Source organism: Ferrithrix thermotolerans DSM 19514, assembly GCF_900128965.1.
GTDB classification, from domain to species: domain Bacteria; phylum Actinomycetota; class Acidimicrobiia; order Acidimicrobiales; family Acidimicrobiaceae; genus Ferrithrix; species Ferrithrix thermotolerans.
The window spans coordinates 1-49,756 of record NZ_FQUL01000015.1; the positions used below are offsets into that span (position 1 = coordinate 1).

50 protein-coding genes, 1 tRNA gene and 1 pseudogene are annotated in these 49,756 nt (G+C 50.9%); 8 read left to right on the forward strand and 44 right to left on the reverse strand.

The features are described from left to right. Positions 1-213 precede the first annotated feature (213 nt). From BUA24_RS06155 to argS, 23 genes are all read right to left on the reverse strand, one after another. Positions 214-1,023, reverse strand: a complete 810-nt coding sequence (locus BUA24_RS06155; RefSeq protein ID WP_245790326.1) for a 2'-5' RNA ligase family protein — start codon at positions 1,021-1,023, stop codon at positions 214-216. Between the two features lie 55 nt (positions 1,024-1,078). Further along, a complete protein-coding gene (atpC, locus tag BUA24_RS06160) occupies positions 1,079-1,477 on the reverse strand; it encodes an ATP synthase F1 subunit epsilon (protein ID WP_072790045.1) in 399 nt (132 codons plus the stop codon). Then, complete coding sequence (atpD, locus tag BUA24_RS06165) at positions 1,477-2,937, reverse strand: F0F1 ATP synthase subunit beta (RefSeq protein ID WP_272867290.1); 1,461 nt, start codon at positions 2,935-2,937, stop codon at positions 1,477-1,479. The genes atpC and atpD overlap by 1 nt, the downstream gene beginning before the upstream one ends. 32 nt (positions 2,938-2,969) lie before the next feature. Next, entirely contained in the window at positions 2,970-3,881 is a 912-nt protein-coding gene (gene atpG, locus BUA24_RS06170; protein WP_072790047.1) for an ATP synthase F1 subunit gamma, read from the reverse strand. 11 nt (positions 3,882-3,892) lie between these two features. Further along, on the reverse strand, positions 3,893-5,419 hold the full coding sequence (atpA, locus tag BUA24_RS06175; protein WP_072790050.1) for a F0F1 ATP synthase subunit alpha: 1,527 nt from the start codon (positions 5,417-5,419) through the stop codon (positions 3,893-3,895). 20 nt (positions 5,420-5,439) lie between these two features. Next, the gene (gene atpH / locus BUA24_RS06180) at positions 5,440-6,318 is read right to left on the reverse strand and encodes an ATP synthase F1 subunit delta (RefSeq protein WP_072790053.1); all 879 of its coding nucleotides are present in this window, start codon (positions 6,316-6,318) and stop codon (positions 5,440-5,442) included. Continuing rightward, the gene (gene atpF / locus BUA24_RS06185) at positions 6,315-6,845 is read right to left on the reverse strand and encodes a F0F1 ATP synthase subunit B (RefSeq protein ID WP_072790056.1); all 531 of its coding nucleotides are present in this window, start codon (positions 6,843-6,845) and stop codon (positions 6,315-6,317) included. Before atpF ends, atpH begins: the two co-directional genes overlap by 4 nt. Further along, positions 6,845-7,111, reverse strand: a complete 267-nt coding sequence (gene atpE / locus BUA24_RS06190; protein ID WP_084660251.1) for an ATP synthase F0 subunit C — start codon at positions 7,109-7,111, stop codon at positions 6,845-6,847. Before atpE ends, atpF begins: the two co-directional genes overlap by 1 nt. A 177-nt stretch (positions 7,112-7,288) precedes the next feature. Then, positions 7,289-8,062 (reverse strand): F0F1 ATP synthase subunit A, encoded by a 774-nt coding sequence (atpB, locus tag BUA24_RS06195; protein ID WP_084660252.1) that lies wholly within the window; start codon positions 8,060-8,062, stop codon positions 7,289-7,291. 2 nt (positions 8,063-8,064) lie between these two features. Next, the gene (locus BUA24_RS06200; protein ID WP_072790059.1) at positions 8,065-8,502 is read right to left on the reverse strand and encodes a hypothetical protein; all 438 of its coding nucleotides are present in this window, start codon (positions 8,500-8,502) and stop codon (positions 8,065-8,067) included. Between the two features lie 106 nt (positions 8,503-8,608). Beyond that, positions 8,609-8,986, reverse strand: coding sequence for a hypothetical protein (locus BUA24_RS06205; protein WP_072790062.1), 378 nt, complete (start codon positions 8,984-8,986; stop codon positions 8,609-8,611). 132 nt (positions 8,987-9,118) lie between these two features. Next, positions 9,119-10,345 carry an MraY family glycosyltransferase gene (locus BUA24_RS06210; protein ID WP_245790330.1) on the reverse strand — a complete coding sequence of 409 codons (1,227 nt, stop codon included), beginning with the start codon at positions 10,343-10,345 and terminating at the stop codon, positions 9,119-9,121. A gap of 24 nt (positions 10,346-10,369) precedes the next feature. Continuing rightward, positions 10,370-11,668 (reverse strand): serine hydroxymethyltransferase, encoded by a 1,299-nt coding sequence (locus BUA24_RS06215; RefSeq protein ID WP_072790068.1) that lies wholly within the window; start codon positions 11,666-11,668, stop codon positions 10,370-10,372. A gap of 141 nt (positions 11,669-11,809) precedes the next feature. Next, positions 11,810-12,502, reverse strand: a complete 693-nt coding sequence (locus BUA24_RS06220; RefSeq protein WP_072790071.1) for an L-threonylcarbamoyladenylate synthase — start codon at positions 12,500-12,502, stop codon at positions 11,810-11,812. Positions 12,503-12,506: 4 nt separating this feature from the next. Next, positions 12,507-13,361: a peptide chain release factor N(5)-glutamine methyltransferase gene (gene prmC, locus BUA24_RS06225; RefSeq protein WP_072790077.1), complete on the reverse strand. Its 855-nt coding sequence runs from the start codon at positions 13,359-13,361 to the stop codon at positions 12,507-12,509. Between the two features lies 1 nt (position 13,362). Continuing rightward, on the reverse strand, positions 13,363-14,439 hold the full coding sequence (gene prfA, locus BUA24_RS06230; RefSeq protein ID WP_143146424.1) for a peptide chain release factor 1: 1,077 nt from the start codon (positions 14,437-14,439) through the stop codon (positions 13,363-13,365). A gap of 14 nt (positions 14,440-14,453) precedes the next feature. Beyond that, complete coding sequence (locus BUA24_RS06235; protein WP_072790079.1) at positions 14,454-15,473, reverse strand: hypothetical protein; 1,020 nt, start codon at positions 15,471-15,473, stop codon at positions 14,454-14,456. 42 nt (positions 15,474-15,515) lie between these two features. Further along, on the reverse strand, positions 15,516-15,734 hold the full coding sequence (rpmE, locus tag BUA24_RS06240; protein ID WP_072790082.1) for a 50S ribosomal protein L31: 219 nt from the start codon (positions 15,732-15,734) through the stop codon (positions 15,516-15,518). Between the two features lie 35 nt (positions 15,735-15,769). After that, positions 15,770-17,578, reverse strand: a complete 1,809-nt coding sequence (gene rho, locus BUA24_RS06245; RefSeq protein WP_072790085.1) for a transcription termination factor Rho — start codon at positions 17,576-17,578, stop codon at positions 15,770-15,772. 245 nt (positions 17,579-17,823) lie between these two features. Then, positions 17,824-18,894 carry a threonine synthase gene (gene thrC / locus BUA24_RS06250; RefSeq protein WP_072790159.1) on the reverse strand — a complete coding sequence of 357 codons (1,071 nt, stop codon included), beginning with the start codon at positions 18,892-18,894 and terminating at the stop codon, positions 17,824-17,826. A gap of 28 nt (positions 18,895-18,922) precedes the next feature. After that, positions 18,923-20,203 carry a homoserine dehydrogenase gene (locus BUA24_RS06255; protein WP_218587422.1) on the reverse strand — a complete coding sequence of 427 codons (1,281 nt, stop codon included), beginning with the start codon at positions 20,201-20,203 and terminating at the stop codon, positions 18,923-18,925. A 25-nt stretch (positions 20,204-20,228) separates the two neighbouring features. Next, positions 20,229-21,515: a diaminopimelate decarboxylase gene (gene lysA, locus BUA24_RS06260; protein WP_084660256.1), complete on the reverse strand. Its 1,287-nt coding sequence runs from the start codon at positions 21,513-21,515 to the stop codon at positions 20,229-20,231. Beyond that, complete coding sequence (gene argS / locus BUA24_RS06265; RefSeq protein WP_072790090.1) at positions 21,516-23,141, reverse strand: arginine--tRNA ligase; 1,626 nt, start codon at positions 23,139-23,141, stop codon at positions 21,516-21,518. A 418-nt stretch (positions 23,142-23,559) separates the two neighbouring features. Between argS and BUA24_RS06270 the strand changes: the two genes are divergently transcribed. Further along, positions 23,560-23,631: transfer RNA gene (locus tag BUA24_RS06270), tRNA-Arg, on the forward strand. 185 nt (positions 23,632-23,816) lie between these two features. On the opposite strand, the gene BUA24_RS12470 is transcribed toward BUA24_RS06270, so the two are convergent. Beyond that, positions 23,817-23,978 carry a hypothetical protein gene (locus tag BUA24_RS12470; protein ID WP_178138730.1) on the reverse strand — a complete coding sequence of 54 codons (162 nt, stop codon included), beginning with the start codon at positions 23,976-23,978 and terminating at the stop codon, positions 23,817-23,819. Between the two features lie 277 nt (positions 23,979-24,255). Here BUA24_RS12470 and BUA24_RS06275 point away from each other — a divergent pair, with 277 nt between their 5' ends. Together BUA24_RS06275 and BUA24_RS06280 are read left to right on the forward strand one after the other, a co-directional pair. After that, entirely contained in the window at positions 24,256-25,752 is a 1,497-nt protein-coding gene (locus BUA24_RS06275) for a UDP-N-acetylmuramoyl-L-alanyl-D-glutamate--2,6-diaminopimelate ligase (RefSeq protein ID WP_072790093.1), read from the forward strand. A gap of 33 nt (positions 25,753-25,785) precedes the next feature. Beyond that, entirely contained in the window at positions 25,786-26,685 is a 900-nt protein-coding gene (locus BUA24_RS06280) for a glycosyltransferase family 2 protein (protein ID WP_084660258.1), read from the forward strand. Positions 26,686-26,711: 26 nt separating this feature from the next. Here the strand turns inward: BUA24_RS06280 and BUA24_RS06285 are convergent, their stop codons facing one another. After that, positions 26,712-27,320: a DedA family protein gene (locus BUA24_RS06285; RefSeq protein ID WP_178138731.1), complete on the reverse strand. Its 609-nt coding sequence runs from the start codon at positions 27,318-27,320 to the stop codon at positions 26,712-26,714. 64 nt (positions 27,321-27,384) lie between these two features. On the opposite strand from BUA24_RS06285, the gene tatA reads away from it, so the two are divergent. Next, complete coding sequence (gene tatA, locus BUA24_RS06290; RefSeq protein ID WP_072790100.1) at positions 27,385-27,600, forward strand: twin-arginine translocase TatA/TatE family subunit; 216 nt, start codon at positions 27,385-27,387, stop codon at positions 27,598-27,600. A 210-nt stretch (positions 27,601-27,810) separates the two neighbouring features. On the opposite strand, the gene ctaF is transcribed toward tatA, so the two are convergent. The 8 genes from ctaF to BUA24_RS06330 all read right to left on the reverse strand — a co-directional run bounded on the left by ctaF (position 27,811) and on the right by BUA24_RS06330 (position 37,047). Next, complete coding sequence (ctaF, locus tag BUA24_RS06295; RefSeq protein WP_072790103.1) at positions 27,811-28,209, reverse strand: aa3-type cytochrome oxidase subunit IV; 399 nt, start codon at positions 28,207-28,209, stop codon at positions 27,811-27,813. Then, positions 28,206-29,915, reverse strand: a complete 1,710-nt coding sequence (gene ctaD / locus BUA24_RS06300) for a cytochrome c oxidase subunit I (protein ID WP_072790106.1) — start codon at positions 29,913-29,915, stop codon at positions 28,206-28,208. Before ctaD ends, ctaF begins: the two co-directional genes overlap by 4 nt. 6 nt (positions 29,916-29,921) lie before the next feature. After that, positions 29,922-30,728, reverse strand: a complete 807-nt coding sequence (coxB, locus tag BUA24_RS06305; RefSeq protein WP_084660259.1) for a cytochrome c oxidase subunit II — start codon at positions 30,726-30,728, stop codon at positions 29,922-29,924. A 13-nt stretch (positions 30,729-30,741) separates the two neighbouring features. Continuing rightward, positions 30,742-32,415, reverse strand: a complete 1,674-nt coding sequence (qcrB, locus tag BUA24_RS06310; protein WP_084660260.1) for a cytochrome bc1 complex cytochrome b subunit — start codon at positions 32,413-32,415, stop codon at positions 30,742-30,744. Then, positions 32,408-33,310: a ubiquinol-cytochrome c reductase iron-sulfur subunit gene (locus BUA24_RS06315; protein ID WP_072790109.1), complete on the reverse strand. Its 903-nt coding sequence runs from the start codon at positions 33,308-33,310 to the stop codon at positions 32,408-32,410. Before BUA24_RS06315 ends, qcrB begins: the two co-directional genes overlap by 8 nt. Beyond that, positions 33,307-34,173 (reverse strand): cytochrome bc1 complex diheme cytochrome c subunit, encoded by an 867-nt coding sequence (gene qcrC / locus BUA24_RS06320; RefSeq protein ID WP_084660261.1) that lies wholly within the window; start codon positions 34,171-34,173, stop codon positions 33,307-33,309. The genes BUA24_RS06315 and qcrC overlap by 4 nt, the downstream gene beginning before the upstream one ends. Positions 34,174-34,236: 63 nt before the next feature. Further along, positions 34,237-34,833 (reverse strand): aa3-type cytochrome oxidase subunit III, encoded by a 597-nt coding sequence (gene ctaE / locus BUA24_RS06325; protein WP_072790112.1) that lies wholly within the window; start codon positions 34,831-34,833, stop codon positions 34,237-34,239. Between the two features lie 72 nt (positions 34,834-34,905). Next, positions 34,906-37,047: a HelD family protein gene (locus tag BUA24_RS06330; RefSeq protein WP_072790115.1), complete on the reverse strand. Its 2,142-nt coding sequence runs from the start codon at positions 37,045-37,047 to the stop codon at positions 34,906-34,908. A gap of 60 nt (positions 37,048-37,107) precedes the next feature. Here BUA24_RS06330 and hemE point away from each other — a divergent pair, with 60 nt between their 5' ends. Next, positions 37,108-38,226: a uroporphyrinogen decarboxylase gene (hemE, locus tag BUA24_RS06335; protein WP_084660262.1), complete on the forward strand. Its 1,119-nt coding sequence runs from the start codon at positions 37,108-37,110 to the stop codon at positions 38,224-38,226. Continuing rightward, entirely contained in the window at positions 38,223-39,584 is a 1,362-nt protein-coding gene (locus tag BUA24_RS06340) for a protoporphyrinogen/coproporphyrinogen oxidase (protein WP_178138732.1), read from the forward strand. The genes hemE and BUA24_RS06340 overlap by 4 nt, the downstream gene beginning before the upstream one ends. On the opposite strand, the gene cobT is transcribed toward BUA24_RS06340, so the two are convergent. The 9 genes from cobT to BUA24_RS06380 all read right to left on the reverse strand — a co-directional run bounded on the left by cobT (position 39,574) and on the right by BUA24_RS06380 (position 46,576). Beyond that, positions 39,574-40,635 (reverse strand): nicotinate-nucleotide--dimethylbenzimidazole phosphoribosyltransferase, encoded by a 1,062-nt coding sequence (gene cobT, locus BUA24_RS06345; RefSeq protein ID WP_072790120.1) that lies wholly within the window; start codon positions 40,633-40,635, stop codon positions 39,574-39,576. The genes BUA24_RS06340 and cobT overlap by 11 nt on opposite strands. Further along, a complete protein-coding gene (locus BUA24_RS06350) occupies positions 40,635-41,213 on the reverse strand; it encodes a GtrA family protein (RefSeq protein ID WP_084660263.1) in 579 nt (192 codons plus the stop codon). The genes cobT and BUA24_RS06350 overlap by 1 nt, the downstream gene beginning before the upstream one ends. Before the next feature lie 100 nt (positions 41,214-41,313). Further along, a complete protein-coding gene (locus BUA24_RS06355; protein ID WP_245790323.1) occupies positions 41,314-43,020 on the reverse strand; it encodes an MFS transporter in 1,707 nt (568 codons plus the stop codon). A 214-nt stretch (positions 43,021-43,234) separates the two neighbouring features. After that, on the reverse strand, positions 43,235-43,900 hold the full coding sequence (locus tag BUA24_RS06360; protein WP_072790128.1) for an efflux RND transporter periplasmic adaptor subunit: 666 nt from the start codon (positions 43,898-43,900) through the stop codon (positions 43,235-43,237). Further along, positions 43,894-44,619, reverse strand: a complete 726-nt coding sequence (locus BUA24_RS06365) for an ABC transporter permease (protein ID WP_178138733.1) — start codon at positions 44,617-44,619, stop codon at positions 43,894-43,896. Before BUA24_RS06365 ends, BUA24_RS06360 begins: the two co-directional genes overlap by 7 nt. Positions 44,620-44,671: 52 nt before the next feature. Continuing rightward, positions 44,672-44,797 (reverse strand): hypothetical protein, encoded by a 126-nt coding sequence (locus tag BUA24_RS13165; protein ID WP_272867291.1) that lies wholly within the window; start codon positions 44,795-44,797, stop codon positions 44,672-44,674. A 2-nt stretch (positions 44,798-44,799) separates the two neighbouring features. Then, on the reverse strand, positions 44,800-45,516 hold the full coding sequence (locus BUA24_RS06370; protein ID WP_245790325.1) for an ABC transporter ATP-binding protein: 717 nt from the start codon (positions 45,514-45,516) through the stop codon (positions 44,800-44,802). Continuing rightward, the gene (locus tag BUA24_RS06375; RefSeq protein ID WP_473234722.1) at positions 45,494-46,000 is read right to left on the reverse strand and encodes an efflux RND transporter periplasmic adaptor subunit; all 507 of its coding nucleotides are present in this window, start codon (positions 45,998-46,000) and stop codon (positions 45,494-45,496) included. Before BUA24_RS06375 ends, BUA24_RS06370 begins: the two co-directional genes overlap by 23 nt. A 234-nt stretch (positions 46,001-46,234) precedes the next feature. Next, positions 46,235-46,576 (reverse strand): efflux RND transporter periplasmic adaptor subunit, encoded by a 342-nt coding sequence (locus BUA24_RS06380; RefSeq protein WP_072790136.1) that lies wholly within the window; start codon positions 46,574-46,576, stop codon positions 46,235-46,237. A gap of 531 nt (positions 46,577-47,107) precedes the next feature. On the opposite strand from BUA24_RS06380, the gene ychF reads away from it, so the two are divergent. Then, entirely contained in the window at positions 47,108-48,193 is a 1,086-nt protein-coding gene (ychF, locus tag BUA24_RS06390) for a redox-regulated ATPase YchF (RefSeq protein ID WP_072790142.1), read from the forward strand. Positions 48,194-48,344: 151 nt separating this feature from the next. On the opposite strand, the gene BUA24_RS06395 is transcribed toward ychF, so the two are convergent. Together BUA24_RS06395 and BUA24_RS12475 are read right to left on the reverse strand one after the other, a co-directional pair. After that, a complete protein-coding gene (locus tag BUA24_RS06395) occupies positions 48,345-48,773 on the reverse strand; it encodes a type 1 glutamine amidotransferase (RefSeq protein ID WP_072790144.1) in 429 nt (142 codons plus the stop codon). A gap of 119 nt (positions 48,774-48,892) precedes the next feature. After that, entirely contained in the window at positions 48,893-49,066 is a 174-nt protein-coding gene (locus tag BUA24_RS12475; protein ID WP_178138735.1) for a hypothetical protein, read from the reverse strand. A 354-nt stretch (positions 49,067-49,420) separates the two neighbouring features. Here BUA24_RS12475 and BUA24_RS06405 point away from each other — a divergent pair. After that, positions 49,421-49,756 (forward strand): annotated as a pseudogene (locus BUA24_RS06405) (IS1634 family transposase); the annotation flags it as partial.

Here is a 49,756-nt window from a genome sequence, read left to right on the forward strand (position 1 = left end):
ATGCGCAGCCCATCTGTTCATCTCCGTCCTTGCCTATCATCTGCTTTCAGCCATTGAGCTGACGTTACGCACCCAAGGTGACAAACGAAGCTGGCAAACCATCAAGGAACAGGTCGCTTCTCACGTGAGGAGCACCCTCATGCTCACCAACGACCAAGGGGTGGTGACCCACCTTCGCGTCTCCTCCGTCCCAGAGCCAACACATCGTGAGATCTACGCCCTCTTGGGTGTCAGAGATCCCTTAAAGAGAATCAAGACCACTGCGGCCCATTTGTAGTGTCCAAGCCAACCCCTACTAGCCCATCTACCTGGATAGATGTGGGGTTGTTGCGAAAGTTGGGTTAGGAGTCGAACCACTAAAGAACCAACTACAACGTCGCCGGCTACGCAGATTGTTGTAAGTAGGTTCTCAACCCCATAGTCGGCAACCATTGACATACCCTTATCCTCTGTAGCGGCCAGGAAATCCGAAGCGAGCATCCTTTGCTCGAAGGTGCGCAACGGCACTCCCTTTTGCAGATAAACACTTAGTCTGACGTTTGAGATAACTCTTTTGAAACCCACGCCTAAAACAAATCGTTCAGCGGTAGTCCAAGATGACCTAGGGGGTCTCTCAAGTAGATCGATAGTGTCCGAAAAGAACCTAAGAGGCGTTGGATCAAAAAGAGAGATAGCGCTAGCTACTTTGCTAGCCTCCATATCAACTGCGACAGTTACGTGTGGGACGAAAGGACGTTCTGGCGCCTTGAAAAGTCCCGTATCCATTAGAGTCCCAAAGAGATGCTTGAGCCTGTCATCACCAATAGTCACCTTGTAAAACAAAACATCTCCACGACCTGTAAAGGTTGAGATCTCACCCAACTCAACCTCAAAGGGTTCAGTCTCTATTGCAATCTCACCTATCGCCACCGAGATATGCTCACTCATCTCAAATGTGGAGTTAAAGGGGGGGATGAGTGTGATGTGAGGCTGGATATGTTTAACCCCACGCAGGCCAATGGCGCTTTGCAACCCCCTTACCATCTGCACAGTTGAGATGGGTGGTGTTATCACCACCCCAAGCCTACGTCGCACCGGCTTAGTCCGAGATCTCCGCCAACTCCATCCGTACCTTAGCTGACCTCATCAGGCGGTTTCCAAGCTCTTCGTCTCCCTCACTTAGTGCTCGCTCAGCCTCACTTCTCATGTGTAATACCGTCTCGGCCTCTATCTCTGTTGCCAGCTCGGCTGAGGAGGTGACGACACTAACCTTATTCATAGCCGCTCTAACGAACCCTCCATCAACCGCCGCCATGGACACCGAGCCGTCCTCCAACTCGATACGCATCGCGCAGGTCTCCACCAAGCCGATAAAGGGTGCATGACCAGCCATGAAAGTGATATCACCCCCACCACTTCTAAGAGTCACCGCCCTCACATCTCCTTCGAATACGACTCTCTCTGGAGAGACAAGAGCAAATGGGAAACTACTTGCCACTACGCACCCTCTTGAAGAGCTTTAGCCTTAGCCAATACACCCTCGACACCGCCGACGTTCATAAAAGCCTGTTCTGGAACGTGATCAAGCTCGCCGTTGACCAAAGCTTCAAACGATTCGATCGTCTCCGATATAGGAACGTAGATTCCCTTTAGCCCAGTAAACACCTCACCGACAAAGAATGGCTGAGATAAGAAGCGTTGTATCTTTCGAGCTCGCGCAACAATTACTCGATCTTCCTCAGAAAGCTCATCGATCCCCAAGATGGCAATGATGTCTTGGAGCTCTTTGTTTCTCTGCAGGATCCTCTGTACCCTACGAGCCACCTCGTAGTGCCGTTCACCGACGATATGGGGAGCCAATATGTTCGAGCTCGAAGCCAAGGGGTCAACAGCTGGATAAATTCCCAAAGAAGCGATCTGTCTTGAGAGTTCAGTCGTCGCATCAAGGTGTGTAAAGGTGGTAAAAGGAGCAGGATCGGTATAGTCGTCAGCCGGCACGTAAACAGCTTGCAGAGATGTAATCGAGCGACCCTTTGTGGAGGTAATACGCTCCTGCAACTCTCCCATCTCGTCTGCAAGTGTGGGCTGATAGCCTACTGCCGATGGTAGACGTCCGAGCAGAGCAGATACTTCGGATCCCGCCTGCACAAATCTGAAAATGTTGTCGATGAAGAGCAGGACATCTTGATTTTTCACATCCCTAAAGTACTCCGCCATTGTCAGGGCAGACAAGGCAACTCGCAAACGAACACCAGGTGGTTCGTCCATCTGGCCATATACCAACGCAGCTTTGTTGATAACCCCAGACTCTTGCATCTCGATCCAGAGATCCGTACCCTCACGAGTCCTCTCCCCAACTCCAGCAAAGACCGACACTCCTCCGTGTTGCTGGGCGACCCTGTTAATCATCTCCATAATCAACACCGTTTTGCCCACTCCGGCACCCCCAAAGAGACCGACCTTTCCACCCTCAACGTAGGGCTCAAGAAGATCGATTACCTTGATGCCAGTCTCGAACATCTTGGCTCTGGGCTCAAGAGCTGCAAAGCTAGGAGCAGGTCTGTGAATCTCCCAATGATCCTCTACGTTTTCGAGGGGATTACGATCTAGCACGTTACCAACCACATTAAACACGTGGCCAAGAACGCCGTCCCCCACCGGAACCTTGATACCAGCGCCAGTCCTCTTCACTACCGTCCCGCGCCGCAAGCCGTCGGTCGGCTTTAGTGCGATACAACGCACCCTGCCTTCCCCGATCTGTCGTGCCACCTCGAGCATAATTACGACGTTCTTCCCATCGACCTCTACGTCCATCCTCAACGCTTCAAAAATGTCGGGTATAGACGCTGGCGGAAACTCCACGTCCACAACGGGTCCCGTTACCGCAACGACCCGTCCGTCTTCCATAACTCGTTGCGTCATCTCTTCTACAGTCGCACTCATCTCAACCTCTTCCAAAACCTACAGAAACTAACAAAACCATCTTGAGCTCAGTCTCTATCATCAAGACCCTCTCCGCCCTTTAGAGCCTCTGCACCGCCGACGATCTCCATTATCTCAGTGGTGATGGAGTCTTGTCGCGCCCTGTTCAAAAGTCTCCGATAGCGGCGTGAAAGCTCTTCTGCATTTTCACTCGCAGACTTCATAGCTCTTTGGCGGTATGCGTACTCCGCAGCTGAAGCCTCCAGCAACAACGCAAAAAGACGTGCAAGAGTAAACTGACGGAAAAGTGGCACAACGATCGCTTCCCTCGAAGGTTCGAACTCAAAGTCAAAACTGCCTGAAGACTTAGATGCATCAGCCTCAAGCTGTTCTTTGGAGATAGGAAGAAGCTGAGTAGTCTCCAAGTTCTGGACCCCTATTGAGACAAATCGATGGGAGATGATGTAGACCTCTGACACCTCACCACGCTCATAACGATCAAGAACCGACCCTAATATGTACATAGCCTGAACATAAGTAGGCGTCTCAGTAACCCCATTTACCTGCGTGGCAACTTTGATCTCTTGAAATTTGAAGAAATTTTGAGCCTTTTTCCCTACTCCGACGATCTCAACCTTCGAACCCTTTGCAGACAAAGACTCCGAGAGACGTTCTGTTGCTCTTAGAACCGAAGAGTTGTAGATCCCACAAAGACCGCGATCCGAGGTCACCGAGATCACCACCGAGACGCCAAGGCTACCTGATGGTTCGGTGTAAGGATTCTTCGGCAGAGACGCAGCTCTTACTAGATCTCTTACGATCTCGGAGATCTCCCTATAATATGGCCTCGCATTCGCCATCCTTGAAATGGCTTTCTGGATCCTCGAAGCAGCAATAAGCTCCATCGCCTTTGTGATCTTCTTCGTTGACTGGACGCTTTTGATCTTGCGACGAAGCGTACGTTCCTGTCCGCCGGCCAACTCTTCTTCCCCTAGCCCTTACCCGCTGACGGCTGAAACTGGGCCTTGAACTCTTCCACAGCCTTAGATAGATCGTCCCTGTCTGGGAGCTTCCCCGACTCTCTAATCGACTCGAGTAACGAACCGTGTCTGACGCGCATAAAGTCGAGAGCATCATCTACGAACCTTCGGACGTCTTCTACCGCAATATCGTCGAGTAGACCAGAAGTTCCCATGAAAATTGTAACAACCTGCTCTTCAACTGGAACGGGCGAGTTTTGAGTCTGCTTTAGCAGTTCAGTTAGTCGATATCCCCTATCGAGCTGAGCTTGCGAGATCTTATCGAGCTCGGAGCCAAACGCGGCAAACGCCTCTAGCTCCCTAAACTGTGCCAGATCGATCCTAAGGTTTCCGGCCACCTCTTTCATGGCCTTAATCTGGGCAGCACCTCCGACTCGCGAAACTGAAGTTCCCACGTTGATAGCAGGCAATACACCAGAGTAGAAAAGATCGGTATCTAAGAACACCTGACCGTCCGTGATCGAGATCACGTTAGTTGGGATATACGCTGAAATGTCCCCTTCTTTAGTCTCGATGATTGGAAGGGCAGTGAGAGATCCTCCACCTTTTTCATCAGAGAGCTTTGCAGCCCTCTCTAAGAGTCGGGAGTGAAGGTAGAACACATCGCCAGGGTAAGCCTCTCGTCCTGGTGGTCGCCGAAGCAACAACGCTAGTTGACGGTAAGCCTCAGCCTGCTTTGACAGGTCATCGTAGACAATTAGAGCATGTTCGCCGTTCTCCATCCAGTGTTGTCCCATTGCGCAACCCGCGTAAGGAGCTAAATACTTGAAGGGAGCTGGTTCGTCGGCTGTAGCAACCACTACGACCGTATGCTCTAACGCCCCGTGTTCTTCCAGAGTTGCAACGGCTGACGCAACCGTGGAACCTTTTTGACCGATCGCCACGTAGATACACTTGACTCCATTGCCTTTTTGATTGATGATAGTGTCAAGAGCCACCGATGTCTTTCCAGTCTTTCGGTCTCCGATTATCAACTCTCGTTGGCCCCTGCCTATAGGACACATCGTATCAATGGCCTTTATGCCCGTCTGCATCGGTTCGCTCACTGGCTGCCGGTCAACGATACCTGGGGCTTGGACCTCTAGCCTACGGGTCAACTCGTAGTCAATCGGACCCTTATCGTCGATGGGTTCTCCAAGTGCGTTAACAACGCGTCCCAATAGTCCATTACCGACCGGTACAGAAAGGATTGACCCCGACGATCTTACAAACTCACCCTCTTCAACCGAGTTAGCTGAGCCGAGTAGAACCGCCCCGATAGTATCTTCATCCAAATTGAGAGCTAGCCCAACAGCTCCACGCTCAAAGTTGAGCAACTCATTCACGGCCACTGAGGGTAGTCCTGACACTCGCGCAATTCCATCTCCGAGTTCGAGAACTCGTCCAACCTCCTCGCCAGCGAGTGAAGGCTTGTAGTCCGACAGTCGCCGCTTTATAGCTTCAGAGATCTCTTCTGAGTCGATAGTAAAATCAGCCAATTACGTCTCCCAACAAATAACTAGTGGACAGCATCCGCCACCAGCGAACGAACTTCTTCTAGTCTTCTACGTGCACTAACATCGAACAAAGTATCTCCAACGAGAGCCACCACACCAGCGACCAGATCTGGCTGAACTCTGTCCCGAAGCTCTAAGTTTCTCGCTGTGATACCCTGCAGGACGTCTAAAAGTGAACTCTTGGCGGACTCTGACAACTCTCTCGCAGATCTCACGTCCGCAATCGTCTTACCCCGTTCCGCAGATAAAAGCGCTACTAGATCGTCCAAAAGCTCAACTATGTCTCGTACTCGAGAGGTCTGAACTGCAAAGTTCAGCAGCTCTAGTGCTACTTGACACACGCGTCGTTCAAAGAGATCAGTTACAAGCTGGGATCGCAACAGCGCATTAGATCCCACACCCGAAAGAATTCGCCTCAATGATCCAATTTTTTCAATCGTGCGTGCCACAGCAAAGATATCATTCTCACAGCGCTCTAAATCCACAGCGTCCCCGCCCAGGCGAACACGGGCCAAGGCATAACCTTCCACCCTCTTGCGGGTAGAGGAGAAGCCAATCTTGTCCGGCTGGAACTCGGAAGAGAATATAGGGGGAAGATCCCTAAGGGTGTGTTTTAGGTCCCCTGGAACCTCTTCTCTAACTGCCTCAGCAAGCAGCTCAACCGCTAGAGCTGAGCGCACCCTCCCTGCGAAGATATCGCGCACCAACGAAGCACGGTCCGCAGGCTGATAGCTTGCGTCGCTTAGCACAGAGAGTAGCTCGTCTGAACTTTCTATTACGCTGACCGCAGAGTCAACGTCTCCTCTTACTGTGCCGAGAACTTCTGTTGACTGCGCAATGGCTCTTACCCCAAGGGCATAGCCGAGGATCCACTCTCTCACTTCGAGCCCACACCTGACTCAGCCAGGAACTGCTCAACCAATGGATCAACACTTCGACGATCCACCTCGTAAGCGATGATCCTTGAAGCCAACTCCACAGCTAGATCTCCAACAGAAGCTCTAAGCTCGCTCATCGCACGCTCTTTCTCAATCTGAAGTGACTCTTCGGCGCGCCTTTTGATCTCTGCCGCCTCTTCGTGGGCTTTGGCCAATAGTTCCTCACGCACAAGACCAGCGGTCTTTCGCGCCTCCTCGACGAGACGATTCGCCTCCTTGCGAGCCTCCTCGAGCTGCGTTCTGTACTCCGCCAAAACCCTCTCGGCCTCCAGACGCGCCTTTTCGGCTCCCTCAATATCATTGCGGATTTTCGCTGTTCTCTCCGCCATAATCTTCTTCACCGGCGGAAAAGCAAACTTCCCTAGGAGAAAGAGGAGTAAAGCAAAAGATACAACCGACCAGATTATCTCGCCAGTCGCTGGCAAAATGGGGTTGAACGCCTGATTAGCTCCGAATATAAAGTTATCCATCAGCCGGTGTACTTCAGAAGAATAAATACCACGAAACCAATAAGAGCTAACGCCTCGGCCAAAGCAAAGCCGACAAACGCAAGACCACGAACCGGCCCTGTCATCTCAGGCTGCCGAGCTATAGCCGAGACCGCCTGACCAAAGATAATACCGATACCTATGCCAGGTCCTAATGCAGCCAAGCCATACGCAAGACCTGAACCAAGCTCCGCTAAACCCTTTCTTAGGTTCACGTTCGAAACAGCTGCGACTGTAACCGCAAGCATTGAATGAAACACCCAGTTTCCTCCTGCTGGTTGCTAAAGGAGACCGACCTGATCTCCCGACTTACACTCCCTAATAGCCAACTAGAAACGCTAGGGCTATCGAGAAACTTTTGACTCAACAGTTTTATCTACAGACATGTAGTCTGCGGCATAACCATCAGACCGCACGTCGCACTATCAATGATCGCCCGCCATCGCCTCCCCTATGTAGACCGCCGTGAGAGTTGTGAAGATAAATGCTTGAAGCGCACTTACAAATATCTCGTATCCAGTCACCACTACAAGCATTGCAAAGGGAAGAGGAAGAGCGATCAGAAGCAGACTTTTTACAAACAGAGCCTCTGAAAGTATCGCAAAGGTAACAAGCAAGAGGTGTCCCGCCAGCATGTTACCGCAGAGACGGATTGCGAGAGCAAAGGGCCTCACAATAAACGTAGAGAGGAACTCCAGAGGTATGAGCAGCGGAAGGAGGGCGACGGGTACTCCCTTAGGTACAAGTGAGGACTTGAAGTATCGACCTAAGCCCTGCTTCTTGATACCGACCGCTACAAAGGTAATATACGAGATAAGAGCCAAAGGTATGGTCACCGATGTTCTCGCAGTAGCTGGCATCTGGATGAAAGGTATCACCTCGAAGAGATTGCTAAAAAGTATGAAGAAGAACATACCTACAAGCCACGGTACCCAAACGATACCTTCGGGACCCATCGCGTCAAGTACGATCAGGTTAGTGACGAAGTCTACTGCGTACTCGACAACATTTTGAAGACCGGTAGGTACGAGCTTCGCCTTTCGACCAGCGAGTCCAAACATCGCAAAGGTTATAAGGGCCGCCGCCAGGGTTATCAAGCCGATTTTGTTCAAAGAAAAGGCGGAACCACTAAATAAAATAGCCTTCCAGTTCAGCAACTCCCCAATTGGAGGGAAGTTTATGCTCCCTAGCAGGTGCATGTCTACGCTCTCCTCTTCGAAGGTTTCAAACCAGAGTAAGCAAGTTTCCCGGTAACTTTCCTAGCCATTAGACCAACGGCTACAAGGTGAGTAATAATCAGTGCTCCTCCGTAAACCTCTATGTTCATCCAGTCAGCCTTTACAACCGGCAACGTTCCCACCGTTAACAGAGCCAAGTCAACAAACAGAGCTCCAACGGCAGATGCCATCAAAGCAACCGGAGAAATCCTAGCGCCTGTCATGAGCAGTCTTGTAGCGATTAGGAAATTAATTACCACCAAAGTTGCACCGTAAGCGGCAGAGTATAAGCCGTGTTGACCGTATATAACATATGCAATACCAACGACAGCTACACCGGTTATGAGTGAGTAGAAGATGAGCTGCTTTCCAAGGACCAGCTCTACATCACTTCCGCTTTCAGCACTTAGATTACCGGGCACTCATACATCCTTCTAAGCAAATCCGCCGCAACTGCCGACCGGACTCAAACCAGCTTTCAAACTATCACTAAACTTATAGGTAGCGCAAGTTATAGCCAACTTATTCTCACTGCTCCTCGCTATCTAAGAGACCGTGACCTTCGATGCCTTCAAGTAGACCACTAAAGCCGCTGTCAACTACAGTGGAGGACCTTCTCGAGGTGCTTGCTTTGAAGGTATTCACAGCCTCGTCCATCTCTAGCTTGGTCCGATAATAGGCACGGAGCACGGATCCAACAGCACCAAAGATCACCGCACCTACAAAGTACCATATGCTTCCCAAGACCGAAGCCAGCCACCACCCTATAAGTGCCGTGACTACCACTACGCCAACCTGTTCAACCAAGACAGATACTGCGTCTGTGATAGGAGCGTTAGAGCCTCCCTCTGGGACCTGCAACGGATTTTTTAGCTGTCGCATCAGAGCAACGATAAGTCTCGACATCCACACACCACCTAACGACCGTCTTTGATACAATACATGAAGACAGTCCCTTTCTTGTAAGTTCCCTTCTTACCCGCTGGCTCATAGCGACAAATTCCTGAAACGATCGATCTCTAAGACAGCATCGCCTCTTTAGGTATCTAATCGTCTAGCTTCCCCTGAAACTGATGCGGCGCTCTCGCTGTCACCCGCTGAAAGGTCCGGAAAATAATTCCCGTGGCCAGCTTTCTTTTGACTGTTACGCTGGAGCGATCTCTTTTGAAGCCAAGACGCTTTTGCATGTAAAGCTCCCGTAGAGGAGCTTGGGTGCAACATGATCCAAAGTATGACGGCTATCAGCACAATGACCGCAGGAACTATCGCTTTGGTCTCACTCACAAAGGTGGGAACTAAAGCCACAAGAGCCAACACAGAGGTCCAGCCCCAAAGAATTATTACAGAGCGACTGTGTCCATGACCCATCTGCATAAGGCGATGATGCAGATGCTCCTTGTCCGGTGAGGAGACCTTGGTTCTTCTAGCGGTCCGCCTGATAACAGCAAAGACCATGTCCAACATCGGCACACCAAGAATCACAAAGGGAATGACCAAGGGAGCAAAGAAAAAGAAGGTCTGATCTGCTACGTTTGACGTTCGACCCCCCACTACAGAGGTTGATGCCGCCATTAGAAGACCCAAGAACATCGCTCCTGTGTCGCCCATAAAGATCTTGGCTCTATGCATGTTGTGGGGCAAAAAGCCGACGCAGATTCCAAAGGCCAAGAACGCAACCAATGGACCTAACGAGGTGGGAGGAAGCTGTCCTGAGGATTGAAGCTTCAACGAGTAGACCCCAAAGGCCAAGGATGCTATCGCTACTATTCCTGCGGCCAAACCGTCCAAACCGTCTATCAAGTTAACTGCGTTTTCCATCGCCACAACCCAGAAGGCTGTCAACAGCGGCGTGAGGGATGCAGAAAGCACCACTATCCCAGCAAAAGGCAGCTTGAACCAAAACATTGTGACGCCAAAGACCCAAAGAACCGAAGATGAGAGTATCTGACCCGCAAGTTTCGCTGGAGCAGATACGTCGAAAATATCGTCCAAGGCACCAACCACCACGATGACCAGACCCGCCAATGCCACTCCAAGTGGCTCGGAGGAACCGGTAAATACACCTCCCAACCCAGGAAGAAGTCGGGCCACTGCCATAGCGACGATGAAACCCACAAACATAGCCACACCGCCAAGGGTTGGGGTTGGCTGAGTGTGGATCATTCTTCCGCCCGGTTTCACAACAAATCCGAGTCTTTGAGACCCTTTGCGTACAATAAATGTAGATGAATATGTAACCAGGGCGGCGACGACCGCTACGGACACATAGTCCAAGAAAAGGCCTCCTACCTACTTCTTCAGGAAAGGAGGGGGGAACTTCAAACAGAGAGCCTCAACCTCAGCTCTTACCCGGGTGACCTCAGATTCGTCCTCTCTTTTGCGCAGAGCGGTCGCTATAAACTCCGCCACCTGTCTCATCTGCTCCTCCTCCATACCAGTCGTCGTCATGGCCGCAGTTCCAAATCGCAGACCAGATGTTACAAATGGAGATCTAGGATCGCCTGGAATTTGATTGCGATTGCAGGTGATCCCAGCCCGATCGAGTGCCTCCTGCGCAACCTTTCCCGAGAGTTCGGGGTCAAAACTCTGAAGATCAACGAGTAAAAGATGAGTATCCGTTCCGCCCGAAACAAGCCGAAAGCCCTGTCTCTCAAGCGCATCTGCAAAGGCCCGTGCGTTCCTCACTACCTGCTCTTGGTAGAGGCGAAACTCAGGTTGTAGAGCCTCAAGAAAGGCTACCGCTTTTGCAGCTATCGTATTTTCTAGCGGACCACCCTGGAAGCCGGGGAACAGCGCCCTATCAATCACTGAACCATGCTCCTCGTGACCAACTATAGCTCCACCTCTTGGACCTCTTAGTGTCTTATGAGTGGTGAAAGTTACTACATCTGCGCCCTTTCCCCCACTAGAGGTATACAGCGGATTAGGATAGACACCGGCGGCGATTAGCCCTGCCACGTGAGCGGCGTCGAACATCACCATCGCTCCGACCTCATCCGCGATCTCCCTAACGCGATCCACAGTGATCACCCTAGGATAGGCTGTAGCTCCAGCAACGATCAGCTTGGGCCTGTGCTTGAGGGCAAGTTCATACATGTTGTCAAAGTTGATAGTCTCTCCGCCGTCTCCTTTATCTGTAACCCCGTAACCTACAAAGTTGTAGAGCTGACCGGAGAAGTTCACCGGTGAGCCGTGGGTAAGATGGCCCCCCTGATCAAGACGCATAGCCAATACAGTATCTTGAGGTTTGAGTAGTGCAAAGTAGACCGCTGCATTTGCGTTTGCGCCGCTGTGTGGCTGCACATTTGCCCAAGGAGCATTAAACAAGCGCTTGAGGCGCTCTATCGCTAGCGTCTCCACCTTGTCTATGATCTGATTACCGCCGTAGTAGCGCTTACCCGGATAGCCTTCTGAGTACTTGTTGGTAAGCACAGAGGCTGTCGCCTCCATCACCGCTAGGGAGGTAAAGTTCTCCGACGCTATCAGTTGAAGCGTTGTACTCTGCCTCTTTGTCTCTTCATCTATGAGGCTTGCCAACTCCGGGTCATCACTGCGAAGATGACCTCCCACTAAAGTACTGTCCGACATCTAAACCTCCTCGACGCTAGCTAACAATCCTAGCCAACCAAGACAAACGCCTGTATCTTCGAGAGGCTGAAATTCTGTCGTGCAAGCGCTTTCATCTAAGCTAACCGTCGATCAAACCTGAAGTTGCTAGGTTTGAGAGGATTATGAGCTGATGACTCTTTGAATCTCCATGAGGCTAATGGGACCATCTCTTAGGACTTTGACCTCATCTGATCGAATATCGACCAAGGTGGATGGCATCTCCATCATCGAAGTAGAGTCACCCACGACCAAAAGATCTCGATTTCGGTGGTACCCTACCGACGCAAAGCCAATAGCTAGAGCCTTTGCATCGTCGAAGGTCACGGCGGGATCTCTCCCGCTCACATTCGCTGAAGTGCAGGCGATAGGAACCTCGGCTGCTATTAGAGCGGCAAAGCTTTTCCCCGGAGATCTCACAGCGATCGATCCATCGTCTTTTTGCACGCCTCTTGAAAGTCGAGACTCTGAGGTCACCACGCACGTAAGTGCTCCTGGCCACAGCTCAGACGCTAACCGTTCAAGTCGGCTGACCTGGGCTTTATCCCTAAGTCCGAGAACGTTAACCACGTCTTGAACCCCTGACACCAAGATAGGCAATGCTTTATCGATTGGTCTTTGTTTCAGCTCAAAGATCGCCATCACCGACTCGTCCAAAGAGGCCAGAGACGCTACTCCATAGACCGTGTCGGTAGGCAGAACAACCACAGCGCCATCTCTCAGCTTATCTACTATCGTTTGGACAGCGTCTACTTGAGACTGAAACACCTCTTCAGAGTCAGACCTAACGTTGCAGATCGTGACTTTTTCTACCAAGATCTCACCCCTTCAAAGCTCCAACGACAAATCTTGCCCTGTTTGTAAGGTCCTCCACAACGTGCACCGATCCAAATTCGTTGTCACGAAAAATTTCTTGGACGCAGCTGCTCTGCTCAGGTGAGATCTCCGTCACCAATACCCCGTTGACTCTAAGCCACCTCGGAGCCTCTGTTGCTATCGCCTCGATTGCCTCAAGGCCGGTTGGACCTGGAGTTAGAGCGATACTGGGCTCATACTCCCTCACCGATCTAGAAGCGCTGAGGTACAGCTCCTCTGAAAGATAAGGTGGGTTGGTCACGATAACGTGCACTTTACCTCGTAGCTCCTCGCTGACTGGATCGAAGAATGACCCAAGATGAAACGACACTGTAGATTCTCTCTCAAAAAGAATCGTTTTGTGGAGAGATCGCAGGTTACTTTGTGCCACCTCAAGCGCCTCGGCGGAGATCTCGGTACCAATAACATCTACTCCATCAAACTCCTTTGCGATCGACAAAGACACCGCTCCGCTTCCTACGCCCACCTCTATGACCCTCAGATCTTCCCCTGGTTGGTGTGTACGAAACTTTGAAAGTTGTTCTAGCGCAATATCTACGATGAGCTCAGTCTCAGGTCTTGGAATGAGAACTCTAGAGTCAACTTCCAGGGTGATCTGCCTGAAGTCCCAGTTACCCAAGACATACTGCAACGGCTCTCCTGCTAAGAGGCGACTTTTCACCTGATCCAACCAGTTGCCCGAGTCCCGTTCTTGCAGCACATGAGCCCGAATGCGTCGCTCTAACTCTAATTTGATCCATCGGTGCTGGGTAGCAGTTAGACCTAGTTCTCCAAGGAGTTCAACGCTCCTATCATGCATTCTATCCCTGTGAACGTGCTTCATCTAGTTCTCGGGTTCTCTCATCAAGAAGGAGAGCGTCCACAATCTCATCGAGTTCGCCAAGAAGGACCTGATCCAACTTGTAAAGAGTCAACTTAATACGGTGATCGGTCACCCGATTCTCTTTGAAGTTGTAAGTTCGAATCTTCTCAGACCGACCTCCTCCACCGATCTGAGACTTTCGAGCCTGAGACGCCTCTTCACTGATTCGGTCTTGCTCCATCTTCAAAAGCCTTGCTCGCAGGACCTGCATCGCCTTTGCCCGGTTTTGAATCTGGCTCTTTTCATCCTGCATCGCTACGACTAAACCCGTCGGAATATGGGTAATCCTCACTGCTGAATCGGTGGTATTCACCGACTGTCCCCCAGGACCAGTGGAACGATAGACGTCTATACGCAGATCATTCGGATCGATATCAACTTCAACCTCATCTGCCTCTGGCAACACCGATACGGTAGCGGAGGAGGTGTGTACCCTGCCTTGTGACTCGGTAACCGGAACCCTCTGCACCCTGTGAGGTCCGCCTTCATGTTTGAGACGCCTCCAAGCATCTTCCCCTTTTATCAAGAGAGTCACTGAGTTGTATCCTCCCATATCAGATGGGTCCTCAGAGAGCATCTCGACCTTCCAGCCGCGCTTGTCAGCGTACCTGAGATACATGTCAGCCAGATCTTTCGCAAAAAGGTTAGCTTCCTCGCCTCCTTCTGCACCGCGTATCTCAACGATCACGTTGCGACCGTCGTTTGGGTCTTTCGGAAGCAACAATAGCTCAAGACTCTCCTCAGCCCGCCGACACTTCGCTTCGAGTTCGTCTATCTCCTCACGCAGAAACTCTCTATCTGCACCAGATGAGTCTAGGTACATAGCCTTTGCCGCCTGGAGATCCTCGGTGTATGACTTTAAGACTCGAAACGCTTCCACTATCGCCTCCAACTCTTTGTGTCGGCGAGAAAGCTCTCGGGCCTTCTTCTGGTCCGAAAACACCTTAGGGTCGGAAAGGTCCTCGACTACTCTTTGATACTCCTCTTCGAACTCCTCCATCTTGTCGGCTAGCACTTCTTCCTCATCTCCTAAATATCAAACCATCGTTCAGAGGTCTCCACAACCTCAAAGGGCTCACGAGATCGTGAAACGATCGATTCGAAGGCCTTTGTAACATCTCGTCTTTGAAAAACGAATACCACGTTGTCCACCGACGGCGTGGTGACGAAGCTACGTTTCAGATACGCCAGCACAACCTGCGCCTCCAAGGGTGCGACCACATCTGGCCCTTTTGTAAAACACAACAAAGAGCGGTTGCCGTTGCGGTAAGTCGCGTAAGCATAACACCTCGGGGAGACGTCATCTATAGAGCCAAGTTCGAAAGGATTCACCTCTTGCGCATCTACAAGTTCTGGAGTTTTCACTACCAGTGACCTCAACCATCGATCTCGGGCCGCAGTCGCCAGTGGATGAAAACTCGTAGATCTTCTAACCTCTTTGATGAAGCAGAGCGCTCGGTCGAGCTCTTCCACCACGTCGTAGCCATCGACGAACATAAGCTCCCGTGCCTGTCTGTCCCGCTCAGAGCTTCCAACCATGATAGAGTCAGAACCGTTCATCTGACGTGCCACCTCTAATCCGAGATAATGCGCGCTAACTCCATCGTTGTATCGAGACAACTCCAAGTCGAACTCGACAGCCAGTTCTCGAAGCGTTCCATAGCGACTCTCACCTGACCATGGATCAGACTTCTGTCGTGGGACGCTCTTAGGAGCGAATTCTTCCCCCTTTAAATACATGTCGAACTTTGACAGCGCAACCTTTAGGTCCACAAACGATGCACTAATCGCAACGGTGCTTTGTGGATAGTCCTCTAGCTCAAAACTGCCGGGCAACCTGCAAAGTGTTGCTGTATGCACAAGGTGCGTGCTAGCCAGGACTCGCGACAACGTCGTAAGGAGATCTTCAAACCTTACATATGCAACGTAGGCCTCAGAGTCGTAGATCTCTACGTACCGCCCTAAGGATCCTTGCGATAGCTTGACCTTCTCTGGGGGTACCCTACTCCTGATCACCCAAGAGACTGGGTCGCTTGGCGCATTCTCCATATAGATAGTACTATCGCTCTACGAGCACTATGACGAGCGGACTTACTTCGACGCTCTTTTAGACCTGTCACCGTATCTGCGCTGGAATCTCTCCACTCGCCCACCGGTGTCAACGAGCTTCTGCTTCCCCGTGTAGTAAGGATGGCACTCGTTACAAAGTTCAACGTGCAGTTCTGGTTTGGTCGAACGGGTAACAAACACATTTCCACATGAGCAGGTAACTGTACAGGTTACATAGTTTGGGTGAATATCAGCTTTCATCTCTCTGTTCCTCCTAGATCAACAAACAATAGTCCCTATCCGACGGGACTCTTTTGAATCTCCGCCAAAAACTCTGCATTAGATCGAGTCGACTTTATCTTGTCGATCAAAAGTTCGAGCGCTGGGGCCGAAGATCCCTCTGCCGCTAAAGCGTTCATTACTCTTCGCAGCTTCCACACAAGATTTAGCTCTTCTCGCGTAAACAAGAGCTCTTCGTGTCGGGTCGAGGACGCATTTACATCTATCGCTGGATAAAGTCGACGTTCGGCCAATCGACGATCGAGTTTTAGTTCCATATTTCCCGTTCCCTTGAACTCTTCGAAGATTACTTCATCCATCTTCGAACCGGTCTCGACAAGAGCCGTGGCCAAAATGGTGAGGGAACCGCCTTCTTCGACGTTTCGGGCCGCTCCAAAGAACTTCTTAGGTGGATAGAGGGCTCCGGAGTCGACTCCACCTGACATAATCCGCCCAGTCGCTGGCTGCGCAAGGTTGTAGGCTCTTGCGAGACGAGTGATTCCGTCTAACATGATCACTACGTCTCTTCCTTTTTCAACCATCCTCTTCGCCCGCTCGATCGCCAACTCTGCAACCACAGTGTGTTCCTCAGCGGGCCTGTCAAAAGTGGATGCAACTACTTCGCCCTGCACCGACCGGCGGATATCGGTAACCTCTTCCGGCCTTTCGTCAACCAAGAGAAACATAAGATGCACCTCTGGATTGTTCGTCTCAATGGCGTGCGCAAGCTGCTTCATAATGGTCGTCTTCCCTGCTTTGGGAGGCGACACGATGAGACCTCTTTGACCTTTGCCTATCGGAGAGATAAGGTCGATGATTCTCGCAGTCAAGTTGCCAGCAAAGTCTTTGGACACTTCGCCTGGTTTACTCTCGAGCCTTAGGTTCTCGTCTGGGAACAGAGGTGTCAGGTCTTCAAACCTTGGCCGCGACTTTGACTCCTCCGGATCCGTTCCTGAGACCTGATCCACTCTCACAATCGCCGAATACTTTTCGTTAGCGTTCGCGGGCCGGGCACCTCCAACCAGATAGTCACCCTTTCTCAAGCCGTATCGACGGACTATCGCCGCAGAGACATAGATATCTTTTGGTGAAGGCAGGTAGCCGTTTGCTCGGATGAAGCCAAACCCCTCATCTCTAAGGTCAAGCACTCCAGCTACGTCCGTCAGTTCAACCGGGATCGCTTGCTCCGCCTGAGTTGTCTCGCCCCGGTCCTGTCCTCTGCTACCGTCTCTACCCCTCCGTCTCCTCGACCTTCTAGACCCACCGTCTCCTTCTGGTCTTGAGACTGCTTCACCTGGACTTGGACTTTGTGAGTTATCCTTTGACGTCGTCTCTTGAGAAGCTGTTTGCACCTCTGTGGGAGAAGGTGGAAGGGAGTCAACCGACTCCATCTTGGGCTCCACCTCCACGGCGGGTTTCTCCGTCACCTTGCTCTTTGTCTTGGGAACTACCGTTATCGGAGGAAACAGCGGCAACGATCCTGCCGAGGACCCCGATTGACTCTCAGCGGCCCTCGCAGAAGATGGAGCAATGGGCATAGCTCCCTGTTCCAATTCCATCTGCTCGCTCTTACCGTTCGTAGAAGATCGACGAGATCTCTTAGAGGGTCCATCGGACCCGTTTTCTCCCCCACCTAAAGCCTCTCGGCTGGAGTCTCCGTCTGTCTTAGACTGTGGGCCAAGAGCCGCTGACATGATCATGTCAATAATGTCAGCCTTTTTATTCCTTGTACTCACCTTTAGCTGAAGCTCTTTACCTATGGCAAGGAGACGGTCTTTTTCCATTTTTTCTAGATCAGAACGATCCACCTGAGCAACAGTGCTCATCCACACCTCACATCATCATTGGGTAACCCTTTGGAAGCCAGTGCGCACTATCAAACCATACAGCTTGGAATGCCTTGCGCCGAGGGGTCTTGTTGTGGCAACTTTACAAAAGGCCTTTATCCTCTTCGTGTATAGCCAACCGAAGGACACTTATAATTTACACGGCTCGATAAAACTTCCGTCTTATTAATTGATTCACATTAAAGTTGCCCTCTAAGTCTCGTACGCACGCTACCAATATCGGTCTAGATTCCCGCCTCCGTCAATATCGCATCCAGGGTCGCCTCCACAGCCTCAGGAACCTCTATCTGAGTGATCGCAGTGTCTGGATCCTTTAGTCCATTACCTGTAAGAACGCACACCACAGTCGATCCCTTTGGAAGATCAGTCTTGAGCAGACCCGCTACCGATGCAGCCGAGGCGGGCTCACAAAATATCGACTCCTCCCTAGCTAGGTAGGTATAAGCCGCAAGAATCTCTTTGTCCGAGACTGAGTCGATAGATCCTCCAGACTCCGACGCAGCAGCTATAGCTCCGTTCCAAGAGGCCGGATTTCCTATGCGTATTGCAGTCGCCACAGTGTCAGGGTTGGGAACCACTTCGCCTTTTACTATTGGAGCAGCACCTTCGGCTTGAAAACCCATCATCTTTGGCAAAGATGAAGACCTGCCGCAACTTTTGTACTCACCGTACCCCTTCCAGTAGGCGGTAATATTTCCAGCGTTACCAACAGGTATAAAGTGATGTGTCGGAGCAGCACCTAGTGCATCGACGATCTCAAAGGCTCCGGTCTTTTGTCCCTCTATACGTAAAGGATTAATGGAGTTAACCACCGTTACGACTCCGGTTTCACCGAGATCTCGCACTATCTCAAGAGCACGATCGAAGTTACCCTTGATCTGGACGACCTTTGCTCCGTATATGAGCGCTTGGGCAAGTTTTCCTAACGCTATGTAACCAGAGGGAATCAGAACTACGCTTTTAAGACCCGCCCTCGCTGCATAAGCTGCGGAGGCAGCAGAGGTATTGCCGGTGGAGGCACATACAACTGCTCTTGCACCGTTATACTTGGCCATAGTAATAGCGACGGTCATGCCTCGGTCTTTGAAAGATCCCGTTGGGTTGGCGCCTTCGAACTTCAGATATACATCAACACCTTTAAGGGAAGAGAGTCTCGGAGCAAAGCGAAGCGGGGTTCCACCTTCGCCAAGAGTAATCACCTCCGCATCTTTTGGAACCGGCATAAAACTACGATAAGCGTCGATCACCCCAGGCCACCCAAGGGCGGAACCCCGATCCCACTCTGCCTCCTTCACCAGGTAACCTCCGCTTTCTGAACCGTATCTAACCATCAATTACACGCAGATATCTATGGATCTTCCTGACCGAGTCGAGCTGCGCCAGAGCATCCAAAGTCAAAACCATCGATCTCTCTTTGGCACTGTGTGTGAGAAACACAAGTCTCGCCTCTTCTCCAAGACCGATCTGCTCCATCGAAGCGATCGAGACGCCGCATTCACCAAATACGGTAGCTACCTTGGCTAACACACCAGGTTTGTCTGCCACTTCGATTGCCACATAGAAGTTTGACTCTAAGGCATCAAGCGGTACTACCTTAACCTCTCTGCGTCGTAACCGTCTCTCCGTTGAACCGTAATGGAGATTTTGAGCAGCATCTATCACGTCCCCCATAACGGCTGACGCAGTGGGCAAACCACCAGCTCCTCGTCCGTAAAACATGAGCTCCCCAACGGCTTCTCCTTCAACGAAGATGGCGTTGAACGCGTCCCTGACAGAGCTAAGTGGGTGAGTAGCAGGAAGTAGCGCTGGGAACACCCGAACGGAAAGTCTTTGAGAGTTCTCGTACTGCACCCTTGCGCATTCTGCTATGAGCTTTATAACAAACCCGTGCCTTGAAGCAAACTCAACGTCTTTCGCCGTGAGGTTTGATATACCTTCACACAACACATCTTGAAATCTGACCTTCATACCAAAGGCTATCGACGAGAGGATAGCAGCCTTGGCTGCAGCGTCATAGCCCTCTAGATCGGCTCGGGGATCGGCTTCTGCGTAGCCGAGCCTTTGCGCCATTGCTAACGCCTCTTCAAAGGCCAAAGACTCCTCGTGCATCCTTGTAAGGATAAAGTTGGTAGTTCCATTTACTATCCCTGTTACCCTTGAGAGCCTCTCTCCAACCAAGGAGACCCTAAGGGAGCGAATAAGCGGTATACCTCCAGCAACCGCTGCTTCAAAGAACACGTCGCGTCCGACCTGTTCAGCCAGCTCTTCGATCTCGAAGTAGTGTTCTGCAAGAAGAGCCTTGTTAGCCGTTACCACCGACTTACCTCTGCGAAGAGATGCCTCTATGAGACTCTTGGAAGGGTTTAGATCGCCCATCACCTCTACAACTATGTCGATCTCTGGATCTCCGACGATACTCTCTGCCTCTGTGGTAAGCAGTTCCGTGTTTATCCACGGATCACGTTCTCTATTTAGATCACGAACTAAAATCTTGGAGATCTCTAGATTCTCTCCAATTCTCTCTTTTATCGAGTCGCCGTTATCGATAAGAATCTTGACAAACGCAGAGCCAACGTTGCCGCATCCAAGCAACCCAATCTTCAAGCAGACCTCCCAGGGTAAGTTTTCATTAGATATCGTTACGAACGAGGTCCTCTAGCGTCTCACGCCTTACGACGACGCGATATCCACTTTGATCAACAAATATAACAGCCGGGCGCGTAACCTTGTTGTAGTTTGAACTCATTGAGAACCCGTAAGCTCCGGTCACCGGAGTCACTATCAGCTCCCCCACCGAGATATCGGAGGGTAGCTTCGCGTCTCTTACAACCACATCGCCCGACTCGCAGTGCTTACCTGCAACCGAAAACCTTGTGTCGTGACTGTCGAACAGGCGTTTAGCTGCCAGCGCTTCATAGCCACTGCCGTATAGTACCGGCCTAGGGTTGTCACTCATACCACCATCTACGGAGATATAGTCTCTAACCCCGGGGATCCTCTTGATCGTACCTACCTCATAAAGTGTCAACCCGGCAGTCGCTACAATCGAACGGCCCGGTTCTATCACGAGAGATCTGCCCTTTGAAAGTCCGCTACGTCTTCCGGCATCGTCTATCACCTGCACCCACTCTTTGATCGAAGGTGCCCTCTCGTCTCTAAGATAGGCCACGCCAAGACCGCCTCCTAAGATAACATCCTCCACCTCGACGCCGGCAAGAAAGGTGCTTAAGACCTCGACCTCCTGTCGGAAGGAACTGAGCGAGAAGATCTGCGAACCGATGTGTGCGTGAACGGCTATCATGTCGAACTTTGGTGACCTCGACAACATCGATATCGCAGTCGCTGCGTCACCGTTTTGCACGTTGAACCCAAACTTCGAGTCGTCCTGACCGGTACGAATGAACTCATGGGTATGTGCCTCAATTCCAGGAGTAATGCGTACGCCCACACGGAGCGGAAAGGTAGCAAGTTTTTCTAATCTCTCGATCTCGTCGAATGAGTCGACAACGATGAGCCCCACCTTCTGTTCAACGGCAAACCTAAGTTCTGTGAGAGACTTGTTGTTTCCATGGAATACGATCTTTGATGGATCCACGCCGCCCGATAGGGCGACGTATATCTCACCCATTGAGGCTGCGTCTAGGTGTATCTCTTCATCTGCGACTATCTCTGCCATAGCTTTACAAAAAAAGGCCTTCGCAGCGTATGCTATCTTTCCCGAGAAGTTTTTCTTGGCCTCTTGAAACCTCGACCTTATTTGTTGCTCGTCGTAAACGAAAAGTGGGGTAGCCATCTCTTGCGCCAGTTCGGTAACCGATAAGCCATGAATTAGCAACTCCCCTCGACTATCCACCCCCGCTCCGTCAGGAAATAGGTGCCAAGGAACAGCCCTTGGACCATGACTCGAGCTATCCATCTACATCTCCTCCACGGCCTCGGCACCTACTAGGTCTAAGCCAACCCTCAGGGCAATCTGAGTTGCTCTGACAAGTGCCAGTCTCGAAGTGGCCAAAGTGAGGTCTACCCCCTCTGCTAATACAGGACAGTCGTGGTAAAAGCCATGGAAACTTGCGGCTAAGGCCTTTAGCCATGTCGCCACTTTGTGCGGAGCCCGCTCCCTAGCTGCCACCTCGACGACCTCCGGAAGCATGGTTATATCTTTCATGAGCCTTATCTCCCGAGGGTGTGACAGAGGTGAAAGGTTCACTTCTAATGACGCATCGAGCGTCAGACCTCGTTCAGACGCGTTTTTCAACAACGAGAAAATTCGGGCATGGGCGTACTGAACATAGAAAGCCGGATTTTCCATCGAGCGCTCAACTGCTTTATTCAAATCCAAAACCGTTGCTTTGTCTAAAGAAGAAGAAAGACAGAGAATTCTTGTAGCTGAGACTCCTATCTTTTCAACTACAAAAGATAGGGGGATCGACGTGCCTGCTCTTTTGGACATCTTGACCACTTCATTTGACTCCATCACCGAGACCATCTGACCAAGAAGTATCTCAAGCCGACTTGGATCGATCCCCAACGCTTTCATAGCCGCTTTTTGGGAGGCAACTTGACCATGATGGTCCGCTCCAAATATGTCTATCACCCGATCGAAGTGCCTCACTAGAAACTTGTTGCGATGATAGGCAATATCTCCGGCCAGATAAGTGAAGTCGCCGTTGGACTTTCTCAACACCCTGTCGCGTGCATCTCCAAGTTCAGTCGACTTCAACCACAGAGCTCCGTCGTTCTCGTAGACGTACCCCTTAGAATCAAGCTCAGCGATCGTCTCTTCCACTGCGCCGGACTCCTCGATCGAGGCTTGGGAGTACCATACGTCGAAGTGCACCCCAAAACTCTCCAAAGACTGCTTTATCTCACTTATAATCACAGAGGCCGCCCACCTGCCCGCAGCCTCATCTTCAAGTTCGCCTTCGTATCGATTAGCCAGGTCAACAACGTAGCGCCCTTGATAACCGTCTTCAGGTGGGCTGGTTCCCGCCTTACGCGACAGTATCGATCTCCCAAGACTACGTATCTGCCCACCGGTATCATTGACGTAGTACTCCTTTGAGACGTCGTAACCACAACGCTTAAGTACCCTCGAGAGTGCATCACCGTACGCCGCCCACCAGCCATTCCCGATATGCAAGGGGCCAGTAGGGTTTGCGGAGACGAACTCTACCTGTACCTTTTCATCTTTTCCGAGATCGCTCCTCGCAAAGTTCTCCTCCTTCTCTGCAAGCACCTCAACGATCTGGCTGTATAGATGCGACGGCTTCATATAAAAGTTGATAAATCCAGGACCTGCGATCTCGTAGGACTGTACGTGAGGAAACTCAGCGAACGCTTTGGTGCCGATTACCTGATTGGCAAGATCTCTTGGGCTTTTGCTCATTTTCTTGAAGGTTACTAAGGCTGCATTTGTAGAGAAGTCTCCAAAGGAGTCCACTTGGGGACGCTCAACTGCAAATTCAACGCCTTCGAGATCCACGCCAATCTCACTTAGAGCAGCCTCAACAAGAGCATGAAGCTGGAGCTCCCACCGTAACATCTCTCCTCCTTGCCAAAGCCTTTGGGTGCAACTTTTGCACATAGCCTAAAGCCCCGGGGTCGTGAATCTGACAAGAGGACCACTTAGCCTGAGCGATCCGTAACAAGCCGGCTTACAAATCCATGAATCTGTCGTTCTAAACTGGTGAGCTGGGGGAGCTCGTGTAGCTGAACGACACCGAGATCCACATCTACTCACCGACAAGCGGCGTATTCGATCTTTGAAGGAGACTCGCTCCTAGCTAAGTGCACGACGTAGACCGGAGACGCTATAGCCGAAGATCAGCTCCGCAAAACCGTCAACCTTCTTAGGAGGGACTCTTTGACGGACATCCACTGAGGGCGGACGGGACCACTAGATCTTTACAAGTAGATACAATCCCCGATATCGTCCATCAAACAGCTAGACTGACCATAAAGCCCTCGTAGCTCAGCGGATAGAGCACTGGCCTCCGGAGCCAGGTGCGCAGGTTCGAGTCCTGCCGAGGGCGCAGCACGTAGGATCGGTTCGTGCGACGTTAGAGCCCTTTAGAGCCAAAGACTCTGGGCAATTCGCAACCACCTTCAACTAGTAATGTTGATGCTGACATCTAGTAAGCATCCTTAGACCAAACTCCCCGTTGCTTTACCCCAAGGAAGTTACGTGACTTGCTCTTTCTTATCTGCAGCAGCAGTCTTAGTCCAAAGATACCCCTTCTCGAAAAGCCGCACCCATGGAGGTGGTTACCGAGGTCACGACTGGGTAGGTGGTCGAAAGTAGCAACAAGATAACATTCGACCTTGCGAACTTCTCCAAATCCGAGCTGGGGTTCGCTTCTGTTCCGCATGGATCGCCCACAGCTGCACCTTCTGGATGTTGCTCAGGTAAAAGATATTAGAAATATCAGCATCTCCAATGCGACTCCCAGCACCCAAACCCCTAATCGTCCGTCGAAAGCTTCGTTACATCTACCTTTACTCTTCTTAGATTCGCCAGCAAGAATGCACCACTTTGTAAGTAAGTTGCGATGCAGCTGTAAGAATTTACTAAGTGTTGAAGTCCTCATACATAGGGATGTTCTGTGGCTAGTAAGGTAGTGTGCGAAGCGTTCACCATATGAGTACCTTGGAGTAGTGTGAGTCCCAAATTATCTGAGTTGCAGGCCCTTTTACCTACATCGCAGCTAAAGGGAGACGATGCAGTCTTTACAGACTTGACTCTCGATTCCCGGGAGGTAAAGTCAGGTTGGATGTTCTGTGCCACCAAAGGCTCAAAACACGACGGGCACAGCTTCATCGCAGAAGCAACAAGAAACGGAGCAAGTGCTCTCATGGTCTCGCAAGTCGTTGACTCACCGTTGCCGCAACTAATCGTGCCGTCGGTACGCCTAGCTCTTGGCAAGGTTGCAGATTACACAAATGGCCATCCTTCGAGGTCGCTGAATCTCATTGGCGTCACAGGAACCAACGGGAAGACCACTACTTCGTACCTTATAGAGTCGATACTAAGGGCAAGTGGCCACTCGACGGGACTGATAGGGACGATAGAGGCCAAGTACAAAGACTCAAGGCACCCATCCATCCATACAACGCCGGAGGCTCCGGATCTCCACAGGTATCTAAAGGAGATGGTATCGGAAGGGATAGATTCAGTCGTGATGGAGGTGTCGTCACACGGCATCGATCAACACCGGGTGGACTCTGCCCACTTCAGTGTCGCAGTATTCACCAACCTAAGTCCCGAACACCTGGACTATCACGGAACTATCGAACAGTACTATTGGGCCAAGTCCCAGCTGTTTATAAAGTCAAGAAGCGAATCAGCAGTGGTGTGTGTAGACGATCAATGGGGCGAGCGCTTGGCAAGCCAGATTGAGATCCCAAGGATTACATTCGGTTACAACCCTAACGCCGACGTTAGAATCAGCGATGTAAGAGTGACTCCCGAGGGGACAGACCTTTTCATCAAAGGAATGGGCTACAACAGCAACTTACACGTCCAAATCGTAGGTGCCTGCAACGCTCAAAACGCCGCAGCGGCCTACATCACCGGCAGACTACTTGGGGCTACTGACGCCGAGGCTCGTGACGGGATAGAGCAATGTAGCGGAGTCTCCGGTAGGTTCCAGCAGGTCTCTTTAGGACAAAACTTCTTAGTCGTCGTTGACTACGCACACACGCCGGACTCAATACGAGCTCTCATCCAAACCGCTCGGGAGATCATCGGTCCCGAGGGTAAGGTGACCCTTGTAGCCGGCGCTCGGGGACGAAGAGACAGAATCAAGCGTCCGGAACTAGGCAGAGCTGCAGCTACAGCAGACCTTGCGATACTGACAACAGACAACCCCGGAGACGAAGATCCCGCTAACATCGTCAAACAACTCGTAGCAGGCACCTTTGACATACCCAAAAAGCACATCCAGGTCGAGTTAGATCGCTCTCGGGCTATTAGACGAGCCATAGAGATCTCTGAAAAAGGTGACGCCGTCTTGATCGTCGGTCGCGGCCATGAAGGATACTTTAGAGTGGGAAACAGCCAGATACGTCTAGATGACCGACAAGAGGCCGAAGAGGCGATTCGCATGAAACTTGGCCTTGTAGATGAAAACCCCCAGCCAAAGCCGCTCCTGTAGAGTACCTATATCGAAGAAAGGAGTCAAAGGCCCATGTTGTCAGGGGAACAGATAACAGTAGTAATTACCGCCTACAACTCACAAGAAACCATATCTAGAGCAATAGACTCCGTGCTCGATCAGACCGTGCAACCCAAGGAGATAATAGTTGTAGACGATGGATCAACGGACGCTACAGCACAAATTCTTTTGAGCTTTGACGACAAAATAAGAGTCATATCCCAGAGAAATCAGGGTCCATCTGCGGCAAGGAACACAGGGATCAAGGCCGCTAAGACAACATGGATAGCTCTGCTCGACGGAGATGACCTTTGGCATCGAGAGAAACTCCAAAGGCAGATAAAAGCTCTTGAATGTACAGATGAACTGGATTTAATCGCCTCGTCCTGGAGCAGGACTCCCCCAGATCCGGGACCTTTTACATGCACACTTACCCGACTGTCCTACATATCGTTATTGATAATGAATAGATTTCAAACCTCGACTGTCCTAGTTAAAAAGGCTTCAATCGAAGAACACGGGGGGTTTAATCCGTCTTTAGACACAGTCGAGGACTGGGCGATGTGGCTGAAGCTCTCTTCCTCAAAGCGACTTGCGATACTCGAACAGCCTCTCGTCCTTTATCGAGATAACCCTACAGGAGTATCGAAAGACCTGAACGAGTTCTTCAAAAAGACCGTGCTTCTCATAGATCAAGAGGCCTCCCAAGGACTCCTGAACACCGACCTCTTCAACAAAGTTGCAGCCTGGCACTATCTCAGGATCGCTGCCAACATGGGACTAACAAAACAGTATCAAAGTGCTCTACAGGTGGTCCTCGCCCTATATCGCTCCAAGTATCGAGCTAACGCATTCCCCGCAGCAAGAGACTACCTAGCACCCTTTTTAATCTCACGCCTCCGCCGCCGAAAGCTTGTTGGCTCCTCACAATGAGAATCGCGCAACGCAAGTAGTCAATCTCACTTCTCTTTGGAGAACTCTCTGAGATATCTGTACAGAAAATACAGCCCAATAGTTGCAACTATGGCCACAAACACTATCACCCCGGTGGTACCAGCGGTCTTTTCCACCGCAGCGAAGGACGTACCCGCTGTGTAACCAAGATATGAGTACAAGACGGCCCAGCCAACCCCACCTATAATATTTGCAACAGCAAACTTGCGATAGGGCATCTCAGACATACCAGCGACACCAGGCACCAACACCCTCAGGACGGTGGTAAAGCGTCCAACAACTACACCTATTACTCCCCTTTTCGCTATAAACTCGGTGACCTGATGAACCCGCTTTGGCTTTACAAGGCGTCCGGAGGCCTTCTCGAGAATCCGGTGTCCAAATTTCTTTCCTACAAAATATCCCACGCTATCACCCAGGACAGCTCCTAGGGAGGCTACGGTCATCACCAACCATAATGGGAACTTATGCTCATAAGCCAACACCCCACCAAGGATAACTGCCGTTTCACCTGGGAAGATAAATCCTAAAAAGACCGATGCCTCAAGAGCTGGAAGGAGAAATATCATTGCCAACGCAAAGGGCGGAGGAAGATTTAGGATGGCTTTAGTCAAAAAGGACATTACTATAACATAGAGGAGATTGAGGGCGAATCAATTCCACTCTAAGGAGGGTCAGATGATTTTTGGAGAGCTATTCAGCCCTACAGATCTCGCAGTTGTCGTAATAGTAGTTCTTCTGCTCTTTGGCGGCAAGAAACTTCCCCAGCTGGCTAGATCTCTAGGTACCGCTTCATCGGAGTTCAAAAAGGGTTTAGAGGAGACTCAAAAGCCAGGGGATAAGGGTACAAGCCAGACGAATGGCGACTCTAACCCCACAGTCAAAGACTCTTAGATCTCCAACCTGTGTTTGAGAACTAGTAAGTCAATGTACAACATGAATAATCGCAGAGTTCCATTTGACTCTGCGATTTTTCATTTCCGTAGCTCATATTTTTTTTTACTCGTCCACTACGGATACGCTTAGGGGAGCCTCCTGACCCAAGTCGCAGGCTCCCCTAAATCACAGGCCCTTGCCCAATAGAACTAGGAAGAAAACAGGGAATTAGCGATGCGCCATCGCCTTGGGCTTTGATGACAGCGTTCCGCCGATCGCTGCAGAGATCACAAATCCCATACCAATCACCGCCGTCCACGCTCCAAAGACGAAGGCGAGGGCGGTAAGGAACACACCAATACCCAAGACGAAAGGCCATATTGTGTACGACGGAAAGTATCCAACCGCTCCCTCGATCTCTTCCAACGATACGTCTTCTCGATCCTCCGGTCTGGGAGACATCCTCCTCGACCACCATCCTAGGTACAGACCGGGCATGATACCAAGCAGCGCACTAGCGACTAGGAAGATCGAGTTTCCTGAGTCTCCGCTCCAGAGGAAGTATATTACGACAACTAGGACGAAGAAAACCCCCACACCTACGTAGATTCGAGACTCCAGCTTCATAACGCTGCCTCCCGCTCCTTTGACTTCTTACGGGCTAACTCTTCCTGATGCGCCTTCCAGTCCGCATGCTCTGGGTGATTCATATCCCAGGTCGGCCTGAGAGACCGTATAGGGGGAAGCTTGTGAAAGTTGTGGGAGGGAGGCGGTGATGAGGTCGCCCACTCAAGAGTGTGGCCATCCCAAGGATTATCGCCAGCCGGGATCGGCTTACGCCATGAGATCCAGAAGTTGTAGAGGAACACAACGAAGGCAATAGCCGTTACGTAAGCGCCGACAGTCGAGACCTTGTTGAGGAAGGTGAACCCATCGGAGGGACCATACTCAGCGATCCGCCGTGGCATACCCCTTAGGCCAAGGAGGTATTGAGGAAGAAACGTAATGTTAAATCCTATGAAGGTTAGCCAGAAGTGCCACTTACCGAGGCTCTCACGGTACATCCTCCCGGTTAGCTTTGGATACCAGTAGTAAAAGCCAGCAAAGCCAGCAAAGACCGCCGAACCAAAGAGAACCTGATGGAAGTGGGCTACAACAAAGTAAGTGTCGTGCGTGTAAAAGTCAATTGGCGGTGATGCCAACATAACGCCCGTTATACCACCCATGGTAAAGGCAACGATGAAACCTATTGCAAATATCAGAGGAGTCTTGAAGTCAAGATTTCCCCTCCATATGGTTCCTATCCACGTGAAGATCTTTATACCGGTTGGAACTGCGATCAAAAGGCTCATTGCTGAGAAGAACGGTAGGAGAACAGTACCGGTGGTAAACATGTGATGAGCCCAAACACCGGTGGAGAGACCTGCAATTGCTAGAGTTGCAAACACAAGACCCTTGTATCCAAAGACCGGCTTCTTAGAGAACACCGGAAGGACCTCCGTGATGATTCCGAAGTACGGAAGAGCCAAGATGTACACCTCCGGATGTCCGAAGAACCAGAACAGGTTCTGCCATAGTACTGGAACCCCTCCACCTTTAACAGAGAATATGTGGGTTCCAAAATGGCGGTCAGCGTACAACATTACCAAAGCCGCCGTGAGGACAGGGAAGGAAATCAAGATCAAAATTCCTGTAACAAGCATGTTCCAGGTGAACACTGGCATACGGAACATCGTTAGACCCGGCGCTCGCAAATAAAATATGGTAGTCACCAAGTTAACCGCTGTAAAGATACCCGAGAAACCAACTAGCGCAACAGAGACGATCCAAAGATCAGGACCGGCTCCCGGCGAGTAGGTTGAGTCGGACAAAGGAGCGTATGCAACCCAACCAAACGCCGCTGCTCCAGATGCTGTCAAGAATCCCAGCAACATTGTGACCGATCCAGTAAGGAAAAGCCAATAGGACAGCGCGTTTAACCTTGGAAACGCCATATCCGGTGCTCCAATTTGAAGCGGAACTAAGAAGTTGGCAAAACCTCCAAACACGAAGGGTCCTGCAAAGATATAAAGCATTATTGATCCGTGGATCGTAAATAACTCATTGTATGTTTGCGGGGACACGAAGTGATTGTTAGGTGCAAATAGCTGAGTCCTGATCAGCTCAGCCATAAGACCCGCAATGAAGAAGAATACCAAGGCCGTATACATATAGTTTTTCCCGATCACCTTGTGATCGGTGCTGGTGACCCATTTGTAGATACCCGAAGGTTCTGAACCGTGGTTCGGAGGATGGGACTCCAGTTCCTCCATTCTCTCAGGTGCAATAGTCATATCTAGCTAAGCTCCAATCGTGTTGTGACTTTGTTGAGATATCCAGGAATTGAACTGCGCAGGTGTAACCACCTTTACAGTGAAAAGCATCTCCGAGTGATAGAGTCCACAAAGCTGTGAACACCTACCAATGAAGGTGCCAGTTTGGGTTGGCGTAAAGTCAAAGTAGTTGTTCACGCCAGGCAGTGCGTACCTTGAGAAGTCGAACTGCGGTACGTAGAAACCATGAACTACATCATTAGATACCAGATGAATTGTCGTTGTTTCTCCCTCAGGCAAGACCAACTGAGGATATACACTTGATCCACCTACCCCCTGGGTAACCTTGGTAACACCAAAGGAGGGATAATTGAACTTCCACCCCCACTGAAACCCGACGACATTCACTCTAAGATTCGGATGTGATGAAACAGCGGTAACCTTGTTCTCCACCTGCACGGTAAGGACAAAAAGAAACGCCACTATCAAGATGGGGATAACCGTCCAAGTGACTTCCACCGGGATGTGGGAGTGTGTCTGCTTTGGAATCGACTCGTCCTTCTTTCGATACCGAAATATCGCCCAACCCAACGGTACAAAGACAGAGAGAAGAACCGGTATTGAGATGATAGTGAAGAGCTGAAACAGGTGAAACGTATCCCGGCCTTGAGTCGTCGCTCCCTTATTTATCGCAAAGGTAGGAAGGTTACACGCACCAAGGACCAACGAAGCACCCAAACCGGTACCTACAACCCTTACAACCTTCGGTAACCTAGATAAGTGCACCAGTCGCCTCGGAAATGAGGCACTTCCTAATAAACCACTTGCCCTCATAAACTAACCACTCCTACTGCCTGTCCTGGCCACCGCGACGACGCTGGCGTCTTGAACCACGACCCCCAAACAGCCCACCGCTTCCGGGAAGATTCCGTGGGACTCTAAATATCCCTGAACCGCCCGACCTAGATGGACCGATCTCGTCGTGAAATGCAGAACCTCCGCCCTTCGACGAACTCTCCCCTACTCCGACAAGATCCTTGTCTCGGTGTTCACTTGCAACTCCACCCATGAAAGACTCATACTCCTTCTCCTCAGGTACCTCCATGGGCTCGAACTCCTCTTTGACCACGCCCCCAGCCTCATCTCCTGCGACAGGCACGGAGTGGTACTCCCCGTCCAGTGACCTCGTAATAACAACCGGAGGTCGTCGCGACCCAGCCTCCTCAACTACTTCCGTCTCCTTCGTCAGCATGTAGGTTACATATCCAGCTACTGGTGGTAGAGCGATCAGCAGGACCCTGAACGTCCACAAGACAAGGTTAAGCGAAGTATTGAACGTGTTGGCGAGAACATCTGTTGACGACGCAAAGAACAATACGATGTAGAAGGTAAGAATACCCACACCAAGCGACGTTCTCCAAGGATTATCCCTAGGACGATCACATAGGTTGTGGACTTCGTCGTCCTTCGTTATCTTTTTCTCAATAAACGGCCAGAGACTCAGAGCAGTAAAGGTAAGGCCAGGCAACAAGACCGCTGGGAAGAATACATTTGGGATCATATGTCCAAACCCAACCACCTCCCACGAGGGCATAAGCCTTAGGGCACCGTCAAGCCACCCCATGTACCAGTCGGGCTGGACGGCATAGCTAACCTTGTAGGGGACGTATGGACCGTATAACCAGATGGGATTGATCTGCACGAGCCCCCCAAGAGCCGCTATCACAGCAGCCGTTATGAAGAAGAACCCACCAGCTTCAAGCGCATAAGTCGGCCAAAACACCGTGCCAACCACGTTTTTGTTCGTGCGCTTCGGAGCTGGATACTGAGTATGTTTTTGGTGATACATAATTCCAAGATGTGCCGCCAGCAAACCTACGATCAGTGCTGGCACCAGCAGCACGTGAATAGTGTAAAATCTCGGAATTATAGCGTTGCCAGGGTAATTTCCACCAAAGAGGAAGAATGCCAGGTAACTTCCCACCAGAGGTACCGACTCAACGATAGAAAAAGCTATCCTGATGCCGGTCCCCGAAATTAGGTCGTCCGGTAGTGAGTACCCGATGAAGCCGTTGACTATTGCCAAAATTAGGAGAATGGACCCAATGATCCAGTTGATCTCCCTAGGCTTCCTAAACGATCCAGTGAAGAACACCCTGCACAGATGCACAACGATCGCTGCTATAAAGATATTCGCTGCCCAGTGGTGCATCTGTCTCATGACGAGACCCGCTCTTACTGAAAAACTAATATGCAACGTCGAAGCGTACGCCTCCGACATACTTTGCCCTCTAAGCGGAGCGTACGAACCGTGGTATATGATCTGCTGCGTCGAGGGCACGTAAAACAGCGTGAGGAAAACTCCCGTAAACAGCAACACTATAAATGAGTACAGCGCTATCTCACCCAACATGAAGGACCAATGGTCAGGAAAGATCTTATTTAGGGAACTTCTTCCACCTTTAGCGATACCTAGGCGCTCATCCAGCCATTCCGTTGTCTTTTCAACTCGCTTATTCATTACCCCTCTCCCAAAAACCAGGACCGATAGGCTCGTTAAATCCAGATTGCGATCTAATTACTCCCTCTGCATCCACGTAAATCGGCAACTGAGGAAGTGGCCGTGGAGCAGGACCAAATACAGGTGTCGCACCCGTCAACACGTCAAAGAGACTCTGGTGACACGGACATAGAAGTTGCTGTGTCAACTCTTGGTATAGTCCTACAGGACATCCTGCGTGCGTACATACCTTGGAAAATGCCAAGTAGCCCTGAGGACCCCAGGTTTCTCTTCCCGGACGAGTAACGATATCATAATTTCCCGGCCTCACGAGGATTACTTGATCGACTGCATTTCCGATGAAACCCTCCGGAAAAACCGTCATGGCTCCGCCGACCTCTAGATCACTAACTAGAACCGGCGACCCGTCCACCTTGGTCAGCTGCGAGCCGTGCTTCCAATCTGTTAGATAGAGCGACTTGCCAGGAACCGGCCCAAGGGAACGGAGGAACGGGAAGAGCTGCAAAATAGCGAAGGCTCCTAGAGATACACCTAGCATCTTTCCCAGAAAAGACCTCCTACCTAAGACCTTATTGCCCCGCTCCAGGGACTTGTAGAAAGCCTCCCGATCAAGGTCTGAAGACCTTAAGTCGTGTCTTTCTTGAACATAGGGTCCGTGAGGGGTGAGGTATTTACCCCACGCCACTATTCCGACACCGATTCCCACAAGAGCGACAAATAGTAGAGCGCCTTCCACCTGAGGTTGACCACCTAGCCAAAAGGTAACCCCTAAACCGATAGTCGCCAGAAAGGATATAACAAAGAGTGCACCGATAAACCGCTCCATGGATCTAGACCCAGTCATCGATGAGTAGTCAAGGTTTGGATCCTTGCGGGCTTGTTGTACATCACTCATCTTTGCGCACGACCTCCAACCCAATATCCAAACAGCATCAGCCCACCCAGGCCAATGAGGATTCCGACAAAGCCTTCCGTAACCGGCCCCACATGCCCTAAAGCCAAACCTCCCGGATCTTGTGGCCTTTGCAGATACAAAACGTATTTGACGATGTCTGCAACTTGGGCGTTGCTAAGAGTTCCATTGCCGAATCTGGGCATATTTCCGGGACCCGTCCTAACAGCTTCTGCTATCTGCGTGGCACCGACTCCATAAAGCGATGGCGCATACACGTTGTTAGCGAGGGCATCTCCAACGCCTGTAATGGTGTGACACGCAGCGCAGTTCGTTGAAAACAAACTTTGCCCCTGCGATATGTTCGCTCCGGTAACGTTCACAGATGGTATCCCCGGACCACCAGGAGCCAAAGACGAAACATAAGCAGCTATCGCTAGCGTCTGCTGCCGGGTAAACTTTCTCGGCTTTTGCACGGCCTGAACGGTTGGATCTTCGAGAGGCATACGGCCCGTATAAACCCAAAAGTCTATGGTCGCTGCTCCCAGCCCTTGAAGATTCGGCGCCCTAGAACTTCCGCCGGCATCTATGCCATGGCACGTCGAACAGTTCTCTATGAAAAGCGTTCGACCCTCTGGAATGAGAGACGAGGGCGGGTTCTTGTACACGATCGCTGGAGCGTTTGCTTGGGTAAATGTAACCGACTTGGCCTCTTTCACCGATGTCTGCTGAGTTGCCTGTTGGGCCGCAGCAGAAGAGCCCCCAAAGGCAAGCATTCCGGCAAATCCAACGGCAGTCGACAAGAGCGCAGAAATACCTAGTGCTCTTGCCTTTGAAGAGTTCAAACTCCTAAGTGAAACCTTCATAGCTCTCCCATACCTCAAACCCTCGAACCTCTAACCTGAACGACGTCGCAAGCAAAGCTACCGCTAATGAAGAAGAAACAGACATGCATAGAGAGCAACCCAAACGACGTCAACGAAGTGCCAGTAGTAACTCACAGACTGGATGGCAGCCAATCTGCCGGGATCTTTAGCCCTGCCCGCCATTCTTAGCAGTAAAAATCCCATAGCAACGAGACCTAAGATCACGTGAAGCCCGTGAAGACCTGACATAAGGTAGAACAAAGAACCATAAGCATTGGTCTGGGGTCCAAATGTAAATTTATGCCACTCAACCGCCTGGTTAGCGACGAAGGAGGCACCCATAACGATCGTCAGTACTATCCACCACTTCGCTGACCGTAACCTGTTATGTTCTGCTTCGAACACAGCCTTTTGCATGGTCACGGATGACATAACCAAAATCGCAGTGAATATCCCCGCCTGAACTACGTCGAGATGGATACCCGCAGGCGGCCAAGGTTTGCCGTCGTGAGCCCTTATTGTAAAATAGGCCGCAAAGAGACCGCTGAAAAACATCATCTCTGAACCGAGCCACACCATAGTGCCTACGCCCAAGATGGTCGGCTTGTTGAACCGTATTGGTTCTCGACCACTGCGGGCGGCTACAACTGCTTGCGCCACGTTCCCACCTAAAACTACTCGCCATTTATACAAATCCTCATAAAAAGAGGGTCTTGTATAACTCTACGTCAACTACTTAACTAAAAGCCAATTGGGAAATGGTTGAGAACTATAAATTTTTATCCGATTCGTAGCCCGAGTTACTGCTACGTAAAGAGCAGGCAGGCTTCGCTCGGCATCATCGACCAAGGACAGGGGTTCAAGAATAAACACCTCGTCGAACTCTAGGCCCCTCACCTGCTCGACTCCTATTACAGATATTGACTCCCACTCACTTAGCCCTTCTTTATCGATCTCTCTTCTTAGCGCTTCGCTGTCTTTGTTAGGAACGATCATCGCAAAGCGACCCTGCTCTTTACGTTCAAATAGGTCCTTCGCATCAGCAACCGCTCTTTGTATAAGGTCCTTCGCTTCGATAAACTGCACTCCTCCAGGAAAGCTCCGGATCGACTTGGTCCTTCTCGACCCAGCTAGGTATCGACTCTTAATAAGATCGGCTAGCTCCGATATCTCTTGAGAGGTTCTGTAGTTCACTGAGAGCTCCAGCATATGATGGTCTTTCGAAGAAAGTGGTTCCAAAATATCATCCCATCGCCTATTAGGCCATGGACCAAAGGACTGAGCAAGGTCCCCCAGTATCGTCATAGATCCTGAAGGGCACTTTCGCTTCAGTAGTCTTGCCGTCATCGGGGATATATCTTGGGCTTCATCCACAATTACATGACCGAAGGTCACGTCATCATCGCTTTGTTCATCTAAGAAGGTCTGAAGTTCATCGAGCAAGACCACGTCTTCAATACTCCATTGATGTCTCTTTACATCAACACCTTGGTCTATCGTCAAGACATCTAGCTCTTCTTCGCTGAGGATATCCTTGGCTGCGAGTTTCAGCAGGGCTCTGTGACTAAAGAGATCATACAGGGTCTCTTCTGCTGAAAGACGAGGCCAAATCCGCTCAACGACAAGCTGAAACTCTACCGACTTCCTTAACGCAGCGGCGACCTCCCTCGCCACCTCCACACCGTCTTCGCCGGGTAGATGCTGTGCCACTTGATCCTCAAGTCCAGCGTGGATGGAGATCACATTTGTGACCGCCCTAACTTCAGTGGTCAGGTCCCCTCCCTCAAGGTACTGTTCTGCGAGCAGTTGTGAGAGTCGCAACTCAATCACTTTTCTTTTAGGGTTGTGCGGACCTGGACGGCGCTTCATTGATCGTACGAGTTCTTGGCTCATTTCAGTGGTAACCGTCAAGTACTTTCTTCCAAAAGCCAGTCGCAGGTCTTTCCTCAAAGGTCTCTCTCTGTCCCTGACGGCCTTCCTGAGCAGCTTCTCCATTCTGAGATCTCCTTTGAGGCGCCTTCTCTGTATCTCTGGCTCAAAAGCAGCCTCCGCAAATCCGCAAAGCCCCGCAATGGTATGCAGTTCTACTCCGCTCTCGCCCAAAGACGGCAACACCCTGCTTATATATTTGACAAACTCTGAAGAGGGGCCTATTACTAAGAGGGGCTGTCGCTCAAATCGCCATCTATGGGTGTACATGAGGTAGGCGGCACGATGTAGTGCAACCGCAGTTTTTCCCGTACCTGGAGCACCTTGCACTACCAAAATCCCCGAAAGAGGGTACCTTACGATCTCGTCCTGCTCTGCCTGGATCGTCGAGACGATGTCAGACATGTAACTAGTTCGGGGTTTTGAGATCGCACTAAAAAGAGCACTTGGAGATGGAGGCTCTAAGTACCCCTCACGACTGTCTTCCTCTAAAGATGAAAGCCATTCATCTTCGATGTTGACGACGACATCACGATTACAAAATATGTGTCGGCGAAGTTTCACGCCCATTGTATCTTTCCCAGTGGCGCGATAAAACGCCTCTGCAATCGGAGCTCGCCAGTCCACAACCAGCGGTTCCATAGTCTCCGAGTTCACCGACACCCTTCCGATGTGGTAAGACTCGCCCTCGGACAGCTCTGCAGGCGGCTGAAAGTCAATCCTCCCAAAGATGAGAGCTTGATCCCCTATCTCGAGATTCTCGAGCCTAGCCAAAGACGACCGTACCACGACATCCCGTTCAACTTTTGCTTGGTGCGTTCCGCCTCTTTCGACCTCCAAGACCTGGTTCATAGAAGACTTGATCTGTTGCTTTATCTCCTCAAGACGCTTATAGGCCATCTTCACGTAGCCAGACTCAAACTCCAAATCTTTTTGACTTGCCACAAATCCCCTCGAGCTGCCAACGATAAAAGTACCCCAAAGAGCTTAGGCTGTAGGTTTAAGATGACAGAGCATCCACTTACAACTCACACCCAAAAGCCACTTATCGACCCTTCAATCCTACGAGCGGCAAAACGGGAAAGGCCGGAACGAACACCAGTATGGTTTATGAGACAAGCCGGACGATCACTACCTGAGTACAGAGAGATACGAGGCATAGGATCTATCCTCGACGTCATAAAAGATGCAAAACTTGTTGCCGAGATAACGATGCAGCCCGTTAGACGTTACGGAGTAGATGCCGCCGTTTTATACTCAGACATCATGGTACCCTTGCTCGGCGCCGGGGTGTCTGTCGACATCGTACAGGGGAAAGGACCACAGATATCCAACCCAATGCGAACGACCAAAGATCTTGATTTACTGCGTCCGACGGAGATTCGCGACGCAGTCCACTACGTAAAAGACGCTATTGAGATCCTCAAGTCTTCTCTAGAGGTTCCGCTAATCGGATTTGCGGGCGCACCGTTTACTGTGGCGAGCTACCTGATAGAGGGTGGACCGTCAAAGTCCTACTCCAAGACCAAGGCCCTTATGTTAGAGGACGAGAGGATGTGGCACGGCCTCATGGAACGGCTAGTGGAGGTAGCCTTCGAGTTTCTCCGCCTCCAGATCGATGCGGGGGTCGACCTTATTCAAGTCTTTGACTCCTGGGTAGGCTCTTTGTCTCAACGACACTACCTAAAGTACGTAAAGCCATACACCAGAGAGCTATTCAATGCCCTATCAACCTATCCAGTCCCAAAGATACACTTTGGAGTGGGTACCGGCGAGCTACTGGCGGACATGGCAGATATGAACATCGATGTCTTAGGGGTGGACTGGAGAACTAGTCTGAGAGACGCTAAACAGCGTAGCCGTCGTCCTTTAGCTATGCAAGGTAACCTCGATCCAGCGGTGCTGGAAGCCTCCCCAAAGACGGTTCTGTCGGAGTGTATCGAGGTAATTAAGAGCTCAAGGAGTTGTGATGGATACATCTTCAATCTAGGTCACGGAGTTCCTCCTCATATCGACCCGGCCCAACTCGAACGAATAGTTAGGTTTGTCCATGAGTTTGGAGACAAAATACGCTACGAAGATTTAGACCCTTCAGTGGAGACAATTTGGGAGTATTTGGATTGAAAACAGCGGTGGTTGGTGGAGGTGTGACCGGCTTGGCAGCGGCCTTCTTTCTAGCACAACAGCCAGAGATGGAGGTAACTGTATTTGAGTCGGATAGTCGTATGGGTGGAAAAGTCCAAGCGGAAGAGCTAGGAGATCTATCAGTGGAGATGGGTCCCGACTCCTTCGTAACTAGATCAGCGGCGATCTTTGAGATAATCTCTGAGATCGGCCTCGGAGATTTACTGATACACCCCAAGGCCAACAGGGCGCTCATACTTAGAGGAGGGAGCCTACGAACCTTACCGCAGGGCTTGAATCTAGGATTCCCTACGAACTCTGCACAGATCTTAAAAAGCGAAGTCTTGACCCCTTTGGAGAAACTCTCCACCTACCTGAGGTGGAGACTGCAAAGAGATGCTGACTTTGCAAAGAGCAGCGACGATATCGGCAGAATCCTGCAGTATTACGTAGGTCGCCCTTACGTAAGGTACGTTCTTGACCCCCTTATCGGAGGGATCAACGCAGCCTCAGTGTACGGAGCCAGCGGAGAGATCACAGCCTCTCAGATCTTACGACTTCTACGTGGCGAACCACAAGTCACAACCACGACAGATCATACTCAAATGCCTCCTTTCGCCTCGTTTGAAGGAGGGTTATCGGTCTTGATAGGTCACATGCAGGAGTACCTGAAAGGTCGCGGCGTCGCTCTTCGTACCAACTCGGTAGTCTCAGATCTCAAGCTGACCTCGAATGGCGTGATGCTTGAGACTGATCTAGATGTCGAGGAGTTTGACAAGGTAATCCTCACCACACCACCTTCCGTGACTGGCATCCTCTTACGCGATATCTCTCCTGAGACCGCACAAATTCTTCGCTCCATAAGAAGGGCTTCAGTGACGATGTCCACTTTGTTGGTCGACGCAGATCTAACACATATCCCATCGGACGTAGCTGGGGTCTTGGTACCAAGAGATCAAGGCTTCCTAACTACTGCAATCACACTAGGTCCAAATAAGTGGCCTGAATGGCGAAGCAACGCAGGTCAGATACTTCGTATCTCAAGTGGAAGATTTGGCGAGGGTGAGCACCTAAAGATCAGACCGGACGAGTTGGTCAGTCTCCTAATAGGAGAGGCACAGGAGATACTAGGTACCCACATAGGGCTTTTGGACTACAGAGTAAAGCGATGGGTCGGAAGCTTTGTAAGATTTGCGCCGTATCACCGTCAACTGATGAACAAGGTCGAAAAGACGCTCGCCGCAGACTCCAAGGGTGCAATCGAGCTTTCCGGATCTTTTGTGAGAGGATCCGGAATTCCAACCTGCATACAGGTAGCCAAAGAGGTGGCCGCGAGAACTCAAAGTTCTAGGCTTTGACCTGCGCAACTCCTGCTTGGTCAAAGGTAGCCATCTCAGACAGAATATTTGACGCTGCTCTGAGAACCGGTACAGCCAAGGCAGCCCCGGTGCCTTCACCTAAACGCATATCCAAAGTCAATAACGGACGTAGGCCCATGTGCCTAAGCGCCACAGCTGCTCCAGGCTCGGTCGAGAGGTGACCCGCAAAGATATAGTCCACAATTAGGGGACTAAACATGGTGGCAACCAAAGCTCCTGATAGAGCTATCACCCCGTCTACTAGGACTGGCCTCCTCATTTCAGCAGCCCCAACTACGTAACCTGCGATCGCAGCGATCTCAGCGCCTCCCAGTTCCGAGAGCAGAGCGACAGGGTCGTCCAATGACGCAGTGCTTCTTTCAGCCCTCATCAGGGCAGCCTCAACGATCTCGCACTTACGAGAAAAGGTAAGGTCATCAATTCCCGTACCGCGACCAACTACCTCCTTTGGATCAACCCCAGCCGCAGCTGCGATGAGCGCTGCTGCAGGCGTAGTATTTCCAATTCCCATATCTCCAGTGACCAGCAACTGAGAACCCGATCGAATTAGATCTTTAGCGACATCCCTACCGACCTCAAAACACCCTCGTGCCTCCCGGTAGGTCATGGCAGCCTCTGAGCAAATCGACTTGGTTCCAAATATCTGTTTGCGTTGAACAAGACCCTCCAGCAAAGAGGTATCAGAGGCGACACCCACATCCACAACGAGAACTCTTGCACCGACCACCGAAGCGATAACATTTATCGCTGCTCCACCCGTAACAAAGTTCGACAGCATCTGGACAGTAACCTCTTGAGGCCAGGGCGTAACTCCCTCACCGACGACTCCGTGGTCTCCAGCGAACACGGTCACATCTATCAAATCCAAAGAAGGTGGGGGTGTCTGTCCGAATATGCCGCAGAGCCGGTTTCCTACTTCTTCCAAAACACCTAGCGATCCGGGGGGCTTAGTAAGCGACAACTGGCGCTGCTTTGCGGAGTCGATGTGAGCTTGCGATACCTTTTCAACCGATACTGCAAGATCTGTCATTACATCGCCTCAGCATCCAGCGTAACAGCGCCAGACCCGAATAAAAATCGATTGAAGACTATGTATTTACCGATCCACAGCACACCAAATGCAAACAAGGCGGCTAAGTTGACGAAGATAGCATCAACAAGGTGGCTTAGTCTAAGGTGTTCAGCTAGGTCATGTGCGTACGCCACAGCTATGAGAGAAAGAACGAGTCCCAAAAAGGTTAATACCCAAAATGGAGCAACCTCTTTCATGAAGTGCGACTTGCCCGTTTTCCCCCATACCCAAGCCCTGTTTAGGTAGTAACCCGGTACAGCTGTGGTTGCCGTCGCAACTACATTGCACGAAGTCGCTGACCACCTTCTAACCAGTCCAAACAGAACGAACAGGATTATCTGGGACAAAGCGACGGTAATAGCCGAGACCGCAGAGTACTTTATCGCCTTCACACCGACAATACTCTGCACTCGAGCATAAAGCTTCATAAAATAACTAAGCACGACTAACAGTGTAACCAATCTACCTGAGCACAACTTAGTCGTTAACATAATTAGGGCAACTAATCCTGAGTAGTTGCTAACAGTTGCGCGCATCTCAACAACCCGCTCTTCATGTGCGCTTCACAGCAAACAGTCAATGTTTAGTTCTAGGTTCCAAATATGACTCAAATGAAGACCTATACTTTGGACAACCTCACCTGTTAGCCCTTCTAACGCCGCGAGTAAAAGACACTAACGCCGCCACGAGACAAGCGACAAGGGCAAAGCCGAAAGCTTCATGAAGGCCAGAAGCAAAAGAGTGTGATATCAGATTTGGGAAGAACTCTCTTCCGGTCAGGACCGAGACCTCAGGTCTAGAAAGTCGACTGAGAGAACCTGATCCTAAAAGTTTCTGAATGGGATCGTAACCGAGAAACGCCGAGAACAGTACAGAGACAGCTGGAAGGTGCGCTACTCTTTCTGCAGTTGTTGAAGGAACTCCATAACGTATAAGACCTCTACTCATGACAGATGGCAAAGAGGAGGATAGCCCTGCAATCATGAGCGAGAAAAAGATTCCTATCGAAAACACCTGTGCGGAGTTCTGAAACGTTGAGTTCATGGCACCGCCCACCCCACGGTTCTCAGCCGGTAGCGCGTTCATAACAGCTGCGCGGTTGGGAGAGGCGAAGAGACCTTGGGAAAGTCCGGACAGCAGCAAAGTTCCCCCAAAGTAAATGTAAGAGAAATTCACTGGAGCAGATATCAGCAGCACAAACGCCACCGCAGTACCTATGGGTCCAATGGTGGCGAACAGCCTTGGTCCGAACCTATCAGAAAGATACCCCGAGACAGGACCTGCTATCAGGAATCCCACCGTCAAAGGGAGCATAAAAATCCCCGCCCATAGTGGAGTTGCGGCAAAACTGTATCCATGCAGGGGCAGCCAGATACCCTGAAGCCAGATAACGAGCATGAAGAGCAACCCGCCTCGAGCAATCGAGACAAGGAATGTCGAGAGGGTCCCAAAGGTAAAGGCTTTGATCCTAAAAAGCGAGATTCGAAACATAGGGTTTGGGACCTTGGTCTCTATCACAAAGAAAGCTGTTAGGAGTGCAACGCCTCCCCCGAGCTCGGATAGTACGGCTGGAGAACTCCATCCGGTTGCGCTTGTTCCATGTGGCTCGATGCCGTAGGTAATTCCGATAAGGATCAGTATCAGACCGACGGCAAAGGTAAGGTTTCCCATCCAGTCGATCTTGGAAGGCGTACGAATTCCTCTCTCTTCAAGTTTGTAATAGGACCATACTGTACCGAAGATCCCGATCGGAACAGAGATAAGAAAGACCAGTCTCCAGTTGATTGGCGCTAACACTCCTCCAAGAATAAGTCCAATAAACGACCCGCTTATGCCGGCGACCTGATTTATACCAAGAGCCATCCCTCGCTGATTCGGCGGAAATGCATCGGTCAGAATAGCGGAGGAGTTTGCCACCAAGAAAGCGGATCCCAAACCCTGCACCAACCGCATCACTATGAGCCAAGTAGCTCCGCTTCGACCGTGCATCCAGTCCACAGTAAGGAGCAGAGAGCCCAACGTGTAGATGACAAAGCCAAGGTTATACATCTTTACACGGCCATACATGTCGCCAAGGCGCCCCAGACTGACTACCAAAACACTAGTGACGACCAAAAAACCCAGTATCATCCACAACAGGTAGAAGCTGTTCCCAGGCCCAAGAGGATCCAGTCCGATACCTTTGAAGATATCCGGTAGTGCGATTAGGGTTATTGAGCCGTCTATGGTTGCCATGAGAACACCGAGAGTTGTGTTCGACAGAGCTATCCACTTATAAGATGAATCACCCTCTCTGGCGCCTTCTCTTCTGCGGCCAACGGCCGCCAAAACTTTACTTGACAAAGTAATCTGCCCCCAAACCTAAATCATGAAGCTCCCCGGGTAGAAAAGGGATTGTGATTTTGGTGCAGGACAATCAGTCTGACCTAGATCACATCTAGTTGGTTAATACAACCAGCTATCTTATTGATTGGAAGGAATAGTCGGTCATCGTGGCTATTTAAAATGTGAAATCTTCGTAGAGGAGAATCACATTACGCAGGTATCGACTTTCTCATCAACCGGCAAGGCTCTTTCTAAGTGCTCGGGTCGAGAGTCCACTTGACGCAGGTATCGCCTGATTCTCATAAGCAAGGACTACCGACTCCCCCGGCTTTAGGATCTCGGAACTGATCGCTGTGTATGTCGAGCCTACGGTCAGGACCCTCACCGGAACGATCCTTGTAGTCCCTTGAGAAGTCATCAGCTCTACCGACTGCTTGGAGCCGTTGACAGAGACAGCTGAGGTCGGAACCGCTAGAGAACGGCTCTTAGTTGAGACCGACAGCACGACCTGGGCGTAGCTTCCATCGAAGACCGCCTGACGGAAGTTTGAAATCTCAAGAGTCACGGGAAGCGATACAAGACCTGTGATTTTATTGACGGTAGGCGTGGTGCCAATAGAGGCAATTGATGCCTTGTAAGTGGTAGAACTCCCCAAGGGGGTCACGGTTCCCGACGTTCCGAGGTGCAACAACCCCAGATCAGTGGTAGGTACCTGAACACTGACCTGAACCCCTCCGGATCCAATCACGACCACATCAGCTTGGATGTCACTGTATATCATGACCTGGCCTACGGTCATATTGATCTCACCCACCATGCCGTCAAGTGGCGAGGTGAGCGTGGTTGTCTGGTCCAAGGCCTGAGCTCTCGCAAGCCAGCCTTCGTCAGCGCTTACCATCTGTTGATCCGCAGCAACGATCGTCTCAATCGACCCAGGAGAAGTGATCGTCTGATACGACTGCTGTGTGCGTTGGGACTGTGTTTGATCTTAACGAGCCAACTGGCTAAGGGCGGGGTTGTGATGCCGTGCAACATCAAAAGTTCTTTGTCTGCTTCCTGGTAAGCCGCTGACAACGTTTTAGCGCAGGTAGCTTTTATCAGGATGGATTGCACAGACTGGGTCGGAGATACTCCGAGGACCGCTTCCTGTGCAGTGCTTATAGGAACGATTGCCAGATCATCCTGGTTAGACGTAGCCGAGGTACCGTTTCCGACTGGAGCCAAAACTCCTATCACGGTCATCAGCTGACCCGCAACATCAACACTACGGCCTATCGGGAAAGAGTTACCAAAGAGTTCCTGTGCTGTTATCGCTCCTAAAACTATAACGTCGCTCCCCGAGGAGGCATCGCCAGATGTAATGAACCGCCCTGCCTCCATTGTTCGTGATCGAATAGAAAGCCACGAGGGCGTGGTGCCATATACAGTTGTGGTCCAGTTCGAGGAGGAGTAGGTAAGAGTCTCCCTACTCGATATCAGAGGTGCAACGCTTTGAATCGCCGGTGAATCGATATGGTTAAAAAGGGCCTGCGAGTCAGATAGGGTGAGAGTTGACCCGGAACCCAAGCCGCCTTTCACCCCTTGCAAGGACGCTGTACTGCCCGGTGTTACGGTCAAGAGGTTGCTCCCCAAGGTGGCGAGTAGCCTTTACCTTGCCTTGGGCGCCTTCTCATAGACCCACCGTTAACATGATCGCAGCAATTCCGATCACGATACCTAACATTGTCAGGACCGAACGCATCCGGTTCCATCTGACCGCTTCTAGAGCTGCATTGAATAGGTCTAGCCAGCTCAAGGCTACGACACCACCTTACCGTCATGGATTCTTATTACCCTCTCCGCTCGAGCAGCAACTTCGTTATCGTGAGTGATGACGACAATAGTTCTTCCCGAACCGTGAAGTTCTTCGAAGAGCGACAGAACCTCTACCGCGCTCTTTGAATCAAGGTTCCCAGTTGGTTCGTCCGCCAAAATCAAAGGAGGATTGCTTGCAAGCGCCCTAGCAATTGCAACCCTTTGCTGTTGTCCACCGGGCATCTCCATAGGTTTGTGCTCGAGATGATCACCCAGAGCAACCCGCTCTAGCAGTGCCACCGATCGTTCCATCTTCTCGTCGAGCGGAACGCATGCGTAGATCAACGGCAGCTGAACGTTCTTAGGCGCAGTAAGAGGCGTCAATAGGTTAAACTGCTGTAAGACGAATCCTATTATTTCATTTCGGATCTTCGCCAGGGCTCTTTCGTCGAGGCATGCCACGTCTTGTCCGTCTGTATAAAGTCGACCTGAACTTGGAACATCTAAGCAGCCGATTAGGTTCATTAGCGTCGACTTTCCAGACCCTGAAGGACCCGTCATCGTTACGTACTCGCCACGACCGATCTGCAACGACACGCCATCGAGAGCAACAAAGCTGACAGAACCCCTTTCATACCGCTTCGAAATCCCTTCAAGCTTTACAAGAGGATCTCGCTGAACCTTCTTTACCCCTACCTCATCCAACGAATCCACCTCCACCAAAGGCTCCTCTTTTGCGAGGTCCTCTAATCAGTCCACCAAACCTTGGAACTCTCTCAAGCACTTTTTCTCCAGGCGTTAATCCGGAAAGCACGACCACATCCGCACCGACCACCCTTCCTACTCGTATTACAACGTTCTTGCCCTTCCCATTTGAAGTAACCTCTAACACATAAGGAGAAACTGATAAATTTCTCACGGCCAAAACTGGGAGTTCTATAACATCGACAGCTGATGAAGTTGTTATGGATACATTCGCTGGTAATCCGTCGAGGAGTCCAGATGGATCTCCTTGGATGGAGATCGTAACCGGAAAGGTCGCAACACCCCCTGTATTCTGCGCCACCAGAGCAACGTTAGCGACTGATCCAGATATCATAGATGAGTCACCTTGCGGCGCAACAGGTACCGTTTCTTCGTCATGAACCTGAGAGATGCTGGCAGCTATTACACTCCCAACAACCCCCCAAGAACTTGTAGACACAACAGTGATACCCGTCCCTGATGATGCGTTAGCCGAAACGATCTGACCCGGGGTATATGGAACCGACGCCACGGTTCCCGCAAATGGGGCGGTCAGGGTCGCTTCATTCAGGCTCTGCTGAGCAGAGTTGACACTACTTATAGCACTGGTTATTGCGGACTCGTCAGCTGTTATCGTAACCGAAGATGCACCGGCAGCTTGGTCAGAAGCGAGACGCGCCTGATCGCTCGACCGTTATGCTTGTGCCTGTGTAAGAGCAGCTTGAAGATCGGTACTATCTAAAGACGCTAGGATCTGGCCACGGGTCACCCGTTGACCCGGTGTTACATCTACGTACTGCACAATACCGTTCTCAAGAAATGATACTGACTGTTGTTGCGTAGGCTGGATTAACCCGGTCGTGCTTACCAAGGTCCGTAGACTGCCTTTCGTCACGGTGATAACCTTTGTTCGAAGGCCAGTCAAACTTTCTAAAGACGGTCTTGCAGTTAGATACCTAAGACCGTATCCAAACGCCACGAGAACCAAAGCAAGAACAACCTGCAGTAGTTTGTGCCTAAGGTCAGATCTCTTCACGTTTCCTCAGTTCGACTGTAGTTATCCTGACTTCACCCAGTGAGAAACTACAGGACAAACACTGAAACTCGGATAAAAGCGATATGAAAAGAATATCAATTCATGAGGCTAACGATATAAAACGATATTCACTAACACACTCATAACGTTCTAATAAATAACTTCACAGTTTTTTAGTTTTAACACCAACCTAAAGTCATAAAACGACTTGACCGGGAGCGGATACCGCGTTGGTAAACACAACGAAAACAACAGTCTCATCACGGACCGTCCTTCTGCTCTCCAACCCGCAGATATCGTCGCTTCTCTACGTTCATACATAATTGCGTTCTCGTAAAGTACCATGTTGTGCAGAGTCTGATCGATACCTAAGGCGGCTAGCCACGCCATGGCTCGAACCTTCAATGCGCTATCGCAAAAAGCTGATACGCGCTGACCTGAACGTTTTCAGGATTAGTCGTGCAGGTTCACAGACTCTCAATGCACCATAGACTAGGTAAAAAAATAACATCGTCGCCCAGGAAGGATAACATGGGTCTATCGATCGGAATCGTTGGACTTCCCAATGTGGGAAAGTCCACCCTATTCAATGCTCTGACGAAGAACCAGGTCTTGGCTGCAAACTATCCGTTCGCCACGATTGAGCCAAACATCGGTGTCGTACCGCTTCCCGATCCACGACTGAACGCACTTGCCGACCTATATAACAGCGCAAGGATCGTTCCAGCAACGGTAACTTTTGTAGACATAGCGGGGATCGTGAAGGGCGCCTCCAAAGGAGAAGGACTTGGCAACAAGTTTCTAAGTGCCATAAAAGAGTGTGACGCCATCTGTCAAGTTGTACGTGTGTTCGACGACCCTGACGTAATACACGTAGATGGCGCAGTTTCACCAAGTTCGGATATCGAGACTATCAATACAGAACTAATATTGGCCGACCTTCAAACCATCGAAAACCGCCTCGTGAAACTAGAGAAAGAGGCCAAGAAGAATCCTGAGCTCAAGCCGGTTCTCGAGGCAGCTGTTCGGGCTTTTGAGACTCTAAATGGAGGAAAAACGCTTTACAGCGCAGAACAAGAACATGCAATCAGCCTCGAACTGCTCAAGGAGCTCCATCTTCTTACTGCAAAACCATTCATCTACGTATTCAACGTCGACGAAAGCTCCTTGACCGACAAGGATGCTACCAGGGATTTAGCAGAGATGGTAAAGCCAGCCAAGTGTATTACCCTTTCAGCGCAGTTCGAGGCTGAACTTGCCTCATTGGATCCGGTGGATGCTAAAGAGTTGCTCTCTGAATATGGGTTGGAGGAATCAGGGCTGGAGCAGCTGGCCCGAGTTGGATTTGAAACCCTAGGTCTACAGACGTTTCTGACCTCTGGCACCAAAGAGACACGAGCTTGGACCATCAAAAAAGGATCCACAGCGCCCCAAGCTGCAGGAACGATACACAGCGATTTTGAGCGGGGTTTCATAAAGGCAGAGGTTGTAAGCTACGCAGACCTTGTCGAGCTAGGCTCCGTTGCTGCTGTCCGCTCAGCAGGGAAAGCTAGGGTAGAGGGGAAGGAATACGTTATGCAGGATGGGGATGTCGTCGAGTTTAGATTCAACGTCTAAGATCGGAGCCACACCAAGGCAATCCCTCTACCGCATCCCATCTGGGTTCTGTTGTACCACCTTGTCTATGAAGTTATCGACCAGCCTGTACGCTCTCTCTTGCAGATCTTTCTCTCACAGAGGTTTGAAGGAGCATCTTTTCTATAGATATCTAAAGGGAGCCGAGTTCAACGTCAGCTCCAGCATCCAACCAGGTGCGAAACACAGACACATTTACCTCAGGATGAAACTGCAAAGACAAAAGAGTGTCCATCTGAAACGCCTGCAGAGCTTTAGGACTGCTCGCTAAGGTTCGAGCCAACGGTGGAGTGGTCCCTCTATCGTAGTGAAACTGAAACCAATCTCCTCCCGGAATAAGACTCTCGCCGTAACTGTCCACAGGGTGCCAGCCGATCTCATAATGAGGCGCACGTGGTACGATACCTCCGAAACTACGTGCTATAACCTGGCCACCGAAACAGATACCCAGGATGCTCAGCCGAGCGTCACGAGCCTTCAAGATCTCCTCGCTCTCACGCTCAGAGCAATTCCAAGAATCTGCAGCGTACACTGACCACGGAGCTTCTAAGAGTAAAACCAAATCTACATTAAAAAGCAGGCATCACTACTTCGATATTTGGGTCGCCGCAGGCCTCTTCAGGAGCCACTTGGAAGCATGTGAAATCAAATCCCCGATCGCCTTACGTTCGCCGAGCCTCTTCAGCTCTGCGACTGTGCGCAGGCGGCTCTGGCAGATAGATAGGACGAGGAAGCTTCCCGGCGAGTTGAACCGCCCGCCGTGGAGACGAGCCCCTCGCCGCTCAGTGGGTCGTAGCGGGATCCGAGATGCCGAAAGCCTTGACCGGTGAACACCGTCAGTAACGCGGTGGTCATCCGGCCGGCGTCGACGACCACCCTGCTACGCCGTCACGCCCTCGGCCATGGTTAGCCCGAACTTACAACCGCCCCTGACCCAGATATCACCCATGAAGTGGAAAGATAGCTAAGGGTTGGCTGAAAGTGTAGACACGAGTGCCTTGACAGGGTGGTTTTGGTGTGATGCTATGATCTGGTGAAACGCTTTAGCGGTGCCATGCATGTTGCCACTACTCTCCCCAGCACAAGGACAAGATCTATGAGACCCATCTCCTTCGGCGCTCCTACCGCCAAGATGGCAAGGTAAAGAACGAGACCCTGGCCAATCTGTCCTATCTCCCCACCGAGACCATTCAGGTCATCCGTGAGTCCTTGGCTGGTAAGCACCATGTGGTTGCTGAGGAGGGCTTTGCAATCAAGCGAAGTCTGCCCCATGGGCATGTGGCGGCTCTTTCAGCGATGGCGAACAAGTTAAAGCTCCCCTCTCTTCTTGGACCCGCCTGTCGTGAGCGAGATATCATCTATGCCCTGATTCTTGCCAAAGCCATTCACCCAGCCTCAAAGCTCGCCACCTCCCGGTGGTTCAACGACACCACCTTGGGGGCTGACCTCTCGGTTGGGGGCATCTCAACCGATGAGATCTACTCGGCCATGGACTGGCTCTATGAGCGCCAAGGAACGATTGAAGCGACACTTGGCCAAACGTCA

What these genes read in the sequence shown, in the direction of transcription:
- BUA24_RS06155 (WP_245790326.1), bottom strand. Translation starts at nt 1,023, where the DNA reads ATGGTAAGGGGGTTGCAAAGCGCCATTGGCCTGCGTGGGGTTAAACAT.
- atpF (WP_072790056.1), bottom strand. Translation starts at nt 6,845, where the DNA reads ATGGATAACTTTATATTCGGAGCTAATCAGGCGTTCAACCCCATTTTG.
- atpE (WP_084660251.1), bottom strand. Translation starts at nt 7,111, where the DNA reads ATGCTTGCGGTTACAGTCGCAGCTGTTTCGAACGTGAACCTAAGAAAG.
- atpB (WP_084660252.1), bottom strand. Translation starts at nt 8,062, where the DNA reads ATGCACCTGCTAGGGAGCATAAACTTCCCTCCAATTGGGGAGTTGCTG.
- BUA24_RS06205 (WP_072790062.1), bottom strand. Translation starts at nt 8,986, where the DNA reads ATGTCGAGACTTATCGTTGCTCTGATGCGACAGCTAAAAAATCCGTTG.
- BUA24_RS06215 (WP_072790068.1), bottom strand. Translation starts at nt 11,668, where the DNA reads ATGTCGGACAGTACTTTAGTGGGAGGTCATCTTCGCAGTGATGACCCG.
- prmC (WP_072790077.1), bottom strand. Translation starts at nt 13,361, where the DNA reads ATGCATGATAGGAGCGTTGAACTCCTTGGAGAACTAGGTCTAACTGCT.
- BUA24_RS06235 (WP_072790079.1), bottom strand. Translation starts at nt 15,473, where the DNA reads ATGGAGAATGCGCCAAGCGACCCAGTCTCTTGGGTGATCAGGAGTAGG.
- rpmE (WP_072790082.1), bottom strand. Translation starts at nt 15,734, where the DNA reads ATGAAAGCTGATATTCACCCAAACTATGTAACCTGTACAGTTACCTGC.
- rho (WP_072790085.1), bottom strand. Translation starts at nt 17,578, where the DNA reads ATGAGCACTGTTGCTCAGGTGGATCGTTCTGATCTAGAAAAAATGGAA.
- lysA (WP_084660256.1), bottom strand. Translation starts at nt 21,515, where the DNA reads ATGGATAGCTCGAGTCATGGTCCAAGGGCTGTTCCTTGGCACCTATTT.
- argS (WP_072790090.1), bottom strand. Translation starts at nt 23,141, where the DNA reads ATGTTACGGTGGGAGCTCCAGCTTCATGCTCTTGTTGAGGCTGCTCTA.
- BUA24_RS06280 (WP_084660258.1), top strand. Translation starts at nt 25,786, where the DNA reads ATGTTGTCAGGGGAACAGATAACAGTAGTAATTACCGCCTACAACTCA.
- tatA (WP_072790100.1), top strand. Translation starts at nt 27,385, where the DNA reads ATGATTTTTGGAGAGCTATTCAGCCCTACAGATCTCGCAGTTGTCGTA.
- ctaF (WP_072790103.1), bottom strand. Translation starts at nt 28,209, where the DNA reads ATGAAGCTGGAGTCTCGAATCTACGTAGGTGTGGGGGTTTTCTTCGTC.
- ctaD (WP_072790106.1), bottom strand. Translation starts at nt 29,915, where the DNA reads ATGACTATTGCACCTGAGAGAATGGAGGAACTGGAGTCCCATCCTCCG.
- coxB (WP_084660259.1), bottom strand. Translation starts at nt 30,728, where the DNA reads ATGAGGGCAAGTGGTTTATTAGGAAGTGCCTCATTTCCGAGGCGACTG.
- qcrB (WP_084660260.1), bottom strand. Translation starts at nt 32,415, where the DNA reads ATGAATAAGCGAGTTGAAAAGACAACGGAATGGCTGGATGAGCGCCTA.
- BUA24_RS06315 (WP_072790109.1), bottom strand. Translation starts at nt 33,310, where the DNA reads ATGAGTGATGTACAACAAGCCCGCAAGGATCCAAACCTTGACTACTCA.
- qcrC (WP_084660261.1), bottom strand. Translation starts at nt 34,173, where the DNA reads ATGAAGGTTTCACTTAGGAGTTTGAACTCTTCAAAGGCAAGAGCACTA.
- hemE (WP_084660262.1), top strand. Translation starts at nt 37,108, where the DNA reads ATGACAGAGCATCCACTTACAACTCACACCCAAAAGCCACTTATCGAC.
- cobT (WP_072790120.1), bottom strand. Translation starts at nt 40,635, where the DNA reads ATGACAGATCTTGCAGTATCGGTTGAAAAGGTATCGCAAGCTCACATC.
- BUA24_RS06350 (WP_084660263.1), bottom strand. Translation starts at nt 41,213, where the DNA reads ATGCGCGCAACTGTTAGCAACTACTCAGGATTAGTTGCCCTAATTATG.
- BUA24_RS06360 (WP_072790128.1), bottom strand. Translation starts at nt 43,900, where the DNA reads ATGGTAAGCGCTGACGAAGGCTGGCTTGCGAGAGCTCAGGCCTTGGAC.
- ychF (WP_072790142.1), top strand. Translation starts at nt 47,108, where the DNA reads ATGGGTCTATCGATCGGAATCGTTGGACTTCCCAATGTGGGAAAGTCC.
- BUA24_RS12475 (WP_178138735.1), bottom strand. Translation starts at nt 49,066, where the DNA reads ATGACCACCGCGTTACTGACGGTGTTCACCGGTCAAGGCTTTCGGCAT.